We start from the raw sequence: 57,671 nt of genomic DNA on the forward strand, positions 1-57,671 counted from the left end.
TGGTAATCCCTAAATGTTCGTTACAATAATTGTAGGCATCAAGATCGTGATCAAAACCAATCAGTTGGCTTTTTGTTTGGTTAATTTTTTTTCAGATCGCTGTTGCGTGACCACCATAGCCAATGGTAAAATCGCAATAGGTGGTTAAATTGGAACGATATTCAACAAAAGATAAGACTTCATTCAGTAAAACCGGTTGATGAATGTTATTCATGATCGGTTTGCAAACGTTCGGCCACACTTTCAAATTCGTCATCACTACCAGCTTTGTATTTCTCATAGCTAGCTTTATCCCAAATCTCCAATTTATTGGCAACCCCAATCATTATGACTTCCTTTTTTAAGTTCGCTTCTTTTAATAAATTAGCAGGAATTAAGATTCGGTTAGCACTATCAATATCAATATCAATGGAGTTAGCAAAAATTTGACGAACAATCAAGCGGGCGTCTTTACGTGTGTTAGATAGTGTGGTTAGGGATTTAGCGTATTGATCAAATTCTTCAGGAACACGTAATTCTAAACAACCTTCAAAACCTTTACTTAGAATTACTGATGCAGAAATTTTACTGCGTAAGCGGCTAGGTAAAGTTATGCGGTTTTTTGGATCTAAACTAAGTTCGTAAGTTCCTAAAAACATTATCTAACACTTTCTCCCACTTTGAAACACTTTGTAACACATGACAATATGTTACAGTAAAAAATATGAAAAAAATAAAAACCTGGAAAAATTTGTTACTTTTTAAAAGTTTTCCCCAATCTTGGGTTTTTTCGTGGAAAATTAATGATTTGATTTGGTGTGTTTTCCTCATTAAAATAGGTGTAATTAAAACGCATTAAGCAACATAGGTTTGCACGGAAAATGATATTTTGTTTGGTAAAAATCGTTCAAAATCTTAAAAAAAATACAAAAAAAAGAGTTTCGCCAAACTAATGTGAAACTCTTTTTTTTATCTTGGTTGTTTGATTACAATTTAATTTAATAACTCTTAGTGTTTTTTAGCGAATTATTAAAGTATTTTGTATCCAAATTAATGTAGCCACCGGTCTTCATAATAACTAAATGATTGATTAATGGCATGAAAATAAACGTTGCTAATAAAACTCAAAAAATGACCATGTTTTGTCAATTTTTTCACGGACGGGCATTATTATCAAAAAATAAACCACTACCTGAATTAGCGAACGGGTTTTTTGCGACATCAATGATGTTATTAACAAAAAACATGTAGATGAACACCGCATAGATTGCAATGGCTGAAACGGGTGCAGCAAACCAAAAGCCCCAAACGCGATGACATTGTTTTTTAGTAAAACGATCAATAAAACCTAGACTAATAATGATTGCATAAATTAAAAAGAAAAACAATGATGGCAAATTGGTAATGGCATCAGAAAAAGCATCAGTATTTAATGCAGTACCAACAATCCCCACAATTAAAAAGTAGACTCCGACTGAAAAAGTCATCAACAATAAAGTGCCTGAATGTTGCGTTTTATTGTTGAGTTTTTGGAAGAAACGGTACCCCATAATTTGGCCTTCTTCAATTAGTGATTCATTGCTTTTAATCGTTGTTAAACTCAAAGCATTAACCACTCCAAAAGCACTTAAACTAATCAAGATATTCATAAAGATTGCTAAACCTTCCCGGGCCTGTTTAACGTTTGCAGCATCACCTTTAATTAGCGTTTGCAAAATTTTGGCAGCATCACCAAAACCAGTGAGTCCAGCCCCGATGGAAATAACAATGTAGATGATTGACGCGATAATTATGCCAAAAACAATTACTAGCGGAATGGTTCGGTGGGGTTTTTTAACATCATCAGCGATATTGCCAACATTGGCATATGAATCAAACGCAAAAAAGACCGCTGGTAAGGCCGTAAAGATTCCGCCAACAGAAACCCATTTACTCGAAGGGGTCTGAAATTTAGCATCATATAAATCTTTGCCTAGCGGGCCATTCTGTACGTTTGCTAAATTTTGATCTAAAATGTTCGAGCGATTGGCATTTGCAACCCCGATAATGAAAACAACAACTAAGGGAACAATTTTAATAAATAACGATAAGTATTGAAAACCAATCGATGCTTTGCTAGCAAATAAATTTAAGGCAACAAAAGCGATTAATATAATCAAACCGCCTAAAAAAATTCAACCAAAATGTAATTCATTAACAGATGGGTCACGGTGATTCACTCCGATAAAAATCGCCCGGTACAACCCTTCAACTGCTAAAAACGGTAAAGCACCAATTAAAATTCCGTAATAAAAAGTGGCTTGGTTAAAACGGACAAACCGGCCCAAGTGTTTACCACCTAATTGTTCACTTCAGCCCGATAGTCCTGCTTTTGATGATCTTGAAGTTGATATCTCAGCCAATGATAACGCAGCAAAAAACGTAATAACCGCCCCAAGCACTCAAGCGATGATTACCGATCAAAACGAAAATGTTCCCGAAAATCCAGCTGCATCTGCCCCATTGGCAGCATTTCTAATTACTGAAATGTTTTTTAAAAAAATGCCAATTCCAACAATACTACTAACAACAACAGACAACGCGGCTAAAAAACCCAATTTTTTGGCTTTACCAACTTCCATTAACCTGTTAACCTCCCTCATTGATTAATAATCAAACATCAAAAAAACTTAATTATTAAACAAAAAACTTAAATTTGTTGTAGTCAACTCGCTTTTTATAAACAACACTAATTCTTTTATAAATATGGTTTAAATTTAAAAAACAAAACCATGACTAAAAAAGCAGCAGTGTAAAGAAGGATTAATTTATTAAGAACTTTAAAAATATGTATTTTTAGCGAACTTGACCGGTATCATTATACATAATCGAACCACTCTTATAAAAAAAATAAAAATTGTTTTGTTAGAAGATCTTTCGTTATTTTTTTTAAAAATTATAGGTAATGTTGAAAACATTTTTAATTCATAAATTATTTGTTACCAACTAAAAACAGTAATTCTTATTGTTTGTAGAAAATGGTGCCTTTTTTATGTTATATTGATATGAACACAGTATTTATTTTATGAATCAATTAATTAACTTTGCACAAAATTTAAATTTACAAGACATTGCTAGGATCAAGCATCATCTCGAAATTATTTTGTACACGTTGGGAGCAATCTTGATTATTTTAGCAATTGTTTTTTTTGTTTTTAGTTACCTATTTTATCGTAAAAAAACAAGTGCTCAAACTAACATCAACTACTTACCCACTAAAGCCAAAGGTTGGTGAATAAAATACCGTGCTCATGTTTTGCTCATGCTTGGTGTTTTATTTGCCCTTTTGGCGTTTGGCGGCTTATTAACTGTTGGTCAGATTGTTAGTAAAATTGCCATTTAAGATTAACAAAAAAATAAGTAATGTGTCTAAATTAACATTATAATAAGGAGATTAATTTTGAGGAATTCAAAACAAGGGTATTTAAGTGTTTTAAAAACCCGTTGAAAAAACCGCAAAAGACTTGGTGGTGGGCGTGAATTCATCGGTAAACTTTCCGGCGGGATTATGCTGCCAATTGCCGTTTTACCAATTGCTGGCTTACTGTTAGGGATTGGATCGGCGATCTTAAACCAGTTACCATCAGCAGTACAAGGGTGAAACGGCAATCCCGAAGCCTATTTTGTATTGCGTGGTTTTGCTGGTTTTATTGCGAACTCTGGTAATTTCATTTTTGCCAACCTGGCCGTTTTGTTTGCAATCGGAATTGCCATTGCGTTTACTGGCGATGCTGGGGTTGCTGGGTTAGCAGCACTAATTGCTTGGATCTCATTTAACGGAATGCAGCAAGCAATGGCTTTTGATGTCGCACCAGAAGTCGGAGTTTACCAGATTGGCAACCGTCTTGCTGCGGGTCAATCTGTTAAACTAAATGTTCCTTCTGGAACCCAATTGACTAATAATAATTTAGAATTAACAAACAGTAATGTTATTGAAAAAATTGTTGAACTAACCGGATTTAATATTCCAAAACTAGCAAACTCAACTAACTTTGATACGACTAAACTTGCCCAAATTCCGATTTCAAATTGGAATAATTTAACAAATACCGCCCTTACCCCGATCAACAATTCACTAACTGAAAAGCAAGTTGAAAACATTCTTTTTGCCCAAGCAATTAGTGAAAATGGCACTTTTACACCGAAAGAAACTGGGCTTACTAACCTATTGTATTGAAGAAATCTTAAATCAGAAATCTTTACCCAAAATGTTGGCATTAGATCATTACAATCTAGTGTCTTTGGTGGAGCGTTAATTGGCTCAATAACAGCAATTATTTACAACAAAACCCACCGCATCCAAATGCCAAAAATTTTAGGCTTTTTTTCAGGTGCACGGTTTGTGCCGATCGCTAGTTTATTAGCAATGATGCCAACATCAGTGCTATTTGCGATGGTTTGACCAGGAATTGGAATTTTATTAGGCTTAATCGGATCTGGTCTTGGCACCTTATCAGCCAATGGTGGAGTAAACGCGTTAATTTTTGGCTTCTTAGAACGCTCACTAGTACCAACCGGATTACACCACGCTTTCTATTCGCCATTATGATATACATCAGCTGGCGGTAGTTTCTCAGATGCTGGTAGTGTTGCACCGTTAATTCGCAAGGGTGATTTGATCTATGCGATCACCAGTGTTAAAGATAGTGGTGCAGGCATTTCCTCATGAAAAGAAGTGATTGAAAAATTAAATCCTGGCTATGTTTTTGATAATGATATTGGTAGTTGACAAGGCGACCAACGCGTCTGGTTTGCTTTAAACCGTTACTTGATGGGAAAAACGGTTTACTTAAACGGCATTGCGGGACGACCGGGTACGGGCATCGAATATGTTTTAACTTACAAAACTTTTGCTCAAAACACCTTAAATAACCCGTTACCAACCTGAGATTTTGTGGCTGATAATAATCGAAAACAATTGCTAGAAAACGTGATCACAACTGGTAATAGTGGTTTTAGATTTAATGCAACAATGTTTAAACCGGCCTTCCCGGGTGTTAACCCTGGTCAATACGAACAAGGTAAATTCCCGTTCATGATCTTTGGGCTACCTGCTGCTGCTGCTGCAATGGTGATGGCAGCACCAAAAGACCAACGCAAAACCGCATTATCAATTGTTGGTTCAGCAGGATTAACCTCATTAATTACCGGAATTACTGAACCAATCGAATTTACCTTCTTGTTCTTAGCACCATGATTATTCTGGGGCGTTCACACCATTTATGCAGCAATTAGTTTTTGGTTGATGTCATTATTAGGTGCTAACGTAAGTCAAACCTTCTCAGGCGGAATTATTGACTTAGGAATTTATGGTTTCTTGCCAGATGGTTTAGGTTACCAAGTTAACAGTTACTGGGCCATTGTGATTGGAATAGGTTTCATTCCGATTTATTACTTCGCATTCTATTTTGCGATTATCAAACGTAACCTGCAAACTCCAGGTCGTGGTGGTACATTAAAAACCAAAAAGGACTACTTGGCTTTAAAAACTAACAAAAACCAAGAAAAAATGACTGGTGGTTTTAGTGCTGCTCAAGTGCAAGCGTATCACTTAATTGAGGCGTTTGGTGGCGAAGCAAACATTACTAATGTTAATGCATGTATTACCAAACTACGGGTATCAGTTAAAGATCAAGCCAAAGTGAACAAAGAAATGATTAAAGATTTGGGAGCTCAAGGGGTGATGGATATTTCACCGACGTTAAGTCATGCGATTTTTGGTGTTGATAGTGAACCAATTAAAACCCAAATGAACCAAATCATTCAAAATAAAATTGACAAAGTTAAATTAAAAGAATTTGTCGAAAATGCTAGCAGTGAGATGAAAGCTGATGCCGAAGATAAGGCAATGAAGGCCGTGCCAGAAACCGAGGTAGTTAATGAAATTACCATTTATTCACCACTAAGCGGAACTGTTAAAGCAATTAGCGAAGTTAATGATGAAACCTTTGCTAAAAAAATTCTTGGTGATGGCATCGCCATTGTTCCAGATGAAGGTTTAGTTAGTGTGCCAAGTAATAAACAAGTAAAAGTTGATGTCGCTTTCCCGACTGGTCATGCTTTCATTGTTGATGTTGATGGAGCGAAATTAATGATCCACTTAGGGATTGAAACTGTTGGTTTAAATCCTAACCCAACTGATCCCAAAAACCTCGTTGCGTTCACAACATTAGTTAACCAGGGCGAGATTACTGATCAAGATTTATCAAGAGTCGATTTTGATTTAATTAAATCAAAAAACCTTGATCCAATTACGCCAGTCATTGTCCTTCAAGAAACTTTAGACAATTACCAATTGGAAATTTTGGTCAAGCCAAACACTCACGTTGATCGCAAGCAACCGATCTATAAACTAACTTGAAAAAAATAGTTTTGCTCTAAAAAAAATTAAAAATACATCCTCAACCTAAAAGGGTGTATTTTTTTATTTGATCATGTTAATTAAGAAATTAATTATCAGAATAAACTAAACTTTAATTTATAATGTTTGTAATAATAAACTTTAGTTTATTTATAGGATATTTTTTTATTTTCATCAATTTATGTAAAAACATGAAGCAAAAAAAGCGTGATGACCAGTTTGAAAAAAAGGTAAAAGAAGAGCTTGAAAAGGTTAATGAACGCATGGCATTAATGGAGCGAAAGTTATTTATTGCCGAAAATTTACCGGCAGTAAGAGCTAAAGAAGTTAGAAAAAAAATTGATGAAGTTGATAAAAAATGTACTGTTAAAGTGATTGGCGTACACAACCGGATTGATGAAGTGAATGAAAAAGCAAACAAGTTAGACCCATCAGTTGACCCTAATTTGACTAGGGCCGAAACTGCTGCTAGCAGGCAACGAAACAATAGCAAATTATTATATTCATGAAATGACGGAATCATTAGCGTGCATATTAATCGTTTTTGAGATCGAAAAACTTTTCAAAAATTAATCTTGCAGTTTAATCGGGATTTTTGACTTCCAAAAACCAAAGAATTCAAGCTAGTTAGGTTTAAAGTTGTCCGGGAAAAAATTAACTTTGTCAAACATTATTTGGAAACAATCAAATTTGCTGATGTTTGTAATTACGAGATTGTTGAATCATTTGATTAATTCAAAATAAAAACACTCAAGTTGATCAAATTAATTTGAATAACTTAAATCATTTCTTAAATCATTAGCATTTAAAATAATAAAGTGTGAACAATTCTAGTTTTTTAGAAATTATTGTCTACTTTTAATTAATTAACTTTGATTAAAAGTTAACTCATTAATGATCAACATTAGTGTAATCAGTATTTTATAAGTATTTAAATGGAAATGAGTTTGTAAAATTTTAACATTTGTAAAAAAACAAGTACGGTCTGCTAATGATTAATTATTTTCAAACTTCAAACAATGTGAAATTAATCAAAATAATGATGCTTTGTATGCGAAAGGTGATTCAACAAAAAAGTTTTTTTTGGCAAAACTAAAACTAAGAAAATTAGTTAAAGTAAAGGTTAAACTTAATTGATTCATCTTTGAAGAATAAACAACTCTTTTTTTAAGAAAGTTAATGATAATTACAATCGTAAACTGACTAATTGCTATTTAAGAGTAAAAATTTAAATTTAATTCATCAAGCAATGAATTTTCATGTTTTTAAACTTTGTAAATTTATCAAGATTTGCCATATTAGTATAATTTAGTAAAATTATACAGGAGATAAATCTATTAATAAACTTTAAATCCATTATCACAGGAGAAGATCAGATTTTATGAGAAAAAAGCGTTTCAACAGTAAAATGTGAGTAGTAAGTTGATCAATAGTTGGTGGTTTTGCAGTTGTTATTCCAGGAGTTATGGTGTTATCAGAATACATTCATCCAGGTTCTATTTTTGAGCAAAGTAATAAATCAGTTTCAAAAAAACAAAAAAATGAAAAGCCAAAATTGAAGACAGTAATTCTGCATTACTAAAAAAACCACTGCCAAAAGCCAAAATTGAAGACAGTAATTCTGCATTACTAAAAAAACCACTGCCAAATTTACCTTCCGCTCCAACTAAAACTAAAACTGATAACGAATTCATTACTTCTTACTACCAAACAATTCAAAGCCATTATGAAGTTGCAAATCCTTCTGATAAATCCTTGTTACCTTCAAAATTATTACAACGTTATGATGCTTTAAAAGAAAAGGCAACAATAACCATTGCAAATATTAATTTATTACTTGATCAGCAAAATAACATCCAATCATTACCTGAACAACTTGAAAGTAGTAATGAAGCAACTGGTTTTGTTATTTCCCATGATGATCTTGACGGAACGATTGATTTAAAAATAGTTGTGGCTCAAAAAGCCAACAATCCGAATAAATTTTATGCACAAGATGGGAAACTTAACAAATATGAATTAGCCGGAAAAACGGTACGGTTAACTGGTTTTGAAAACGAAAAAAATTTAGTAAAGAAACAGTATGCACAGTGACAAACAAAATCAACACTTAGCATTCCTAATCAACATCCTGTAGCGTTATGAGATCCCTACTTTAATTTAAATAATTTATCACGTCAAGTTAATCAAGAAAATGTTATTGAAAAAATTAACGGATACTTGCCTGGTACTGCAGATCAAAAACTTCATCTTTTGGATACTTCGTTAAAAGAATTAGGATACAAAACCAAAATTACAAATGTGCAAATCGATCACGCAACTAACAATAGTTCAAAATCAAGCGAGCTAAGATTTAATCTATCAATTTTGAACAATCAAGACCAAATTGTTAAAGACGATTTTAGCTTTGATCAAAATTGAACTGGACTTTCTTTAAAGTTAACAAATTTTGCCAAAGGGCAAGACAGTTTCTTAAATATTCCAATTAAGCATAATTTTGTCGAAGTCATTTCAAGAGAAAATAATAACCTTCAAGGTTGACACCGTCTGGATATTTCCTTTGAAAATCTAACTACCAAGCAAGAGGTAACTTGGTATTTGCAAGCTGTTGTTAGAAAGAATAAAGTAGTTGATCTGCTTAAAAACATCAAGAACACTTTCAAGGCGCAACGCCAAGATAACGCCAGAATTAATAGTCATGTATATGCAATCTCTTTGAATCCTGAACACAATTCGATTACTAGGTATGAGACCCATAAATTGTATGATTATCAAACCAATTCGGGTTCCAATTTAATTGCTGGTGGTCATGAAAACGGCAATATCATCTACAATCGTCAAAAAATCATTGACAATCGTTGAAATGGCATGCGCAAACACGGACAATTTTATCGAGTTCAAGGATTCGATGGTTTTGAACGCGAACTCAAACATTTATTATCGTTATCAACTTTTACCGATAACAATAATGATGCCAATAATCCGTTTTTAGCTTAACATAAAGGTGGTTACATGACCACCTTTATTTTTTAAAAAAGTGAAATCATATCTTTGTGATGATCAATTGCAACGATCGTGTTCATGGTTTTGTGCCTAATTTATCAAGGAAATGAACGCAACAAATTTTAATATTACTAGAAAGTAAAAATTCTTACTAAACCTAATTATTTAAAAATTTAAAAGCATAATCAACTTAAATAAAAAAATCAGAATGGTTCTCAAAGTGAAATTAACAAAAAACTCTTTTTGCAAAATCAAAAATAAGAAAAATCTTAATTAAAGTAAAGATTAGATTTAATTAATTTGCCTTTCATAAATCACAACTTTTTAAAAAAAAAAATTAAAGGTGATTTTCAACAACCAAACTGAAGATTAATTTGTAAAAAGATTTGATAACTGATGTTTAAAATAAAAAAAGTTGAATTTAACTTAAACTAGTAATCAATTTTCTTATTTTTTAAATTTATTTGTAAAAACCGTAACTTTTTTAATTTAATAAATTAAGACAAATTTCACAGAATTTAGCTAAAAAAATATAGTAACATATTGCCATTCACGGGTTTTAAATCCATCACTGGATCAAAAAACTTCGCTATGAATGGTGATTTCTAACAGAGGAAGATAGATTTTATGAAAATAAAGCGTTTTAGCACGAAAATGTGAACAATAAGTTGATCAATCGTTGGTGGTTTTGCAGTTGTTATTCCGGGGACAATGCTCTTATCTGAAGCCATTAATCCAGGTTCTGTCTTTAAATATAGTAATAAGCAAGTTTCAGAACAAAGAAAAACTCAAGATTTAAACGTTGTATCTGAACAGCAAACCGAAACTAGTGATTCCACATTAATAAAAAAACCAAAAAAAGTTGCTAGCAAAAAAACAATTGTCAAAAAATCCGTACCCTCTAAAACTGAGAACGAACTTGTTGTTTCTTACTATCAAGCCATTCAAAGTCATTACGAAACGACAAATCCCTTTGATAAAACAAAGTTGCCTTCCAAGATATTAGAAAGTTACGATGTTTTAAAGGAAAATGCACCAATTAGTCTGTTAAATGTGAATTCATGACTTGGCACAACAAATCAGATCCAATCGTTACCTGAACAACTCAAACGCAACCATCAAGCAACAGGTTTTGTTATTTCCCATAATGATCTTAACAGAACGATTGATTTAAAAATAGTTGTGGCTAAAAAAGACAACAATCCGAATAATTTTTATGCACAAGATGGAACGCTAAATAATCTTGAATTAGCCGGGAAAACTGTACAACTAACCGGTTTTGAAAATGAGAAAAATTTAATCAAAAAACAATACGATCAATGAAAAACAAAATTAACGCTTAGCGTTTCTAGCCAAAACCGTGGACCGTTATGAAATCATTATCTTGACTTAAATAATTTATCACGCCAAACTAACCAAACAAATGTTATTGAAAAAATTAATGAATTCTTGCCTGGTGGTGAAGAACAAAAACTTGACGTCTTGCACCATTCACTACAAGCCCGTGGATACAAAGCAAAAATTACAAATGTATCAAGCCATCAGTCAGCAACTGGTGGCACAAAATCAAGTGAATTAAGATTTAATCTATTGATTTTAAATAGTCAAAATCAAATTGTTAAAGACGATTTTAGTTTAGATGATCAAAGTTGGGCTGGCATTCCGTTCAAACTAACAAATTTTGCTGATGGCCAAGACCGCTTCTTAAATATTCCAATTAGACATAATTTTGTAGCTGTAAGTTCCACACAAAATAACAAAAGAGAAAACTGACAACGTTTAGATATTTCCTTTGAAAACCTGACTACAAAACAAGAAGTTACTTGATATTTACAAGCCGTTGTTAGGAAAAATAAAATAACTGATTTTATCGACAATATAAAAACCACTTTTAGACCAAACTGAAGTAATCATAATGCTAGAATCAACACTAATGTGTATGCAGTATCTTTGAATCCTGAAGAGCGCTCGATCACTAGTTATAATAAACATAATTTGTACGACCAATCTGGCGGTGATTTAATTGCTGGCGGACGTGAAAATAACAATCCAAGAAATAATAGAACTAACAATAACAATAGTAATAACGGCATGAGAAGAAATGCACAATTTTGAAGGGTTGAAGGGATGAATGGTCTTGAAAAAGAACTAAAAAATTTATTATCACTAGCAACTTTTACAAACACAAACAATGATCGAAATAATCCGTTTTTAATGTAGGATAAAGGCGGTCAATAACCCGCCTTGATTTTGTTGTATTGATGAAATTTAAAAACTTTATTGATAAGTTTAATAATCCATGCTAAGGATTGTTGCATTTATAAAATAACTAATTAAAAGTGCACTTGGTCAGAATATTCATTAAAGTACAACCAAAACCATTTTAAGATCTTCATAATAATTAAACTATGCCTAGCTCAAGATAGTGATTAAACAATCTTGATAATGGTATGAATAATTATTCATGAAGTTCTTTATTTTTTTAGGATCAGAAAAGTTATCAAAATTCTAAGCATTTTTCATAAATCGTTTATCTGAACAAAAAAACATATAGTGTAAGCATGAAAAAATAAAGAACCTTTTTCAAGGCAGTGTAGTTAGAATTTTTTTCATATATTAATAGTGTTGAAGACCAATTAAGTACCTCAATATATATATATATATATTAGCAAGTTTAGTGACAAAGCAAATTGATTCGGTTAGAATTAATACTGTGACAAATAGTTATAGATAGGAATAATCATAGTTATGTCAAATTTACTTAAGAATAAAAAGGCAAAGAAATTCAACTCAAAAGTATGAAAATATAGTTGAATTACTGTCGGCGTTGCAGGCGTAGCAATTCCAGCTGCAATGGTGCTAGATGCTAGATTTAATGCGAACTCACGCCTTGTAAACAAAAGTGGTACAGAAACTAACAATAATCAAACCGAAAACCAAAATAACCAAAACATAACTCCGAACCAACCAAATCCTTCCAATCCACAAAATCCCAAAGTAGAAGAACAAAAACCACGAACCGAGCAAAACCAAACAACTCCTAATCCACAAAATCCCAAAGTAGAAGAACAAAAACCAAGTCAACCACAAAGTCCATCACAAAAAGAAAACCAAATTCAACCAAGAACGGTTGACGTCAAGGACTTAATTAAAAAACAACATGACTCTTGGGTCAAAGATGGATACAACTTTAATGTTAATTCTGGTTTAGTTAACTCCTCAGTATTTGGTACTTTAGTATCCTTAAGAAACTTAAGTTCAAGTAATCCGGCCGAAATTATTGCGAAAATTAATTCGTTCTTACCGGAAGCTAAAGACAAGAAATTTGCACAATTTAGCACTGATTTAGTTGCGTTAGGATTCAAATTAAAAGTTACAAATGTGATCCCTGACTACACCAGAAAAGAATTAGAATTTCAATTATCAATCCTTGATTCTAAAAACCAGCCAACTCAATTTTATGAAAATGGACCAAGTAGTTTAACATATCGCTTAAGAGGCTTTGAAAAGGGCTTTGCCATTGCTCCTTTAGACACACAAATTACATCATTATTAACCAATACAAAAATTGGTTATCGTCTTGATGTAATCATTCCAGATGTAAAAACTAAAGCGCAAGCACTATGGTGATTGCAAGAAGTTGCTCGTCAAGCAACAATCGGTGTTGATGTTAATAATATTAATGCCTTTGAATATGATCGTAACCAAACAGTTGCCCAATTTGTTGACGCAGTAGCAGCAAAACTAAAACAAAAAAATAGTAAAAATCAATATTACCTACCGTACCTTTTAAGAATAGTTGATTTTAACCCAGAAGACCGTTTAATCACTGATGAAAATAAGCAACCTTCATATAATGATGCTGGCAGTAATTTGATTGCTGGTGGTAGAAAATACAATCAATTCCAACCTTATAACGGAATGGATGGTTATGCTAACACCATTAATGGTCTTGAAGGATTAAAGAAAGAATTAATTAATTTACTAAGACAAATTAATAAACATAAACCAAGCACTAACCCATATAATAGTTAACTTGTGGTAGTTAATTTCTAAGAATTATTCAATTAAAATGAAGGATTGCTTCAAATATCCTTCATTTTAATTTTTATTAGCGTTATTCTTAATTAATTTCAAATTCATCCACTTAAAGATTAAATAATCAATAAACATCAAAACTTAAAATAAAAATTGTGGAAACCTTTTTTTATTAACAACATTTCCTAAGGATGTAACAATCATCTAATTTGGTTTTTTATGAAACATGTTTTTCTTAAAAAGCATCACACCTTCCCTTCAAGAATCGATAACTTAATTAAAGTAATTAACGATAAACTAATGAGGATTTTCGTTAAATATTACTAATTTAAAGGCAAAAAGACGACTTAAGCATTTTGTAGGTTTGGTGACAAAACTAATTAATTTAGGTATGATTAATACTGTGACAAGTAATTATAGAAGGAAAAATCATAATTATGTCAAATGTATTTAATAACAAAAAAGGCAAGAAATTCAACTTAAAAGTATGAAAATATAGTTGAATTACCGTCGGTATTGGTGCGGTAACGATTCCAACAGCGATGTTATTGGATGCTAGGTTTAATCAGAATTCTCACTTTGCATACAAAACTAATACAAGAACTCAAAACAATCAAACCGATAACCAAAACACAACACCAGCTTTGCCAAATCCTCCTAAACCACAAAATCCACAAGTTCAACAACCAAATCCAGGAACGAAAGATAATGAAGCAATTCCTGTTCCGCAAAAGCCAAAGCCAAATCCTCCAGAAAATGCACCCCAACCACGAACACTTGGTCCGAAAGCATTAATTAAAAAACAACATGACCTTTGGGTTCAGAACGGATATAACCTTACTGTCTTTTCGGATTTAGTTGATTCATCAGTATTTGGGGCTTTAGTGGCTTTAAGAAACTTGAACTCTACTAATCCTGCGGAAGTTATTTCGAAAATCAATGCGTTTTTACCAGATGCTAAAGAGAAGAAATTTGCTAATTTTAACAGTGAATTAGTTGCGTTAGGATTCAAATTAAAAGTTACAAATGTCATCCCTGATTACAACCGTCAAGTATTGAAATTTAATTTATCGATCCTTGATGCTAAAAATCAAGTTGTTAATTTTTTTGATAATGGACCAAGTAGTTTAACCTACGAGTTAAGGGGATTTAAAAAGGGTTTTGCCATTGCTCCTTTAGATACTTACCTGCAATCAATCTTCACCAAACACATTGGTTACCGGGTTGATGTAATCATTCCTGACGTAAAAACTAAAGAACAAGCATTATGGTGGTTGCAAGAAGTGGCCCGGCAAGCAAGCATTGGCGTTGATGTTAATGATCTTCATTCGTTTGACTACGATAATAACCCAGCAGTTGCCCAACTTTATGATGCTGTTATTGCCAAGTTAATTCGCAAAAACAATAAAAATCAAGATTTTATTCCGTACATTTTAAGAATGATTGATTTTAATCCAGAAGACCGTTCGATCGAAGATGAAAATCTGCAACCTTCATACAGCGATGATGGCAGTACGCTCATTGCTGGTGGCAGAAAATATAATCCCCACGAAACTTATAACGGAATGAATGGTTTTAATAATACCATTAACGGTCTTGAAGGGTTAAAGAAAGAATTAATTAATTTACTAAAACAAATTAATAAAAATAAACCAAATACTGATCCCTATCAAAGTTAATTTGGTGAATTAATTCCTAGAAATTATTAGTTGTAAAAATGAAGGATGATTGCAAATCTCCTTCATTTTTTTATAATCAACTTAAATTAGAACTAGTTTTAACATTAAACGATCAATAAGGAGAAAAACTGAAGGTAGAAAATAATGACGAAAATGGTTTCCTTAGATTTTTTCTTTGACATAAGTAGAGGTGTTCGCTTAAAGAAAGCGAACCGCATTGCTGGAAAATTACCATTAGTTACTGCTGGTTATTTGAATGAAGGAATTGCCCAATATATTAGTAATAGTCAAAAAACATTCCAACAAGCGATTACAATTGACATGTTTGGTCAATCCTTTTGGCGGCCTTATGAATTTGCTGCTGATGATAATATCGTAATTTTACAAAAGGATTTTTTAACAAGTGATACGGCCTTCTTTTTTCTTGAAGCAATTAAAAAGACCACCGGTTTTTTTAATTATAACCACCAGTACCGTCTAAAGGATTTAAAAAAACACTATATTGAATTGCCGTTATTAAATGGAGAAATCGATTGAAGCAAAATCAAATTTATTTCTTCAGTTTTAGGGAAAATTACACAATTAAATGCAGAATTAAATGCAGAATTAAATGCAGAATTAAAAAATCGAGCAAAACAGTACGAATATTATCGAGACAAACTGTTGGCGTTTAAAGAAAAATCATAATTTACTTTTGATTACTACCCCTATTATTAATCAGTAATGATCTATTACCTTTAAAAAGTTAATAATACAAATTAATAAATTCGCTACCAACATTGAAAAAATGTAGTAAAATCGATTATTATAAATTATCTAGGAAACTAATTTAAACTGATTATTTTTATTAATAACTAGGAGATGGGTATGGAACTAGGATTGGCATTAGGGCTTGGCATTCCGTTAGCACTAATTGTTGGTGGTATTATCGGTTATTTTATTGCCATTAAAATTTTTAAAAAACAATTAAAAAATAACCCGCCCATTACCGAAGCACAAATTCGCTCAATGTATGCCAAAATGGGTCGTAAACCTTCAGAAGCCCAAGTTCGCGAAATCATGCGGTCATTCAAGCAACAAGATCAAAGGTAACAAACCATTTTGAATGCAAAATTTTTGCTTAGTGCCACATCTTTAAAAGATTGTCCGAATGATGTACAAAACGAATTATGCTTAATTGGGCGGAGTAATGTCGGTAAATCAAGTTTAATTAACGCTATTGTCAATTTAAAAATTGCCAAAACTTCCAATACTCCAGGCCGCACCCAAACGTTGAATTTTTACCAATGAAACAAAATGCGCATTGTTGATTTACCCGGATATGGTTATGCCAAAGTTAGTAAAGCCCAAAAGGAATTAATTTCCAGTTTTATCAGTGAGTATTTAAACTTTCGCTCTAATTTAAAAGCTGTTTTTCAAATTGTGGATGCTGGGGTAATTACAAGTCAAGATGCACAAATGGTCACAATTATTGCTAAAACTTCTTTACAACACTATGTTGTTGCCAACAAAATTGATAAATTAACCCAAAAGCAAAAACATCATTTAAAACAAGAAATTGCGAACTTTTTAAAAGTTGATCAAGCCAATGTGTTTTTAACTAGTACCAAAACAAAAATGAACCTACCGTTGATCACCAAACAAATGGAGAATAGTTTAAAATAAAGATGCCTAGTTTAAAAAAAACCCCATTATTTAGTTTTGATGGTCCGTTTGATCCCAAAAAAATTGCTGATGGCTTGTACGAATTATGAAATGAAAAAAAGGTCTTTCAAGCAAAGAAGAATAAAAAACCATTTAGTGTCGTGATGGCTCCGCCGAACTTAACGGGAGTTTTGCATTTAGGTCATGCTTGGGAAATTTCGTTAAGTGATCTATACTTACGTTACAAACGTTTGCAAGGGTTTGCTGTTAATTGAATTCCTGGTTATGATCATGCGGGAATTGCTACCCAAACAAAATATGAAAAAAGTTTAAACGCCAAGCAAAAACAAGATTATCAAAAATTACCAGCATCATTAAAAGTTAAAGCAATTTGGCAATGAGCATTAGCTCAGGGCGAAATTATTAATTCCCAAATTAAATTATTGGGAGCTAGCGTTGATTGAACGAATCACCGGTTCACTTTGGATGAAAAATCTAGTCTAGCAGTAAATCATGCCTTTAAAAAACTTTATGATCACCAATTGATTTTTAAAGCCAAAGCCCTAGTTAACTGGGATCTTAAATTACAAACTGCGATTTCCAATATTGAAGTTGAAAACAAACCCCAGGAGCAATTGCTATATTATGTGATTTATCAGTTAAGTGATTCTAATGATCATTTAGTGGTCGCCACAACCCGTCCGGAAACGATTTTTGCTGATGTTGCCTTATTTGTTAATCCTATCGATAAACGTTACAAGAAATATTTAAAGAAAACAGTAATCAACCCGTTAACGAAAAAAAATCTTCGTGTATTGGCTGATAGTTATGTCCAAATGGACTTTGGTAGTGGCGTTTTAAAATGTACACCGGGACATGATTTTAACGACTATCAACTTGGTAAAAAATATCAGTTAGAAGAATTATCAGCTTATGGTTTAGATGGTAAGATGAATTGTTCAGCTGGTAGATTTTCCGGAATGGACCGGTTAATCACCCGGCAATTAGTAGTAGAACAATTAACAAAGGAAAAACTGTTAATTAAAACCGAAAAAATCATTAGTAATGTTGGTTTTTCCGAGCGAACTGGCGAAATTGTCGAACCATTGTTATCAACCCAATGGTTCATTGATTTACCAAAAGTCGTCCCTGATTTAAAAAAAGCCATTATCGATAAAAAAGCCTTGCAAATTTTCCCAAAGCGATTTTTAAAATTATTAACCCATTGATTAGCCATCACTGATAAATGGTGCATTTCCCGACAACTTGTTTGGGGGCACCAAATCCCCGCTTGATACCACAAGAAAACTAAAAAAGTTTATGTTGATGTAAAACCCCCAAAAGATCTGGAAAATTACGAACAAGATCGTGATGTTTTAGACACCTGATTTTCTTCATCTTTATGACCATTAATTTGTTTTGATTGGCCAAATAATAATTTAACATTTCAAAATGGTTATCCGAATAATTTAATGATTATGGGTTTTGACATTATCTTTTTTTGGGGAATTCGGATGTTGTTCCAGGGTTATTTTCATACCAAAAAATTACCTTTTAAGCACTTGTTAGTTCATGGTCTAATTCGGGACGCTAACGGTAAGAAAATGTCCAAATCGATCGGCAATGTAGTTGATCCAATTCCCTTAATTGAAAAGTATGGTAGCGATGCACTAAGAATTTGTTTAACCGCAAGCACGACTCCTGGTGAAGATAGTAATTTCCAAACAGAACGCTTAGTTGATGCTAGTAATTTTTTAAACAAATTATGAAATGCTAGCAAATACATTTTTAATTTAAAACCTGATCAAAACATCACTAAAAAAACTAATAATTCCTTGGCAGATATTTGAATTCTTAACGGTCTTAGCCAAGTCAGTAGTCAAATTGCGGTTTTATTAGATCAATACAACTTCACCTTAGCCAATAAACTCATCTACAATTTTGTTTGAAACGATTTTTGCAACACTTATTTAGAATTAACAAAGCCAAGCCTATCTACTAATCAAAAAAACCATACGATTCAAGTCTTACGGTTAGTTTTAGAACAAATTGCCATTATCTTACATCCGTTTGCTCCGTTTTTAACCGAACGGATTTACCAGGGTTTAAAAAATGATCACAACCAGTTTATTTTAAACCAATCCTGAGTAAAAAAAACCGCCCGTTCTTCATCAGCTAAACAGTTTGATACTATTATTGAAATCATTACCATTTTACGAAAGTTTCGCTCCGAAGCCAATTTAGCTTATAAATACCTTTTAGTAATTAGTTTGCAAACTAGTGAACAGCAATTGATTAATATTTTAAAAAAGGCCCAAACTTATTTTGATGCAATTAATTGTCAAATTCAAACCATTAATGAAACTCTAGAAGATGATAACCAGTACGCCTTATCATTTTCTCAAGGCTTCATTGTTATCCATGATGAAAACTTAAAGCAAAAAGCCCAAACGGCTTTAGACAAGCAAATCGAAGTTTTAAAAAACGAAGTCAGCCGTTCGCAAAAAATTTTAGCTAACAAAAAATTTCTTGAAAAAGCTCCACCGATCAAAGTCCAAGAAGAACAAGCTAAACTCAAACGTTACCAAGAAGAATTAAAAGCAGCTTTGAAAAAAAATCACAAATAAATTGTTTGTTTTCGTTAGTTTTTGTCATTTAGTTAGTATGGAGAGCTAAATGATTAAATTTTTCAACGAAAAACAGGTTGCCTTTGTTTTTATTGTAATCTGTGGCGGGATTTACTTGTTGTTTCGAAAAAACACGCTTTTTTATGGCTTAATTTTTTTATTAATTAGCTGGCTTGGCTCCTGGTTTTTATTTCCATGAAAAATGATCGTTTTCATGTTTGTGATGATTTGTTTATTTCTTCTGTGATCAATGCTCTTTCATTTTCTTAATTGGCAACAATTTAGTATCAAATCGTCATTAACCAAAATTCCCGAACCATATAACCTGCGTTTACGTTTAATTAATTTTTTAAGAGTAAAAGATTTGCAAGCTGCTAACTTTATCGAGTTAATTGTTTTTAATTCAAAAAATCCAAAAATCAATTCTTTTTACAAGCAACTAATTAATTTAGGTTTAATTCATTTAATTTCAGTTAGCGGTTTTCATTTAAGTTTATTAAGTTCAATCATTTATAAAATTTTAAAAAAACGGTTGCGATTAGCAAAAATTACCAGTTTTTTCGTTTGCTTGTTTTATGGCTTCTTGTTAGGCTATGGTTTTGCAATTTTACGCGTTTTAGTTGCCAGTTTTTTAAACTTTTTTAAGTTTACAAAAAGTAGTAATCAACCCCTATTAAAAACCGTATTATCGGGCTTGATAATCTTATTGATTAATCCATTTGCTGTGAATAATTTGGGGTTTCAATTATCATTTTTAGGGACGATTGTTTTGTGTTCAATGTTATATGCTAACCATTGATCAAAGATTATTTTAGCGATTATTACTTCGTTATTAATTAATTTTTTATCAGCACCAATCATTTTAAAACTCAACCAGAAAATTCATTTACTAATTATTTTTAATTCGTGAATTTTTACCCCAATCATCAGTTTTTATTACATAGCATCATTGCTTTTATATCCCTTTTGGTTTTTATGGCCATATTTAGATTGGTTTTATTTAAGCTTGCAAAGTAGTGTTGATTTATTGGCCCAACTTAATTGGTATTTTGAACTAAAGAATAATTTACCAATTACAATATATTTTCTTTATTACCTTTTGTTTTTTATAATACTTTTAGTTTGAATTCATTACTACCAATTAAAAGCAATTGATTTTTTAAAACATGACCATCATTCATTCAGTCGATCAAGGGTTAATCAATTTACAATTACGCAAAATTCTTGGTAAGGACTTTAAAAATTACCAAAAATATTTATATCACTCCGAACGCCAAATTGGCGGGCTTTTAAATGCGAGCAATCTGTTCGAAACCCAAGAAAAAAAAATCATCTTCTCGGCTTGTAGTTTCTTAGCAAACCAAAAGGAGGCAGTTGATGCTGAGAATTTATTTGCGATTTTAAAAGTTAATATTAATGCCAAGATTTTTTTAACTGTGGAAGCTGAAAAATTAGCTAAAACCAAAGCCCTTGACCAATTGCTTGGTAAAGTTCAATTAATTGATCTACCCAAAATTTCCAACTATAAAATGCAAACGGTTTTTCTTGAGATGCTTAGTAATGAAAACTACAACTTATCTTATGACCAATTAAGCATCATGAGTTCGCGAATGATTCCTAATGCTTTAATCATGCAAAATGAAATTAATAAACTGAAATTATTTGATCGATCCGAACTATCAAACGAGTTATTGAATGATTTGGTTTTCGATTACAATAACGAGTCCATTTTCAAATTATTAGAATTGGTCATTAAACAAAAAAAAATAGCCGTTGCGAAATTATATGATCATTTAGTTGCTGACCAGTATAGTCCGCAAGAAATCTTGCAAATTTTAGCACCACAACTTCTCAAACTCATTTTTGTGTATAAGGGCTTAGCAAGTAAATTAACCGATGGTGAAATTATTAAAAGTTTATCGTTAACCAATTACTTATTAAAAAACATGAAGCAATTGTGCATGCACACTAGCAGCATTAAGTTAGATAATTTTTTAAGTGGTATAATGAATATTGATATTAAAATAAAAAAACACGCGATTGAACCAATCAATAGCGTCCGTTTATTTTTAATAAAAGGTGTTTAAAAACATGAATCAAGATTCGAAACAACTTTTAGCAAATACTCGGCAAAGTTTGAGTACAATTTTTGGTAATTCGTTCCTAGTGAATGAATTTTCAAAAAATGCTGATTTTCAGTTAGTTGTTGAAAAACTCATCAAAATTCACCAACACTTAGAAATTCAATTGACTCCAGAACTAGTTTTAACTGACAAGTATATTGCTAACTTTGAACGCTTATCTAACCGAAAAATTGATTTTACCAAAATGGTAATTTCCCAGGATTTAGATGATTTACACGACGAAATTAATTACGTTAGCGTTTTTGCTAAAAATACATTTTCCCGACCGTTAACTGATTTCACTGTTAATTTAGCTAACGATGTTAATTTAAGTGATGATCAGCCCCTAGCTGTTCAGCCAACGGTTGATGGTACTCCTCCCGGTATCCCCTTGTCAACAGATGCCAAAACGGTTGACGTTAATGATCAGCCTATAAAGGGTGAAAAAATTCCAGCAGCAGCTTTTAAAAAACGTAATCAAGCTAGTAATTTTGTAGCCGAAGAAGATCCCAATAACAAAAATGTTGGTTTTAATCCAAATTTATTTAACCAGAAAAAAGCCTACCAAACTAGTGGCTATAGTGGTTTTAATCCGATAATTCAGCAATTGGCTAATCAACGTTTGCAAGTGGAAATTTTAATCGGTAAGGTTTATCGTTGGAACGAAAAGCCACGTGCGGTGCTTCTTTTGCAATATTTTGCTTTATTTTTTTCAATTTTATTTTTCGTTATTAACGGGATAACCATTATTGTTTGAGCTGTTGCTAGTGCTAATGGTTTACAAATTGCAAATCCCCTTGATCCGACTGATTTAACAAAAGCAATTAGCATTACCCCACGAAATTTATTCACTTTCATTGTTGGACCTATTGTCATGGTTATTGGCGGGATTGTGTTAACACTTAGGTATTTTAACGATAGTCAAGGCAAATTATCGCCCACTAAAATGCGAAGATTGCAAGCCACTGTTGCCGCCTTTTTAAAAGATCAAAGTTTTCCAAAAGTCAACGATAATTTACGTTACCATTTACAAACGTCCACAATTATTTTTGTTTTAGTAGCTTATGTTATTTTTAATTTTTCACCATTTGGTGGGGTTTTCAGCCAAATCCGAGTTTTAACAAATCCTGATGACTTGCATGCGGGAACTAATAATGCAGGTGGAATTAGGGGATCAAGTGAGGTGCTAGCAATTTACGTTTCAACTATTATCAGTTTAGTAGCTTATGCACCATTAGTAATTATCTTAATTTTTGCTTACTTGATTAATCCTAAAGTTGACTTTGAACGGTTAACAGCACTAACCGAACAGTATGCTAAAGAAGCTGAAGCAGCATCCCGTTCTGGTAATATTCCGGGTGGAATTGGTCCTGATTATGATGGTAGCTATGATAATGGGCCGTTTGGTAATAACTTCTAAAATATTGCTTTTTTATTAATCATTAATGAACTTTGAGGTAACTCCAACAACCAACTTTTTTAAATACCAACCTAATTGTCGGAATTTTTCAAAAACCGTCAGTTTTAAAAAAACTTTTCTGCGATTTTTATTTCCGTTTTTTCCAATGCGACTTTCGCAAACAACCCATTTATTGGTTTTACTAGCATTAATGGTTTCCTTAAGGATTATTACCAAGTTTTTTACCTTTCCGATTGGTCCGGTCATGCGGGCCGGAATTACTTGGGTGCCAATTGCCATGATCGGTTGAATCTATGGCCCGGTTTTAGGAATCTTTTTAGGCATTTTCACCGATACCATTACCTGAATGATGAGTAGCGGGACGTGGTTTTGAATGTATGCTTTAATTGAACCAGCAATTATGGTTGTAGCTGGAATGATTGGATCAATCTACCGGTTACGCCTTTATTCGACAAAATGAATTTATGATTTAATTTTTCACCAAACCGTTTTAATTGTTTTTTTAGTTATTAGTTTTTTTGGTTTGGTTTATTATGGAACTAATAGTTTTATTTCAAATAATGGCAAATTTAATAAAGGGTTAGATTTATTTGGTTTGACCTTTAAATCCCCACAACTAATTACTAAATGAACCCAAATACTAACCGGATCAGTTTTAATTTCCTTTTTTGTTATTATTGAAATTATTGTGATTTACTATTTAACAAAGCATGTAAAAAACAAACAAAACCCCTGTTTATTTTTATATGTGAGTTTACTAATGCCATTATTATCGATTTTGTTTTCATTCCTTTTAGGAACCATCGCTGCTATTGAATTTTTTAATTTTTTACATCATGGCAAAAAAGAAAATAATAACCTGGTGAATTTTGGATTTTATTATTATTTAATTCCCCGGGTTATTAAGGAGGTAGTTCGCAATCCCATCTTGATTGCCATTACCATTACAGTTTTAAAATTAGTTGAACCGAATTTAAAACAAATTTATAACAAACTAAGAAACCAGTGATAATAAAAAATAAAATCTGCCTCTTGACAGATTTTTCACAAAATATTTGACTGAAATATTACTTTTGGGCGTTCACAATTTTTGCATTTCGTGATTTAACCCGACGGGCCCGATTTTTCGAGATTGTTCCCTTTCGGGCTAATTTATCGGCTGTTTCATAAACCAAACTTAATTGTTCGACTTTTTTAGTGGCTTTCACGTTTTTAATTCGGTTTTTTAATTCCGTTTTTTGACTTTTGTGTGCTGCTCGTCGTTTAATACTTTTCCGTAATGTTTTTTCGTTTGCTTTAATATTGGCCATGCCACTTTCCTTTACTTAACGTTATATTATTTTTACTTTTCAAGTAAACAAATTATAATATTAACAGTTTTGATTTGAATAATTAAATGCAAGAATGATTAAAAAATAAAATAAAATTGAACTTATCATTTAAACCTGATTTTTTATAAAGATCAAAATGATCTCTTGACATTAAACAAAAACCAAAAGGTTTATAACTTTTTTTATATAAAAAATTTTAGTATCAAAAGCGAAAGGTAAAAAGTAATGGGCGGATCAAATAATTTATTTAGTCTTCTGATCATTATCATTCCCATTGTTTTAATCTTTTGGTTTTTTAATAAAAAGAAAAATAAGAAAAACGGCACCGGGGTGACTGGTCAAGTTCAAAGCAAAAATGAACGAAAGGATGAAGTGTGAAAAACAGTTAAGCAGTTTTTACAAGAGCACGGTGAACGTGGTAAGGAAGTTAGTTATTCGTTTGTGGCAAAACGAAATAATCCAACTCAAGACAAAAAACTTAAAAAAGTTTTTAAACAAGAAACCGAAGATTACATTAAAAAAAATCATTTAAATAAAACCCAAGCCCGAAGACACCGCGACCAGCGCCAAAAGTTAGCAGCAAAAGAATTGTACTGCATTTATTTTATTACCCGTGATCCGAAAACAAAAATTAAAGATCCGGCTCGAATTATTGAAGCTGAAGTTGTCCAAACCAATACCGGAAACAAAAAAGAACCTGTCAAGCGTTCCATTGTAATTAATGGCTTACAAGATTTTGAAACCGAATTTAAATGAATCGAACCAATTAAAAAACGTGAAGATGAAAAAATTGCCAAATTAGAAAAACAAAAAGAAGCAAGAGCAGCAAAAAAGCGGTTGCGGCACGAAAAAAGATTACAACGGAAAATCACAAAAAAAGCACCGGTTCAAAGTCCGGGTACAACCGCTTAACTAACCATGGGGTTTTATGAAAACAAAAATTGTTTTTTTTGGTTCAGCAGCCTTAAGTTTGGCATGTTTAAAATATTTATACCATAGTAATGATTTTGAAGTTGTTGGGGTAGTGTGTCAACCTGATAAACCTAATGGAAGAAATCATAAAATCACTTTTGGTCCAGTTAAACAATTTTGTCTTGAAAACCAAATTTTGTGTTTACAACCCAATAAGGTTAATGCAGATTTAAGCGTTATTAATAAACTACACGCTCAAATTGGTGCTTGTGTGGCTTATGGTCAGAAAATAGGTCAAACTTTACTTGATAGTTTTCCATTGGGTATCATTAATGTTCACCCATCAACCTTACCAAAGTATCGTGGAGCAGCACCCATCAATTACGCAATTTGAAATAATGATCCAACGACTTCAATTTGTATTATGAAAATGGAACAAACAATGGATACCGGCCCGGTTTGTGTAAAGCATAATTTAATAATTGAACCAGGAATGACCGCTGGTGATTTATTAGCAATCGTTACCAAACTGGCACCAAAGTTATTACATGATGCCTTATTGGATATTATTAATAATCAAGTTGTTTGAACTGAACAAGATAAAAAAAACGTTTATCCAATGGCACCAATGCTAAAAAAAGTGCAAGAACAAATTGATTGAAACCAACCAGCACAAGCCATTGTTAGTCACATTAACGCTTTTTCACCAACTCCAGCTACCTACACTTATTATCACCTAACAAAACTCATAAAATTTTACAAGGCATCAATAGGTAGCCACCACCACGATCAAGTGGCAGGTAAAATTAATCGCATTGAAAAAAATTTTATTTGCATCACCAGTGTTAGACCAAATTCTTGCATTCATTTAAGCGAATTTTTAATTCCGGGCAAAAAGAAAATCCAAGTTAAAGATTACCATGGAACTTATCCGTTTCAAGTCGGAGATCAATTTAATCATGGCAATTAAAAAACCGTTATATTTAACTAAAAATGATTTTTTAAATTATTTTGATCGCCCGAGTCAATTATGGTTTTTTAGCACGAATGAAATTGTTGGAACAATTGAGCAAATTTTAGGTTCTAGTGGTGAAGATGACGATGATGAAAGTAATTTAGAAGAAAGTGAATCCGAAATTGAAACGGTTGAATTTGACGTTTTAGAATTAATTAAAGAAGAAAAATTAACGCCAAATATTTATGATGAAAATGATCCGCGGATCATTGAAGGTAAAATCATTGCCGAGCAAGCCCAAAATTATTTAGTTCGAGTGGCCAAGCAAACTTTAAAAATTAACAATATTATTAATTTTGACCAATTGTACCAGGGCAATTTAGCTGATATTCAAAAACGGGCCGAATTTACCAAACAAATAATTTTTGATACGAAAGAACCTACCCTATTTTTACATCCAGTTTTCACGCACAACCATTTTGTGTCCATTCCTGACGCAATTGTTTTTATTCATGATCATTATGAATTATACGAAACTAAAGGGGTGACTAATTCCAAGCGAATTTATGCCTTAGAATTTTTATACCATACACGAATTATTAAACCGACCTTACAAAAACTGGATGAAGCTAGTTTATTTTTAATTGAGTATGAACAAAAAAATAAGGGGCAAATTTCGTTTACTAGGATTAATGTTACTAAAAGTTCCAAAGCCGGAAATTCCAGTCTTTCCAAAGAGTTTAAGGACTGATCGTTTTATAACATCGAATTAATTAAAGCCAAACAAATTGCCAAAAAAACTTCATCTTCATTAATTAATTTGGCAGATATTATTAATTTAGACTTTAATAATATCAAAAATCATAAAAATTCCATAGTACCTAATAAAAAACCATTTTTAGATGAAGATGAACAAGAACAGAAAAAAACAAAAAAACGCAAGCCTACCATTAATCAAAAAGCCTTAAATATTGTGGCTAATTTGCTAGAAAAAGTTAATGAACAATTTGATGCGATTTTAACAAAGATTTACCAAACACAAAATTTAACGACAGTAGAAATTAATTTATCTAATGCCTACAAGACCGATTGAAGGGATTTCCGGTTTCGCCCCCAAATTCAAAAAATTTATGCCAAAAAAGGCTTTAGCATTTTTAATTATTCAGGAAAATTAATTGAATGGGACCAAATGTTTTTGTTTATTAATGATTGTGGCCCAATTGAGTATGATCAACCTAGTAAATATACTGTTGAAAAATTTAAAATTTGATGGGAACAAGTTTTTGCAAAAAATCACGAACGTGACAAAAAAGTTAAGAATTTAACCAAAGCGTTTGAAACCTACCTAAATGTATTACAGCCCAGCAATTCTAAAGTTGCTGGAATTTACTGTTATGAAGCTGCTTACGATTTTTTTAAGAAATTAAAAGCCAAAAAGGTTTACTTTGATTTTGAAACCATTAGTTTAGCAATTAGGGTGATTGATCACTCCTTACCCTTCATGCAAATTGTCACCCAATGTTCGATCATTAAAGATCACGGTAATGGTTTTGAAAAAGAAGAGAACTTAATTGTGGATCCGATCAATATTAAAACAACGTTTTTTAAAAAAATTGTCGATAACTTGTATGAAGCAAACGCCGATGAATACAGTTACGTTGTTTATAATGCAAGTTTTGAAAGGGGGCGTTTGTTGGAAATGAAGGCAATTATTAACGATGATGAATATAATCACAAGATTGATAAAATTGTTCGAAACTTGTACGATCTTGCCGATTTTTTTAATTTAAGTAAACAAAACATTGTTTTAAAAGACTTAAAGGGGTACTATTCAATTAAGGCCGTTTTACCCCTAGTACCCCAAAAATTTTTAGATATTACCAAAACCAAAAGTTATCGTACATTAAACATCCGCAAAGGTGATCAAGCCCAAGCTCATACCAGTTTACGTTTTTTTAATAAATACGATGATCTAACATGGCAAATTAAAGTTCAAGAGTTAAAAGATTATTGTGAAAATGACGTAAGGGCCATGATTGCTGTTGAATATTATGTCGCTGATATTTTAGAACGCTTTAAACCATTTGTTAAGCATCAACCTCATGAACCAAAAAATCATCAGAATTAACCTAAATTTTATTAGTCAAGATGTTTTCAAATAAGATTGATAAGTTGAAGGTTTATCCAATTATTTTGGTTATTTTCTTTTTTTCAAAAACCAATTTGCTTTTTAATAAATGCATACCATAGAATCAACAAGGTTTTCTTTTAAATTTATAATAAATATAGTATATAATATAAATTACACTACACTAGTAGATTCATTCGATCTTGGAGCATGACATAATGAACGATAATAGTACTCCTCAAAATTTAGTTAACAATTCAACAGCAATTCCTAACAGTGAAATTGACTTTAAAAAAGAATTAGTTATTACTCGGATCTTTGCTGATGCCAACTTGATCGCTCAACACAAAGAACGTTTATCAAAAGGCTTACCAAATATTACCCCCCAAATGTTAGACTTTGAAATGGTGCAAGTGGTAATTAAAGATAACCTGTTTTCGACAGCAATGAATGAAATTGTTACCCATTTTAATTTTAATTTAGATGCGAACTTTGTTAATCAAATTAAAGCGGATTTAAAGAAAAATTTATCGGGTCCACAAGCTTTAGATGACAATGGGGTTGCCGTTATTGCTGATAAGATCATTAAAAAAGAATTGGTATTTAACCACCTTGCTAAATTATGAAACATTACCGTATCTGATGATGAAGTTAAGTCCATGCTTGATGTTTTTTACCAACGCACTAACCAATCAATTCGCGAAGTCTTAGATGATAAGGATAAATTTGAAGGAATCAGAAGGGCCATATTGGAAGAAAAACTAATTTTAAAAACCATTGCCGCGTTTCCGATTCGTTTTGATTTAAACAATCCAAACATTAAACAACCTGAAGCTTCAGTTTCATAAATTAATAAAAGATGATAATCATTGTTCATTCAAGTTTTAATGCAAAAGAATGATCCAAATAACCTTTAGTTTGAATAAATAAGTTAACAAGAAATCATCAAATCAAAATAATCACGACATTTTTTTAGTTAAAACTTAAATGCAGTTTTATTAGTTATGTTATTTACGAAACACTTTTTTTTACTTTTTGGTTTATTTTTATGATAGGATGTTATCAGAAAAAATTACACATTGCTATTCTGGATCGAATTTTTTCTAATACATTATCCAAAATATAACGATTAAAGACAAAAAATAATTTAAAAATTCTTTCATAAGGAAACAAGATGTCTCAATCTAAAAATTACCAATCCAATATTGATCAAGCAACCATTATTTTTAACAAAGTTTGTTTTGAATACCGGATGAAATTAGACTTCATCAAAGAAGTTTATGAATCTGATGGAGTTGCCAATATGGATTACAAATTAAGCGATTTACAAGAAATGATGCGCCTTGTTTGTGATCTAAAAAATTCGAGTGAAGCAAAAATTTATTTTAAGAAAAATTTAAAAATAATATCTGAATGTGACGGAACTGATGATATCCTAGCATTATTTAAGCGGGATCAAAGAACCATTGACGAATTTTGTATTTCCTACCTTACTTTTAAACATTCCTATGATTTTGAAGATCCAGAACGATCAACACTAAATAAAATTCAAAATACCATTGCTAAACAAATTATTGATTTTTTGCACTCGGATAAATAAGGTTGTTGATTTTTTAGTAAACAAAGTAATTTTTGTTAAATTAATTAAGGTTTTTCAATTATCTTGGATTTAGCAATGCTAAATCCTTTTTTCATGCCCAACAATTAATGGTTATTTTTAATCATTGTGAGACATCTTCGATTTTGATGTCATCAAAAAAAATTTTAAAGCAAAACATCTTAAATTAAGCATGATTTTACTTTTTAGTTTTTTATATAAGAAGGTTACAATTAAAATTCATGATCAAATGACAGTAATATTTATCATCACTTTGACTGGTTTTTACAAATCTTAAAAACTTATCTCATTAAATGTACTAGAACAAACTATATATAGACTCAAAATCATTGATAATAATAAACAAGTTAAACTTAGTTTTTTAACTAGATAGTTGAATAGTACCCAAACAATAATTTTTTAGTTTTAAAGATGTAAATCAAAAAAATCCAATGGTGAATTAAGCACGACTAGATTTTTGTTGAAAAGAATTATAAGATTAATTGGTTTATTTTTTGCTTCGGGTTTTGGCTTCGACAACTTCCGCTGTTACTGATTTTGGTGCTTCAGCATAGTGACTAAACTGCATAATGTAATTGCCACGGCCTTGGGTAAACGAGCGTAAATCAGTGGCATAACCAAACATTTCACGTAACGGAACTTTTGCTTTAATCACTTGAATATTATCGCGCTGTTCAGTACCTTCAATGCTCCCCCGGCGACTGCTAATATCACCCATGGTGTCACCAAAATACTGATCAGGAACAATTACTTCAATCGACATCACAGGTTCAAGCAACACGGGATTACATTTTTTACCAGCTTCCTTCAAGGCTAAAGATGCAGCAATTCGAAACGCCATTTCGCTCGAGTCAACTTCGTGAAAACTACCATCGTGCAATTGGGCTTTAATATCAATCATCGGATAACCGGCTAAAGGACCAGTATTTAAAGCATCTTCAAGCCCTGCTTTAACGGGTTTAATATATTCTTTAGGAATTTTTCCACCAACAATTTTATCTTCAAACTCAAACCCCTTATCGTGGTTCGGTAGAAAGTTAATGACAACGTGACCGTACTGACCACGACCGCCTGATTGCTTAATATATTTACCTTCAACATCTGCTTCTTTGGTAAAGGTTTCGCGATAACTTACTTGTGGTGTACCAACGTTAACTTCAACTTTAAATTCCCGGCGCATCCGGTCAACTAAAATATCTAAATGCAATTCGCCCATTCCCGCAATAATGGTTTGACCAGTTTCTTCATGCGTAAAGGTTTTAAAGGTCGGATCTTCTTCGGCTAGTTTACTTAACGCAATGCCCATTTTTTCCTGATCGGCTTTGGTTTTTGGTTCCACTGCTAAACTAATTACGGGTTCAGCAAAAACCATCGCTTCTAATTGCACTTCACTTCCTTCTTTGGCTAAAGTATCACCAGTAGTGGTGTCTTTTAAACCAACAATAGCACAAATATCGCCAGCTCGCACTTCGTCAATTTCCGTCCGTTGTTGAGCGTGCATTTTCACTAATCGCGAAACCCGTTCCTTTTTGTCCTTCCGCACGTTGCTAACGTATGATCCAGCCGTTAAAACGCCAGAATAAACCCGGACAAAAGTTAAACGACCTACAAAAGGATCAGTCGCCACTTTAAATGCTAACCCAACAAACGGTTCATTATCGTCGTTTTTAACGATGATTTCATCACCAGTTAACGCGTTTGCACCCTTTGCTGGTGGGATGTCTAGCGGGGAAGGTAAGTAATCGACAACAGCATCTAACAATGGTTTTACTCCCTTGTTACGGTAAGCAGTACCACACAATACGGGAAATAAAGTTGCAGTAATGACGCCCTTACGAATGGCATTTTTAATATCCGAAGTGGTTAGTTCAGATCCTTCTAAATATTTTTCCATCATGGCATCGTCATAATTGACAATTTCTTCAATCATGTTAGCACGCATTTTTTTAGCTTGTTCAACTAAGTCATCAGGAATGGTGGTGATTTGGTAATTTTCTTGCTCTTTGCCATCAAAAACCAATGCTTGCATTTCTACTAGATCAATGATGCCAGTAAATTCATTTTCTGCCCCGATTGGTCAGTGAATGGGAACCGCTTTTACTCCAAGACGGGAATGAATCGAAGCAACCGCCCGCTCGAAGTTAGCCCCGGTTTTATCCATCTTATTAACAAAAACAATCCGGGGCACTTGATAACGACTAGCTTGCCGTCATACCGTTTCGGTTTGTGGTTCAACGCCCATTTGGGCATCTAGGACCGCAACTGCTCCGTCTAAAACCCGTAATGATCGCTCAACTTCAACCGTAAAGTCAACGTGACCAGGAGTGTCGATTAAGTTTAGTTGACAGTTTTTTCAAGTAACAGAAGTCGCAGCACTAGTGATCGTAATGCCGCGTTCTTTCTCCTGTTCCATCCAGTCCATGGTCGCTTGCCCTTCATGGACTTCGCCTAACTTATGAGTTTTTCCAGAATGAAATAAAATACGTTCGGAAGTTGTGGTTTTTCCAGCATCAATGTGTGCCATGATTCCAAAATTTCGATAACGTTCTAAGGGAACCGTTCTAGCCATATGGTTTTTATTTATATCCTTATGTAAAATTAATAAAATCGTTAAATTTGTGTTTTGTTAGCAATACTTTAGTTAAAAGAAACTAAGTTCGCATGTGGGCAAATGCTTTGTTTGCTTCAGCCATTTTATGCGTATCATCACGTTTTTTTACTGCTGCTCCAGTGTTATTTGAAGCATCAATTAATTCATGAGCAATTTTTTCAAGCATTGTTTTTTCATGACGCAACCGGGCGTATAAAACAATTCAGCGTAAGCCTAAAGTAATTTTACGCTCAGGAGAAACATCAGTGGGAACTTGAAAATTAGCACCAGCGACCCGGCGAACTTTTAGTTCAAGTTTTGGCATCACATTGTTTAAAGCCTTGGTAAAAACTTCCAAGGGATCCTTTTGGGTTTTTTGTTTAATTAAATCAAATGCACCATATAAAATTTTTTGTGCTAGTCCCTTTTTACCACAATACATAATCGTGTTGATGGCCCGAGTCACTAATGGAGAATTAAAGATCGGATCAGGTAAAATTTTACGTTTTTCAGCTTGATTTTTTCGCATAACCTTATTTCTTCTTTCCCTTAGTTGGTGCTTCTAAAGTCGCTCCAGGTTTCGGGCGTTTTGCCCCGTATGCAGACCGTTGTTGTTTTCTTTTGCCAACACCTTGGGTATCTAACGTTCCCCGAACGATATGGTATCTTACTCCAGGTAAGTCTTTAACCCGACCACCTCTTAATAGAACAACGCTGTGTTCTTGTAAGTTATGTCCTTCACCAGGAATGTATGCTAATACTTCTAGGCCATTAGTTAACTTAACTTTGGCATATTTTCGCAATGCTGAGTTTGGTTTTTTTGGTGTCATTGTCCCCACCCGGGTACAAACGCCACGTTTTAGCGGGGAAGCGACTGTTGTTACTTTTTTTTCAAGGGTATTCAAGTTTACTAGTAAAGCCGGTGATTTAGATTTTTTAATCTTACTTTTTCGTGACTTTCTAATCAGTTGTGAAATTGTTGCCATGAGACCTCCGTTTTGCAACAACGATTCCGGGTGTATCGCCACAAAAATCGAAAAGCAGTTTTTATTATAGCATAACCTTTTATATCTTTTTTATGGAAATGAATGTTTAATATTTTTTGTCAAAAAATTGTTTAGAGAATGAAACGATTAAATCATCTATTTGATTTACACAACGCCCTAAATCCACAGCAAACCAACAAATACTTTCAACTCTTTTAATCGCATTGCTTTAATTAGGAATAATTTTTGGAAAAGTTTGCTAAATCCAAAGTTTTGAAGAATAACTACTTGCAAAAAAAAAAAAAAATAGAATTAAATTATCTGTGGGATCTGACATCTCCAAAACAACACTAAAATACGAGGCTTAAGCATGGAAAATGTTATTTACGGAAAAAAAATAGAACAAAATATTAAGCAACAATATAACAATTTGATTGTGCTTATACGCGAAAAAAACGAATCCATAATTGAAACAGAATTTTTAAAAAAAATAGTAAAAATAGAAAAAACTGGTGAAAGAATAACCGGAATGTTAAATGAAAAAGATGGTAAAAATCCAGTTTGTAAAAGTTCAAAAGATCGTCCATCTGGATTTACTGATAGAGCAAATACAGCAAAAAACACCATTATGTTGAGCAGATGTTCGAGTGTTATACAATTTCAATATATTGAAAAAGACTCTTTAGTAAATGATGATAACTACATTGTTGAAATCATTAGTTCTTTAAAAGAAATAAATCCTAAATATTTATTTTATTCACTATTAAACTTACAAGAAGAAATTGCTCAGTTAACTAAAAATGACCAATCAGCAAAAAGTCACCCACTGTACTTAAAAAAAGAAAAAATTGAAGAAATCTATAAAAAGAAAATTCCAATAGTTCCTTTAGAAATTCAAAATGAAGTGGTTAAAATTCTCGATGGGTTTAAAAACCTTGTTAACTTAATTGAAAAGTAGATTATATTATTGAAACTTAGTAATTTATATAAACTATATGCTTTTTGTTTTTAGATTTAAAAAACGACTTTATATGCATTTGTTAAATTTAGTGTAATCTTTTATCGGAAATTTAAAAAATAGAATTTAACTTACAATAATTATTGGTATTATAATTTATTAAAAACCAAGTACCTAAAATTAAGGGAATTAATGAATTCCTTATTTTTTTATTATTTTTAATGAATGAAAATTTTTGTAATTCAATATTTAACAAAATGATGCGATTTTATTATAAAATTCAGGTGCACAGATATTTTATTATATCGCATCAGATCAACAGTAAATCAAGGTTAATTGGTAAAAAGTAAACCTTTATAGCGATCGTTAAAAAAGATAAACAAAGCAAGAAAAGAGAAAAATATATGGCAAATCAGGCTCAACGTGATGAATTACATAAACAGATTTGAAGTATGGCTGAAAAATTACGTGGAAGCGTTGATAGTTGGGAATTCCGTAATTATGTTTTAGGATTTTTATTTTATCGTTATATTTCTGAAAATTTTTGTCAATATGTTAATGAAGATGAACAAAAAAAGAAAAAAGATTTTGATTATGCCAACTGTTATGATGAAGATGTTGAACGCGGAAGAAAAGGTTTAATAAAAGAAAAAGGTTTTTTTATCAAACCATCCGAATTATTTTGCAATGTTACAAAAAACGCAACAAATGATTACGAAGATTTAAACATAAAATTAGAAAAGATTTTTAAAAATATTGAAAATTCAGCAATCGGCAAAGATAGCGAATACAACTTCAAAGGCTTGTTTTCAAGTATTAATTTAAGAAGTGAAAATCTTGGTAATTCCCTTCGTCAAAAAAATAAAAAATTGGCCGAAATCTTACAAGATATTCAAAACATTAAGTTAAAAGAATTTGTCGATAATGAAATTGATCTTTTTGGTGATGCTTATGAATTTTTAATTGGGATGTATTCATCGAATGCTGGAAAATCAGGCGGTGAATTTTTCACTCCTCAAGAAGTAAGTGAGCTTTTAGTAAAAATTACTTTAATTGATTTTGAAAACAATGGTTCCAAAGAAAACAAAACACGAATCAAAAATGTCTATGATCCAGCGTGTGGCTCGGGTTCATTGTTATTAAAATTTGCGAAAATTTTAGGAAAAAACCAACGCATTACGTATTATGGACAAGAAAAAAACCCAACAACATATAATCTTGCTAGGATTAATATGTTTTTACATAATATTCCTTTTGAACATTTTAACATTCGTTGTGAAGATACTTTAATAAATCCACTACATAATAGTGATCGCCTTTTTGATGCCATTGTTTCAAATCCACCGTATTCCATTGAGTGAGAAGGAAATAAAAATATCAATTTAATTAACGATCCAAGATTTACTCCAGCTGGTGTATTAGCCCCTAATTCAAAAGCAGATTTAGCGTTCGTGATGCATTCTTTACATTACTTAAAACCAAATGCTACTGCTGCTATTGTTTCGTTTCCAGGAATTATGTATAGGGGGGGGCAGAGCGTAAAATCCGTAAATATTTAATTGAAAATAATCACATTGATACGATTATTCAATTGCCCGATAATCTATTTTACGGGGTAAGGATTCCCACTTGCATTTTAGTATTACGAAAAAAGACTAAAAAAGAACCTAGTTCGGTTTATTTTATTGATGCATCGAATGAATATATCAAAAATGGCACCAAAAATCATTTAGAACCTGAGCATATTAATAAAATTATTGATGCAATTAAAACTAAAAAAGATATCGATCATTTTGCTAAAAGCATTCCTTTAAAAGAAATTATCGAGAATGATGTGAATTTATCAGTAAGTAAATATGTACTGAAAAAAGAAGAAGTTGAAATAATTGACATAAAAGTTCTAAATGAAAATCTTAAAAACACCGTTAGTAAACAAGAACAAATTCGAAAAGAACTCAATGAAATTCTTGATCAGCTGGAGCACAGCAAATAAATATGAATTATATTGAAAAATTTATTCATGAAAAATGTCCTAACGGTGTTAATTTCGAGCCTTTAAAAAATTTGATAGTTTTATCTAAGGGAGAGCAACTAAACAGATCTTTGCTATCTAAAAAAGGACAGTATCCAGTTTATAACGGTGGTATGAAACCATCTGGATATTGACATGAAAAAAATACTGAAAAGAATACAATAATAATTAGCGGGGGTGGCAAAAGTACTGGTTACGTTCAATTTGTTAAAGAAGATTTTTGAGCCGGTATTCTCTGCTACATAGTCAAAATTAATTCAGAAAAATTGAATAAAAAATATTTATTTCATTTACTCTTAAATAAACAAAATAAAATCAAAAAATTAGCACATGGAGCAATTATTTTAGCAATGAAGAAAGATAAAATCTATCAGATTAAAATCCCTGTTCCTCCATTAGAAATCCAAAGTAAAATCGTAAAAATACTCGATAAATTTACAGAATTAACTACAAAATTAACTACAAAATTAACTACAGAATTAACTAATCGCAAAAAACAGTATCAGTATTACTGTAATAGACTTTTAACTACTAAAGAAAAACTTGAACCCTTAAAAAATTTGATAACTATATATAAGGGTGAACAATTGAATAAATCATTGCTAGCTAAAGATGGAAAATATCCAGTTTATAACGGTGGTATGAAACCATCTGGATATTGACATGAAAAAAATACTGAAAATAATACAATAATAATTAGTAGTGGTGGACGTGCTGGCTATGTTCAATTTATTGAAGAAGATTTTTGAGCTGGTGGTGATTGCTTTATTATCAAAACTATTTCAGAAAAATTAAATCAAAAATATTTATTTTATTTTTTAAAAAACAATCAAAAGAAAATTCTTGATTTGGCTCATGGTGCAGTAATCAAACATTTAAACAAGGCTAAAATCTATCAAATTAAAATTCGGATCCCTCCGCTAGAAATCCAAAATAAAATCGCAAAAATTCTCGATAAATTTACAGAATTAACTACAGAATTAACTACAGAATTAACTACAGAATTAACTAACAGAAACAAACAGTACGAATATTATCGGAATAAACTTTTAACCTTTAAGGAACATAGTCATGAATCATAATTTCAACAAAGAACCTACTGTTATCGACGAATTTAGATCAAAAATTAACCATCAGGGTGAATATGAAAGTGAATTAGAATTAGAGAATAAATTTATTACTAACCTTACTGAACAAGGTTATGAATATTTGCCAATTAATAATCATGAGGAATTAAAAAAGAATTTAAGAAAGCAAATTCAAAGATTAAATAATACCACATATGAAGATCAAGAGTGAAATAGCATCTTAAACAACTATTTTTTAAATCCACAACACAAATGGACTGATAAAACGAAAATTATTCAAGACAAATCAAAACTTGAAGGAATTAAACAAGAAAATAAAATTGTTGAAAATATTAAAATTTTTGACACGAAAAATTTTAGCAATAATCAGTTACAAGTAATTAATCAGTACACGGCAACAGGATGTAAAACAAACCGTTATGATGTCACCATTTTATTAAACGGGATTCCGATTGTTCACTGTGAACTAAAGGCTAGAGGTGTTAAATTAAAAACAGCGTTTGACCAAATTGAGCGTTATCAAAACGAAAGTTTTTGAGCAGATGGATCATTGTTTAATTTTGTCCAAATTTTCGTAATTTCAAACGGTACAGAAACCAAATATTATTCCAATACAACAAGACACCGTTATCTAGACAATCATAATCATCAATCTACTTCGGAATCAAAGCCAAATAATTCATTCACATTTACAAGTTATTGAACTGATTCTAAGAATAAGGTAATTAATGACTTACAGGATTTTGCAATTACTTTTTTTAATCCTGAAGTTTTACAAAGAATTTTATTTAATTATTGCATCTTTACTGAAGACAAATCCTTGTTAGTAATGCGCCCGTACCAGATTCATGCCACTGAAAAAATTATTAAAAAAGTAATTGAAGCCCACCAAAACCAATCTTACGGAGAAAAAGCAGCATGTGGTTATGTTTGACATGCTACAGGTAGTGGGAAAACCGTCACATCATTTAAAACAGCCAAGTTGCTTGCAAGCTTGCAAGATGATACAAATTCGTTTATATCTAAAGTAATTTTTGTAGTTGACCGAAAAGACTTAGATATCCAAACCATGCGGGAGTATGACAACCTTGAAAAAAACGCGGCAAACGGAACGTTTAATACTGATGCATTAAAAAAAGCCCTAGTTGATTCAACTAAAAAAATTATTGTAACCACAATCCAAAAAATTTCCAAATGTTTAAAAGAAAAGAATGATTCTTTAGAAAATAGTGGTATTTTAGAGCAAGAAATTGTTTTTATTTTTGATGAAGCACACCGGTCCCAATTTGGTGAAATGCACAAATTAATTATTAGCAAATTTAAAAAATACTATTTGTTTGGTTTTACAGGAACGCCGATTTTTGCAGATGACGGCAATAATTTGGCAGCTTCAACTGATCAAACCTTTGGCGAACGCTTAGCGACATATAGTTTACTTGATGCCATTAATAACCATAATGTCCTTAGTTTTCATGTCGAGTTTATTAAGACGTTTGATATTGATGATCAAAAAAAGATCATTGACCAACAAGTAGATGCGATCAATGAACAAGAAGTTTTTCGAACTCGAAAACGCATTGAAAATATTGTTCAATTTATTCTAAAACGTTTTTCAGATATAACAAAACAAAAACAGTTGTATGAATATCAACAACAGTTAACATCAGACAAATTTACTAATAATCAAAAAAATAAATCGAAATTTAATTCGCTTTTTGCCGTTTCTGATATTGAGTTAGCAAAACGGTATTACGATGAATTTAAAAAACAGCAAGCACTATTGCCTGATGAGCAAAAACTAAAAATTGCCATTATTTATAGCCAGAACCCTAATGAAGTAGCAAAAGAAAATGAATTAGATGGCAATCTTGGTGACGAAAACAACGAAGATGCTAGTCAATTAGATGAACCATCGCTTAACTTTTTGCAAAATGCAATCAATGATTATTACGCAATGTTTAATGACAATAAGAGCACTAATATCGCTTCAAATAGTTCATTAGATTTTCACAATTATTATAAAAATTTAAGTAAAAAAGTGCGAGATTGCGAAATTGATATCTTAATTGTTGTTAACATGTTTTTAACCGGGTTTGATGCACCAAGATTAAACACAATTTGAATCGATAAATACCTCCAACGGCACGGGTTAATTCAAACTTTTTCAAGAACGAACCGAATTTATAATTCGTTAAAACCATTTGGTAACGTTATTTGTTTTAGAAATTTAGACGATCAAATTAACGATGCTTTAGAAATATATGGTGTCGATGAACAACAAAGAAATTTGATTTTCGGTAATAAATATGAACAGTATTACAACCGATATTGCGAACTTGTTAAAGCAATTAAGACTAAATTTCCTTTAGATAATCAGGATTTTATTAAAAATTATGTAGATGCTGATGATGCTAAAAAGGAATTTGCGATATTATTTATGCAGTTATTAAAACATGATCAATTTTTACGAGGCTTTAGTGATTTTGGTGATAAAGAATTGATCACGCCCATGGAATTGCAGGACTATCAAAGTCATTACCAAAGAATTAGATCAGATGCGAAAAATGCTAGCAAAGAAGGAAATATTAAAGTGGCATCAATTTATCAAGAACTAGCGTATAACTGTGAATTGGTCGAACAATATGAAATCACGCCTTCTTATATCATGAATTTGATTCAAGAAAGTGTGAGAAACAAAGACAACACCAAAAACAATGAAAGAACTGACCTGCAGACAATAATTTCAAAAATTACCAAATTCATTGAGTCAAATTCGTTCTTATTGAGTAAAAAAGATTTGATTATTAGATTTGTCTATAAAGTCAATTACGGGTCATTAAAAATTGATCGTAATTTGTGAGTTAATTTTTATGAAAATGAAAAAGAAAACGACCTTAATAAATTAGCGCAAGAAGAAGATTTAGACATCGACAAACTAACAACTTATTTTAACGACTGTCTTGAAAAAGGAAGAATATCAGAAAGCGGAAGTTATTTTCCAACAATCTTTAATAACCGTCCATCTCGGTTTAGTGTAAATGAATCAGGCGAAAGCAAATTCGAAAAAATAAAATCACAAGTTATCAAAAAACTTGAAATCTTGTTCGATAAATATTACCAAAGCAAAACTTTATTTGATGCAAATTTTTTAGAAGTAGAATTGTAAAAGGTTGCTTTTGTATTTCCATTATCCTGTTAGGATGCTTTTATAAATTAGCCTAGGTAAAAGTTGCATTAAAAAAGATGAAGTATAGAAAAACAGACAAAAATTCTAATCAAGAAAATTCAATATATGAAAAAATAAGTGGAAAAAATATTAACTTTTTAATAGGTTCTGGTGCAAGTTTGCCTTTATATAACACTTTAAAAATTAATTCTTTTTCTTTTGAAGAAGTTTTCAATTACGTAGAGGCAACATTCTTAAAAAAAATAGATGATATCGATGATCTAAAAGAGATAAAAAATTCCAGAAGAAGAATAATTTTTATGTATCTTGTGTATTTTATAAATTGAATTCAACCAATGACATTAATTAATTCTTCTGAATTTAATAATTGCGAATATAATGAAACTATTAAAAACTACAAAAAATTAATTTCATGATTTTACGAATATTTAGAAAGGGAAGGAAACGAAAGACCTAAAAGGATAAATGTATTTACTACAAATTATGATTTACTTTTTGAAAAAACTTTTGACGACTTTTTGTTAAAAAATCCCTTAATTTATTTTAACGATGGTTCCCGAAGTGTTTTCAAAAAATATCTCAGCAATAAAAATTTTTATTTAAATTTAACTCATAGTGGTTACAACGACAACTATAAGCGCGAAATACCAATAGTTAATCTCTTTAAATTACATGGTTCTATTTCATGGGAATTATGAAATATTGAATCAGATGTTTCAGAGATTATGGTTAGTGAAAAAAATCAAAAAATTGAAGAAATAATAATAATTCTTAATAATCTTTTCAAAGATTTAGAAAATGTAAAAAAAGAAATAACTGAATTATTATCAAAAAAGAATAAGAATAAAAATGTACTCGAGTTAATTTCTTCATTATCAGAACTAATCGAAAATAAATTAAAAGATAATGTTGAAAATGATAAAAATTTAGAACAATTTTGAAAAAAAATATTCAGAATTATTAATAATCGATCCTAACAAACACAAATTTTGAAAAACTATAGCTGAACAACATTATTACCAATCAATAAGATCATTTAGTTATGAATTAGAAAAACAAAATACTATTTTAATTGTATTTGCATTTTCTTTTGCTGATGAACATATTCGTGAAATTTTTAAACGCTCGTTGCTAAACCCCACACTACATGTTTTTTTAATTTGTTTTGATAAAGATGATCAAAAAAAATTTAAAAAATTATTTAATGAAAATCAATACAAAAACATCAGTTTCTTGCCAGAATTTTCTAACGAAAAAAATAATCGTAACGAAGCATTAAAAGGAAATTTTACTTATTTACTATCGTTATTGGATGCTCATGATGAATAATAAGTATGTTATTGGTAATGTTATATCGATTGATGGTACAAAAATAACAATACTCATGAATGAACATTCAAATTTAGAATCTTTTTACTACGATGGCATGATATATAGTGGCGTTTCGATTGGTAATTACCTAGGAATAATCAAAGGCGCTTATAAAATAGTAGCAAGAGTAGAAAAGCAGTTTTTAGAAGATACAAAAAAAGAACCATTAAATCAAGAATTTTTAAAAGATAGATTTGAAAAACGTCTTCTAGTAAGTGTAATAGGAAATTTTTACAAAAGAGAATTTAAATTTGGCATTAAAAAGTTTCCAATGATTTTTAATGAAGTAGTATTGTTAACCGAAGAAGAAATCAAAGAAATTTTGCATAAGGATTCAATAAACTCGAAGCACAAGATTCCAATTGGAAAAAGTTTATCAAATGAGATACCAATCGAATTAAGGTGGGATAACTTATTCAACACGCATCTTGGAATTTTCGGAAATACAGGTAGTGGCAAGTCGAATACTTTAACAAAAATTTATAGCGAATTGTTGGATTGTCAAAACAAAAAAGAAATAAAACCTAATTTTAAAAATAAGAGTAAGTTTTTTATTATTGATTTTAATGGTGAATATATCGAACCAAATGTTATTTACAATAGCAATAACAAGAAATGTTTAAATTTATGCAATCAAGGCAACAAAAAATCGAATGATCAATTATTCTTATCATCTGAAGTTTTTTGAAGCATTGAAACCCTTGCAATTTTATACTCAGCAACTGAAAAAACACAACGTCCTTTTTTAAAAAATGCTGTTAAAAAATTTCTTAATCAAGATGAAAAAACGCCTAATGATGACATTACAAGTAATAAAATAATCGAAAATTTATCTTTAAATTTTCGCGATGTTTTTAGTTCAAAAGGAAATAAGCATATGTTAAGGTATTTTCGAGAATGCCTAAAATGTATAAATTTTGAAAAATGCATTCCAAACAATAATGCTAACGCCAGTAAGGCAAACTATCAAAACATTAAAGCTATAATTGAAAATGCTCAATATAATTCAAAATATAAAATAATTTTCACAAAATATTTTAATAGTAATAATAAAATCTATGTGGATAATTCTGATTTCACAGAAAAACTTAATAATTTCCAGGATGATTTCAAAAAAATTTTATCTTCAGAATATATTAAAAAGCAAATCAATAATCTAAAGTTAACACAAAAAATAAAAATTACTGTTTACTCCCATTTGGTTGATGTTTTATCTCACGGTGAATATGAGATTCAACACATCCAACCCCTAATAGCAAGAATGGAAGAAAAATCAGATTTTATTGAAAAAACAATTAAGTTAGTAAAAAAAGAAGAATATTCAAAAACATGAAAATTACTAAATGTGATCTCTTTAAAAAATTACAATACACAAACTAAAAAAATGCTGGCCCTTTTATTAACAAAGCAACTGTATCATGACCATAAACAAAAATCTAAAGAAGATCAAATCACATCCACGATTCATTTAGTCATCGATGAAGCACATAATGTTTTATCAGAACAATCAGTAAGAGAAGATGCGTTATGAAAGGACTATCGATTAGAAGTATTTGAAGAAATTATCAAAGAAGGACGAAAATTTGGCTTTTTTATGACGATTGCTACCCAAAGACCAAATGATATTTCGCCCACAATCATTTCCCAATTACATAATTACTTTATTCACCGGCTGGTTAATGAACAAGATTTAAGAATGATTGCTAACACGATCAATTCGCTCGATTATCTTTCTAAAAGTCAAATTCCCACCCTTGCTCCAGGACAATGTATCATCACCGGTACTAGCTTTGAAATGCCTTTAGTTATTCAAGTCGATAAATTATCCAAAGAAAAATCACCAAATAGTGAAAATGCCGATTTAGTAAGATTGTGAACTAATGAAAATAAATAATATTTTTTCAAGAACAATTCTAAGTATCATTTCAATCATTCATTAATAACCTAAAATTATCTGAAACTATATTAATTAAGTTAAATTTGGTAATTAAAGTTAATTAATAGTTGTATATATTATCAATGATTTCGTGAACAAAATTTACAATGTTAAAAGATTGTTCATTATTCATATTGCCCATCAGATTTAAAAATGTCTAGTAAATCACGATGGTCTCTGGCTTTTAACACCTTTTCTCTAGTTACACTTTTTGCTAGATCTAACCTTTTAAAGCGTGAGTTACTACCGTCTTTTTTAATTAATTGGATTCGCCCAATTTGTTTATTTTCTTCAGCATATTTCGCAAATGCTTGGGCTTTACCAAGATTGTCAATAAAATGAGGATTGTGTGGTTCTAAAATATCGATAATAAATTCCTCAGGATTTTGTAAATCTCTTCTAATAATTAAAAAATCAGGATAAGTTGCTTTGGTTTCACCATCAATTTCGTAAGGAATGCATAAAGCATAATGAGCACGTGACTGGTTTCGAAACCAGCAAACAAAATCATCACGTTTCATTTCTTCATCCAAAAGTTCACTTTCCCATTCGTTTAGTTTAATTTTGGCATAACCAATGTTTTGATTGATAAACAGGTGGTTTTCATACTTTTTACCATCATTATCCACTTTCATATCAATGCTTTCAGGCAAACGAAAATTGCGGGGACTAACTTGATCGCTAGAATCTGAAATAATTTTATCATATTGATTATGGAGTGATTCTGATAATTTAATAACTTCACGCCGGTATTGATCACATAATTGGTGAAAAGTTTGTTTAGCATATGCTTCTAACTGATCTATACAATTATGATCAGAAGCAAAAAGAATCACATCAATCTTTAAATCAATCAGAGCATTATCACTTTCATTATTAAACCGATCAAGATGCCTTTGGCCAATTCCTTCGTCTCCAAGAAACTTAATTTCAGCACGCTTAAACTGCCGATCAATATCAATATCAGTGCTAAAGAAAGAAATGTTCGGATGATCACTCGTTGTAATTTTTGTTCCAAAAGCATCAAAAATAATACTTGATAATTTAAAATCTTTAACTTTTTTGGCGGCTTTTTCATATTCATTTTTGCTTTTAAGATCGTTAATATAATTATCAATCATCGCATCTATTTTTTGACGTGTATGATGTTCAACCTCTAAATTAAGTCCACTTCGATATAAAAAATGCAATAAACTAAACATCGATTTTAAATAACTATTATTTGTAATATCCTTATTTACTTTATAAGTTAATAAACCGCTATTGTTAATTTTTTCGACAATTCTTCTGCGATTGATTTCATTTGCGTTTGCTTTTAATCTTTCATTGATTCGCTGATTTTGATGATCAAATCGTACCATTGGGTCAATAAAATCAAGAATGGTTTCATTAGAAGAATTAATGAGATTTTGTGATTGTTTTAAATTGTATTCATGGTTATCTTCCAAATTATCAGGTTTATTACTTAGATGCGAAAAAACATTTGTTGATTTTTGATTTGAATGATTTGAAAGATGATTGTTTTTTGATTTAGAGACGACACTTCAAGTCTCAATTTGCTTATTTTCAATCGATTCATTTGAAAAATCAACGGGAATATTACCTTGATCAGTTGCCTGTAACTTTTGAACAACCGCTTCAACTGTTTCTTGCTTGAAGAACGGCAAAAACAAACGCACATCATTTAAACTATCATTAGTTTGAATGTGCATTTGCATTGGGGTACGAACCATCCGGCCTAAAAGTTGGGCCACATAAGTTGCATCTTCAGCCTTGCGAAAGCTCATCATTGTTTCGGCCCTAGGGCAATCCCATCCGGTTGAAAGGTTCTTTTTAAAAAAAACAATTTTAATTTTTTCGGTATCTTGAATGTGACTGGGTTCTTCGAAAGGTACCTTTAAATTATTAACGATTATCGAACTATTGGTTTGAGCAAAAGTATGAACGACTTCGCCTTCAGTGAACTTATAACCAGTACGTTCTGAAATAATTCTTAAAGATTCATCAAGAGGAGTTGAGGTTATTTCTTTATCTGTCCCATCTTCTACTTGCACAATGAAAATTGGATTAATGTTATCGAGCTTTTGTTTGTAACAATATTCTTTTCAACCATCCCATTTGTTTTTTCAATCATCCGCTGCGGCTTGTAAAACAGCCATGGCTTTATTTGTTGATGCTTCTTCTGAATAAGAAACAATGATCCGATCTTTAAGTAGCCCAGAAGATTTAACTTCTGATGGGGAAACACTAACCTTATGAATATCGGAACCAACGGTTTCAACCAAACTATTAAAACGTTCTGGGGTGGCTGAAATTCCGACAACAACAGGCATCGGGCTTAAATCATCAAAATCACTTCCTTTAATAAATTTTTGCATAATTGTTGTTGCTTGTTTTGCTTCCCGTCCTTGCGTGCCCCGGTGGGCTTCATCAATGATGAAATACAAACGATTGCTTTTTTCACGAATCGTATTTTTTAATGTTTCCCAAATTGTGTATTCACGGCGGTCGCCTTTTTTTGTTAAATTTTTGTCTCTACCGATTTTCTGCGTATTTAAAAAATAAATTTGCCCGTCATCTAAAAATTCTTGATCAAAATTTTCCCCAGAAATAACGCGACATTGATTCAGATCGATTTTATCAGATTTCGAGTTAATTTTAAGTTTTGATTGTTCATTAAGTTCAGGTGTATCTGAAAGTCACACAAAAATAGCATCGGGTTGTTCAAAATATTGTTCACAACCAAATAAAATGCTTTCGATAAAAGCGGTCATAATAATCGTTTTTCCTGCTCCAGTTGGAGCACTAAAGGAAATAACTTGTGATTTATGACTATTTCTGTATAACTTAATCGCTTTATCCGTTTCACTTAACAAATTTTTCAAGGCTTTTTCTTGAAATGCAAATAGTGCTGTTTTCATTGTTTTAACTCCATTTATTGATCCGAAAATTATCTAAGTAATCGCGATACAATTGGTATTTTTTGGGTATTTTTAAATCATTAGCCATCTCCCGATAACCATCTCTAGAGTTAGTTACAATAAAAGCGTATTCGATTGATTTTAATTTTTCGAGTTTGTTTTTAAATTCTAAATAAGCATATTCATTAATTAAAACAGCAAAGTTATTTTCGGGATAAATTAACATTTCAGGCAGGGATGGTAAATCTAAAACAGGGCAAGGTGAAATACAACCCGCCTTCATTCATAAAAGTGGTAACAATTCTTTAAACTGACGGCCTAATGCAACATTATCTTTATCTAAAAAACTAAGTTTAAAAAAGACTGCATTAGTTTTAAAGCCGTCTGCTAAGCTAAGATTAGAATTTAAATACCCCCCCCCCAAGGGTTTGTCGTTAATATCTTTGCCTAAAATTGAGCAAACAGTGCGTGGTCATGTGACATAATGAGCAATGCCCAATTTTTCTCACTCATCATCTCCTGGAGAATACCCTTTTGCCTTAAGTTCTTTACTTTCTGATTCTGAGACTTCATTATTGGTAATCAGAATGCAACGCCGGTTACCATGATCGTTAGCGTTTAAAAGATTAACGGCGTGAAGGGTGGTACCACTACCTGCAAAGAAATCAAGGATAAGGGCGTTAGACTTATTGGCAACAAAAAATCTTAAAGCATCATAAACAGCATATAGTGATTTGGGAAAGCTAAAACGTTTGACTGGAAAAATCTTATTTAATAACGACGAACCATGGATTGATGCATTGTGTGATTCAATATTTCATTGTGATCCTGGAATAAATGAATGTTCGTATGAAGAATCATCGGTAATTATTGTCCCATTAATTTTTTCACGATCAACAATAGTAACAAGGCCATTTTTAACTTTATTTTCTTCAGCTTCTTTTAAATAATAGATAGTGATTGTTGTATCAGTCTTTTTGCCTACCTTCACAAAACCATTTTTTCATTTATAAAGAAATTTACTAGGAGATATTTGTCATCTTCCTTCTGTATTATTTTGCTTAAATGGTCATAAATGTATCTCATCATTAACAATTTCTAAAGCAGCTTTAGGATGCAAATTCTTTGGTAAAGGATCGCCAACTCCTTTAATTTTTTTACCAGTTTTATCAAAAATAATGGGGTAAAAAAGAGAGGGTACTTCAGTGCGCAAATCACTAGTACCACCTCTGCGCAAAAGTGCTCAATTAATACTTTTTTTTGATTTATTACTTTTACCAAATTTTCATTCGTTAGAAAGTGGTAATTTTTGCACAGATGAATGACCAAATTGAACAAAAAAAAGATATTCATTCGTTCGAGAAAAGGATTTTTCTCTAGATGCTCCAGCTTGAAAAATAATGCTTGAAATCATCTGAATATTAGCCTCTGGAAACAATTGTTCTAACAAACAACCAAGGTGTAAATATTCCTTTTCATCAATCGTACAAATCAGCACCGAATTATCAGGATTTAAGAGTTTTTTTGCTAACTTTAAGCGTTTCTCCATCATTGACAACCATTTGCTATGCCGGTAAGAATCAGAACTATCAACATAATCATTATTATACTTCCAGTCTCTAGCACCAGTGTTATAAGGAGGATCAATATAAATACAATCGACTTGTCTTGCATACAAGTATTCTAAAAGTTGTAAAGCATGATAATTTTCAGATTCAATCAAGACATGTCACAAATTACTATCTGGAGCAGTACTAATCGTATCTATGGGTTTTAGATAAGGTAAATCGGCTCACCAAATTCAGCGACTATAACTAAATTGTCAATTGGTGATTCAAGTTCTTTTCCAACTTTTAAATCGAAGATTTTTGCTGTCTTATCTTTAATATTTGTAACCACATAAATATTATTAATTTTTTGATCTCTAAAAGTAACTTTAGAACCAATGTTAATTGGTGAATCATAAAGAATTGTAAATTCTGGAAGATGATCTTCGTAAACTAAACCAAACTTTTTTTGCTTGTTTAATTTTTCAACTTCATTTTTAATGAGTTTTCTAAGTTCTAAATCTGTTATTTTATTAATTAAATCATCCAGTACGGCCAAAATTTACCTTCTTTTCTAATTAATTTTTTTAAAAATTAAGTTAATTATAATTTAAAAAAATTAAAAATATCTTATTTTCTATTTTTACTATATGTTTATATATGACATAAAATGACATCCGCATTAAATTGAAACTTTTTACAAATTAACAAATTAAACAAATATATAAATTTAAAACAAAATCTATTACTGTATATCCTTTAATTTTATAAATGTTTGTTGAAGATATTTATGAATTAAAAATTACATTAAGAGATAAATAAAATTTCTATTTTTGAAAAACTTGTTATTCAACTAAAATGAATGTATATTTTTTGCTAAATCTAACTACATAACTGAGTGATTAGTAAACCAAAATAAAAACTGGATTCAAAACTTTTTAAGACAAAATAAGATAACACTTAGAAAAAATATTGTTTAAATTATCAAAAGAATTAGTTGAGTTTTTTTTCTTTATAAAAACGCCTTTATTATCAAAAGTCCTTAAACAATCTCAAACAGGAACTTTAACGCTTTAATTAAAAACTAAATTACAGACTTACCTTGATAAAAACTTGATTATTTTCATTTATAGGAATTAATTCAATGAAACAATCAAGTTTATCAACGAATTATTGCAAAATTAAATAATTTGTAATTTTTAAAAGAATCAAATAAATGTGCATAAATCACTTTGATGAATAGAAAAATGATGCTTTTTAGTATTAAAATAAAATCATTCTGTACAGCTAGTACAAACTTATTCAAAGTAAAATTTATAGTTGGATCAATTTTAATTGTTTACTTAATTTTATTTACTTTGCGTTACCTCTGTTTTTTTGGTAAACATGAAAATTGTGAACCAAAAGGAAATTTTTCTATAAATTTATAAATTTCAGATGAAATTAGTTTAGTTTTAAAAAAAAAGAGCATCTTGATAGTCGAATTGACTAAAAAGTACTTTAACAAGAACAAGTTAATAAATCTCGCTAACAAGAACTTTGAGATATTGACTTTTTGAAGATCTTCTAAAGAGTAATTTTTAATTCTTACTTGAAAATTATAAAAATTTACGCGTTATCATTTTTTTATTGTTTGAAAAGTTTATTGAATTTAAAAGTAAATTAAAAAGTGCAAATTTAGCATCATCGATAATTTCTACAAATAAAACTAATTTACAACATGTTTGTTATTTAAGTTTTTTTCAGCAATTTAATTGCTCAGTTTTAACTTGCTAGTTTCTATAAATAGAAAATTATCCAGTGAGAAGAAGTGATATATCTAAGTAAAGTTTTTTATCACGATATCAATGCTGTTTTTTATTAATCTCGAGTAAAAATATTTCAACATACTTAATTTAGTGCTTGCATAAGCAAACACCATCTAAAGTTGCAGGATCAATTGTATTTTTTTAATTGCTATTTAATATTTTAGACAAGAAAATTAAAAATTTCACCTTCTTAGCTTTGCATATAGACCATCAGTAATTTTAGAATGCATTTTTTCATTCTGTGTAGATAAAAAGATTTGATTAAATTTAAAATTAATTAAATCATTAATTGGAAAAAAGAATTTTCTCGGTACATATCTTTCTATTAAAATTTTTTAAAACCTTTTTCAAACTGACTTTTTAATCATGAATTTCGTAATAATTGATTATTAAAATTTATTCAAATTTAAGTTCTTCTTGTGCTTTGTTGTAAATGTCAATTTGATTTTCTACATTTATTTTATTAACAATTCAACCCTTAGCCGAGCATTGTTGAATAAATTCTTGAATTCGATTAACACCATTTATTTCCTTCAAAGTAATTACTAGTCCAAATTTTAAATTATTACTTTCTTTTAAATTTAATCGCTCATTTGTTTTAATGCTTATACCTCACATACCCTCTTGCTTTTTTGATTTTGCTTTTCTTTTATTTCCGTTCTTGGTTTCAATATTTTCTCGAATATGTTTAATATTGTCTCACTTTCGGTATAACCTTCGAGCAGTTTTTTCAGGCATTGGTAAATTAAGGTCATTGTACTGAATGTTGTCATTAATTGTCACAATTTTAACACCGCCTTTAGCGGTGTTTTCTACTCTTCCAAACTGAATGTCCATTTCAATATTTGTATAGTCAATGCCTTGATTTCTAGAGCACTTAGGAAAATAACATAACGTCGCTTTAGAAACAAATGGGTGTTTTTGCTTTTCGACTGGAACGTGCAGATTATAGTTATAAGTATCAAATTTTTCAGATATCCCACTAATCATAAACTTAATCTCATCTTCTTCAGTTGAAAGAATTTGATTAATTTTAGTTTTTACTACACCATGACCTACTAATCTTGGGTTTTGCAATTGATTATGTCAACCAGTTGCCGAGTCCACAATTAATGCTTTTGCTAATTCTCTTGGCAAGTTTACTACGTGTATCAGGTATGCTACTTTTCTAGCAATTCATGGGGCAGCAAAAGAAGTTCCCATAATTTCTTTTATTCCGTATGGCGAGAAAGCTTTTATTTTTTTGCCATCAGCTTCACCGCCATAATAACTTATATCTGGTTTATTGAAAAAAGATAACACAGGACCTTGTCTACTATAACTGGCTGGCGTACCATTAAAATTAACAGAATTCACCACTATTGAGTTAATAGAATCAGCAGGTGATCCAATCTTTGTAATTTTTGAATTTTCTGGTTTATTTGTGCCTGATATTACAAAAATAATATCGTTCTCGTATTGGATTTTGTCTAAAAAATCCGCTAATGGAGAAATGAAATTTGAATTAATTTCAAGCATTAATCCTAGTGATAAATTTCATACTTTAATATCACGATTATTTTCAATGATTTCTTTAATTAATTTAATAACAGTAAACAAACTAAAAGCTCTATGCTTGCACACCCCAAAATGTCGAACTTTAAAAAAACCACACCCATCATTTAAAAGATCATTATCGTTATTTATGCGAGGTCCATCAACAATAAGCGAGGTGACCATGGTTCCGTGATGATAATCTTCAAGTGATATTTCAATTTCGCTATGAAGCATATTTTTAAATTCAACTCATTTAGAAAAATATACCCTTTGATCAAACATTGTATCGATAACTCCGATCGTTGGTTCGTTTCCTGGATCAGGTATAGACATATCACTATCTATTACGTCCTTTTCTCCAGTCTTATCGATATTTTCTTTTTTTAAAGGTTGCAAATCAGACAAAGACATTGCAATAAGATATGGGGCTTTACTTTTCAATAAACGATATTGATCAACATTTAAGAAAAATGTGGTTTCATTAATACTTTTAGAGTTAAAATTTAAAAAATTAATCCCCAGTTGCTTCATAATATCAACTGTCTTTGTTTTTGTGTCGTAGATACTTATAATTGCATTTTCTTCAAGATCATTATGATCTTGTTCGATTCCAAATTTTTCTAAATAATATGCATCCACAATTGTGTTAACAAATCGCTTTTTAGAAATATCTTTCTTTTTAAGAAGATGTGAATAATTGTTTGAATTAATTTTATCTAAATCGTCATACGTGATTGATTTATTAAAATATGTAGCAACAATAGAAATAACTTTATCTAAATTATTTATTGCATCTAAAATTACATCTTTTTTTACACAATGAGTAATAATGTGTTTTTGACGATTACCCTGAGCAAACTTTGCACCAACTATCGAATCATTATTCTTTTTAATATCATTATCTAAAATAGCTTTAACACGATTGCTTTTTGCGATTATATCGATATAATACAAACTAATAAGAGGATTGATTGATAATTTTTCTTCTTCTCAAAATTGATAGACACTACATAAATCATTTTTCAAATTAATTAAGTGTTCAGCGGTAACAAACTTATTTTTAGGAATGTTAGAAGGTCCAAAGTGACTAGACCAGTCTTTTTGTTCGAATTTACCCTTCAGTAATAATATTTCATTCACAAAAATTACCTTTTTAACTCTCTTGATACCTGGCTTTTAGAAATGCCAGTTAAAATTTCAATTTCCCTTAGAGTAAAACCTTGTTTTTGTAAAGTTTTTAAATCTGGAATATCGAATTCAAAAAATGATGAATATATTTTTTTTAAATAACTATTGTTGGCATTACTAAATGCTAATGAGGTTTTTATAAGGTTTTTTAAATCTCCAGGGTAAGGTAAATTTTTAACTAAAAAAATGATTTTCTTAAATAAGGATAAATTTTTATTAGAGATTTTAAACTTAGCCAAATAATGATTTAAAAAAAATTCAGCAATATTAATAAGATCATCGTGTGAATATCGATTAAAATCTATAATGGCATCAAAGCGGCGAATTAATGCTTTATCAAAATGACTATATAAATTAGTAGTTGCAATTAGCAAAATTTTATCATTTAGCCCGTCTAATTCTTTTAATAATAAAGTAGTTGCTCTACCCATTTCTCTAAGATCTTTTGAGTCAGTTCTATTTAATGTTAATGCATCAATTTCATCGAATAAAATTACGGCTTTTTCGGGTGAAATTAAGTTATTTATTTCTTTAAAAAGTTCAACTATATTTTTTCCAGTTTGACCTAATTTACTATCTATAAGGTATGCAAAATCTACAACAAAAAGGTCTCTTTTTAAAACATGAGCCATGTATTTGACAGTTTCGGTTTTTCCTGTTCCAGGATGCCCTTGAAACAAAAACTTATTTATTTCAAAACGGCGTTTTACTGCATTAATTATTCCATCAATATCAGATCTTATTTTTCTAGGAAGTAGTAATGATTCCTCATTTGTTTCTATTTTTCTAATAAACGTTGTATCCGTTTCATTCATTTGAGGTACAAAAGTATTAGCACTAGAAAGAAGTGCCATAATGTATTCGGCTAACTGATAATCACCAGTTTGATCAAATTCATTCGCGATCTGATATGCTTCGTTTCGAAATCCGTAATCATTATTTTCGGCATAATATTTGATCAAATTAATAACTTTCCCTTTTTTCACTCTACTCACCACTTAGTTATTCCTATTATCCTTATTCTATCACATTGGGACAATTAAGCCAATTTTTGGGACAATTTCTTTTTTAAAATTAAAAACTTATACATATTTCATTTTTTAGTAAGATAAATTAATTTAGTTTTATAAAAAATTTATCCACAAATAACTCATTTAATTGCAAAAACTAATTAGTATTTAATTGATTATACTAGTTAAAATACCGATGAAAAAATAAAAAAGTAAGACGCTAAATTTTCATACATTAATTGATTTTTTACTCAACTATTAGTCAAAAACTTCACAAATCAACAACAAACAATCTTAGAGTTAGTGTTGGTAATTCTTGAAAAAAAATTATAAAAACCAAATTAAACAGACAAATGTCAATTTAACTTATAATTTAATCGTATTTTAGAGTTAAAAAAAATTACAATAAATTTATTAGTTAATTATTAAACATTTAGATTTATAAAAATGATTGAATTACACAACTAAAAAAGCAATGATAAATTTCAGAAATTAGTACGTTATGAACTAAGTAAGTTTGATATAAAATTGATAACGTTAGTTTTTAAATAAAACAAGATCTTAAAGAAAACGAAATAAATTGGAACAAAAAGTTGATGCTAAGGATAGTCTAAATACAATTAATTTCTATTTGGCAAATTATTACTTTTCAACTATTGATTATTATTCAATAACTATACCGCGGCCAGTCAAAAAACTTTATAAATAAACGAAAAACATTGTCTTTGTTCCTTTAATGATTCTTGAAACAAACACTACAAGAATTAATTAAGCAAATTCATCAAGACTTTCGGAAATTAAAACAACAAAATTGGTTATTTTTAGGTTAGGGTTACTACAACGAGACTTAAATTCGTTTAGAATTATTTAGGATCTATTAAATTTAATAATTCTCATGACTATTTATTGATAGTAACCATAAATAATCATTTTTCTTTAGACAACTAAAATCATTTTTTCAATTAACAAAATTTTTTGAAGTACTAAAAATTATCAGTTTTAATCATTCTAATAAAAAAAATGAAATGAATAAATCAGAAAATTTCAAATAAATTGATTTTGGTAAAGACCTTTTATCTAAAAATTTCTGTTATATTGTGAATATTAAAAATTAATATCAATCCTTATTAGATTTTATGACAATCTAAAAGCATAATAATGAATTAATAAAAAGTTTTTATCGTAGTGAATTATCAATTATACATGTTTAAACCATTAATTTGCCAGGATTTATTCCTTTGATTGCGACTCACACTTTTTTTCAAAAATAATTGGACTAATTTTGTCACTTATTTTCTTAGAAGTAGTTAAATAGTATTTTTCATTAATCCTATCAAAACAACAGATATTAAAATTAGTTATCAAATTATTAGCAGAACTATAATTAATTTGGATTTTTTGGATTTGATCATAATCAGCAACTAAATAAGCATCAAAAAACCCAAGCATTTGAAAACCCTGTAACATCAAAAATGAACTGTAGATTCGATTGGTTATAAAAACCAATTGATTTTTATCTAAATCGGCTTCAACGATATATTCTTGCGAAAGCAGAAAAGCAATTAATCGAGATTTATTTGATAGTTCATTTTTTAACGAAAAATTTTCCACACACAAAGCCGGATCATTATTTTCCTCTTTATTTTTTAATGTTATATTACAAAAATCATTAATTATTTCTTGATTCTGGCTTGTTAATTTATCAAAATGACTTTGAAAAAATTCATGTCGTTGGTGAAATCTTTTTGTAATGGGGATGGCTAAAGTATTATTTAATTGGGGGTGAAAAAAATCTTCTTCTAATTTGTAATCAAATCGTTTTCAAATTGCTTCGTATTCGTCATCAGTAAGTTTTGTTTGCATTGCAAATTTAGTTCCCGCATACGAACTTCCGTGTCCAGCAACAGTATGAACTTCAATGAAAGTCGGCTTTAAACTGTTTTTCGCTTTTAAAATGGCTTTGGAAATTTGAGAGATGTTTGAACCATCAGCAACAACCAAGTAATTTCAGCCATGAGATTTAACGTGATTTTTTTGATTAGTGATTGAATGATCGGTAACTAATCCAGTTTGATCAACACCAGAAAAATCACCAATAACAATTAAATTTTTTAAATTGTAATTTCCTGAAATTGCTAGTGATTCATAAAAATTGCCAACAGTTAAATCTGATTGATCCACCACACAATAAACGTGTCGATTTGTCAACACACTAGCATCATGCTCGTTTAAAAAATAATCATTTAAAACTAAACCAACTGCAAAATCCAAAGCCGATCCATGAGGATGTTCATCAAAACTATGAATGTAATTTGGTAATTTAAAATCAGAAAGAGATGCTAGCGGAAGGTTTGATGTATTGTGATCAACTAAATTGCTAGCGATCAACAATGTTTCTAAAATTTTTCCACCATATCCTTTAGTAACAACTAAATGGTCGTTTAAATAGCTGTTTTCATTGTCGTTTGTGGCGGTGAAGTGTTCGGCAAATAATGTATAAAATATCGGCATACTTTGCAAGGCTTTTGCAAAATTAGATGCTGCCTTTTTTTTAACAGCAGATAATACTAAAAACCGCAAATTATTAATTAAATCTAACGACTCAGCACTTTCAGTTAAAACAGTTTTTTGCCTTTTTTTAAAAAAATTTTGCATACTTGAAATTTTATATTATTTTAACTAAAAAACTTGATCAACGCCCGCTTGTTGGCGATTTCCATAGTATTAATGTCGATTTTATAAGTAGAAATAAGATGATCTAATAACGGTTTTAACTTGTTAATAATTGCTTTTTTTGTAAGATCATCAAACAATAACCACCAATTGATAATTGTTGAAAACAAGTTTTTAATCATGTTAATTCTTAATTTAATAAAGTCATGCTTGTCAACATTGAAAGTATTAATTTGGGACAACCAAATGCTTGTTGATTTAATTAAGTGCAAATAAAATTCAATTTTTTCTTCAAAAATTTGTTGCATATTTTCAGGATGGATTTTTTGGTTTTTGTTGACAGCAAATTTGCCAGCCCGAAAGTGCGTGGCATTAGTAATCATGCGAAATAACAAACCAAAATCAAAAAAACCATTTGATCCTAAAGTTGGATTTAGTGACATATAAAAATTCTTTGAAGTTAACATTGCTGATCAATCAAAAACTTCATTTAAGACAAACTGCTTGGGAATTCGATCAAAATTAGCATGTTTGAAACTAAATAATTGTTTCAATTTAGATCAATTAGCAAAATCTTTCAATGAGGGTCGTTCGCTTACAACGATAACTTCAGTGAGTTGTTCAATCATTTCCACCATTTTTTTAATGGCATTTTTATAAAAAGTACTTGTTGAACTTAAAAAAATGAAATACTGACCATTACTTTTTGTGATCAAATCTTGGGATGCTTGTTGGTAACTTAAAATCTTTTCGCTTGCAAAAACTTGGATTCGACTGTCTTGTTTTTCGTACTGATGTAAGATGTTTAAAACTTTTTGGTTTGTCGCACTTGCCAAACAAATTATTTCTAAATTTTTATATGTTTGTTCTAAGCATGACTGTAACGTATGAAAAATAGTGTTAGGGTGATTAAAAACCGGAACTAAAATACTTACTAGAGGATTTTTAATGTAAACTAGTTCATACGAGCGAATATTGTTATC

At 30.7% G+C, this 57,671-nt stretch carries 41 protein-coding genes and 1 pseudogene (2 of these 42 only partly in view); 28 read left to right on the top strand and 14 right to left on the bottom strand.

The genetic code is table 4. The features are described from left to right. The 3 genes from rsmH to ABDB96_RS03300 all read right to left on the bottom strand — a co-directional run. Positions 1 to 214 carry the 5' portion of a 16S rRNA (cytosine(1402)-N(4))-methyltransferase RsmH gene (gene rsmH / locus ABDB96_RS03290; protein ID WP_343251358.1) on the bottom strand. It extends 746 nt beyond the left edge of the window, so only the first 214 of its 960 coding nucleotides appear in the window; the start codon lies at positions 212 to 214; its stop codon lies off the left edge, out of view. Beyond that, positions 207 to 638: a division/cell wall cluster transcriptional repressor MraZ gene (gene mraZ, locus ABDB96_RS03295; protein ID WP_343251359.1), complete on the bottom strand. Its 432-nt coding sequence runs from the start codon at positions 636 to 638 to the stop codon at positions 207 to 209. Before mraZ ends, rsmH begins: the two co-directional genes overlap by 8 nt. 339 nt (positions 639 to 977) lie before the next feature. Next, on the bottom strand, positions 978 to 2,600 hold the full coding sequence (locus tag ABDB96_RS03300; RefSeq protein WP_343251360.1) for an APC family permease: 1,623 nt from the start codon (positions 2,598 to 2,600) through the stop codon (positions 978 to 980). 443 nt (positions 2,601 to 3,043) lie between these two features. On the opposite strand from ABDB96_RS03300, the gene ABDB96_RS03305 reads away from it, so the two are divergent. The 16 genes from ABDB96_RS03305 (at position 3,044) to ABDB96_RS03380 (ending at position 23,925) form a co-directional block, all read left to right on the top strand. After that, a complete protein-coding gene (locus ABDB96_RS03305) occupies positions 3,044 to 3,361 on the top strand; it encodes an MPN207a family PTS transporter accessory protein (protein ID WP_343251361.1) in 318 nt (105 codons plus the stop codon). 57 nt (positions 3,362 to 3,418) lie between these two features. Then, positions 3,419 to 6,388 (top strand): PTS sugar transporter subunit IIABC, encoded by a 2,970-nt coding sequence (locus ABDB96_RS03310; protein WP_343251362.1) that lies wholly within the window; start codon positions 3,419 to 3,421, stop codon positions 6,386 to 6,388. 182 nt (positions 6,389 to 6,570) lie between these two features. Continuing rightward, entirely contained in the window at positions 6,571 to 7,113 is a 543-nt protein-coding gene (locus ABDB96_RS03315) for a hypothetical protein (protein ID WP_343251363.1), read from the top strand. A gap of 647 nt (positions 7,114 to 7,760) precedes the next feature. Then, on the top strand, positions 7,761 to 7,961 hold the full coding sequence (locus tag ABDB96_RS03320) for a hypothetical protein (protein ID WP_343251364.1): 201 nt from the start codon (positions 7,761 to 7,763) through the stop codon (positions 7,959 to 7,961). Between the two features lie 173 nt (positions 7,962 to 8,134). Beyond that, entirely contained in the window at positions 8,135 to 9,376 is a 1,242-nt protein-coding gene (locus tag ABDB96_RS03325) for a hypothetical protein (RefSeq protein ID WP_343251365.1), read from the top strand. 633 nt (positions 9,377 to 10,009) lie between these two features. After that, on the top strand, positions 10,010 to 11,602 hold the full coding sequence (locus ABDB96_RS03330) for a hypothetical protein (protein WP_343251366.1): 1,593 nt from the start codon (positions 10,010 to 10,012) through the stop codon (positions 11,600 to 11,602). A 528-nt stretch (positions 11,603 to 12,130) separates the two neighbouring features. Then, positions 12,131 to 13,417: a hypothetical protein gene (locus tag ABDB96_RS03335; RefSeq protein WP_343251367.1), complete on the top strand. Its 1,287-nt coding sequence runs from the start codon at positions 12,131 to 12,133 to the stop codon at positions 13,415 to 13,417. A 440-nt stretch (positions 13,418 to 13,857) separates the two neighbouring features. Then, positions 13,858 to 15,099: a hypothetical protein gene (locus ABDB96_RS03340; protein WP_343251368.1), complete on the top strand. Its 1,242-nt coding sequence runs from the start codon at positions 13,858 to 13,860 to the stop codon at positions 15,097 to 15,099. Positions 15,100 to 15,243: 144 nt separating this feature from the next. Further along, the gene (locus ABDB96_RS03345) at positions 15,244 to 15,786 is read left to right on the top strand and encodes a restriction endonuclease subunit S domain-containing protein (protein WP_343251369.1); all 543 of its coding nucleotides are present in this window, start codon (positions 15,244 to 15,246) and stop codon (positions 15,784 to 15,786) included. A 180-nt stretch (positions 15,787 to 15,966) separates the two neighbouring features. Then, entirely contained in the window at positions 15,967 to 16,191 is a 225-nt protein-coding gene (locus ABDB96_RS03350) for a YneF family protein (RefSeq protein WP_343251370.1), read from the top strand. 9 nt (positions 16,192 to 16,200) lie between these two features. Further along, positions 16,201 to 16,764, top strand: a complete 564-nt coding sequence (gene yihA, locus ABDB96_RS03355; RefSeq protein ID WP_343251371.1) for a ribosome biogenesis GTP-binding protein YihA/YsxC — start codon at positions 16,201 to 16,203, stop codon at positions 16,762 to 16,764. A gap of 2 nt (positions 16,765 to 16,766) precedes the next feature. Beyond that, positions 16,767 to 19,370 (top strand): valine--tRNA ligase, encoded by a 2,604-nt coding sequence (gene valS / locus ABDB96_RS03360; protein ID WP_343251372.1) that lies wholly within the window; start codon positions 16,767 to 16,769, stop codon positions 19,368 to 19,370. 250 nt (positions 19,371 to 19,620) lie between these two features. Further along, on the top strand, positions 19,621 to 20,601 hold the full coding sequence (locus ABDB96_RS03365) for a ComEC/Rec2 family competence protein (RefSeq protein ID WP_343251373.1): 981 nt from the start codon (positions 19,621 to 19,623) through the stop codon (positions 20,599 to 20,601). Next, positions 20,537 to 21,457: a DNA polymerase III subunit delta gene (holA, locus tag ABDB96_RS03370; protein WP_343251374.1), complete on the top strand. Its 921-nt coding sequence runs from the start codon at positions 20,537 to 20,539 to the stop codon at positions 21,455 to 21,457. Before ABDB96_RS03365 ends, holA begins: the two co-directional genes overlap by 65 nt. Before the next feature lie 4 nt (positions 21,458 to 21,461). Beyond that, a complete protein-coding gene (locus ABDB96_RS03375; protein ID WP_343251375.1) occupies positions 21,462 to 22,913 on the top strand; it encodes a hypothetical protein in 1,452 nt (483 codons plus the stop codon). Positions 22,914 to 23,058: 145 nt separating this feature from the next. Next, positions 23,059 to 23,925 carry an ECF transporter S component family protein gene (locus ABDB96_RS03380; protein ID WP_343251376.1) on the top strand — a complete coding sequence of 289 codons (867 nt, stop codon included), beginning with the start codon at positions 23,059 to 23,061 and terminating at the stop codon, positions 23,923 to 23,925. Positions 23,926 to 23,980: 55 nt separating this feature from the next. Here ABDB96_RS03380 and rpsT read toward each other — a convergent pair whose 3' ends face one another. Continuing rightward, positions 23,981 to 24,223 (bottom strand): 30S ribosomal protein S20, encoded by a 243-nt coding sequence (rpsT, locus tag ABDB96_RS03385; RefSeq protein WP_343251377.1) that lies wholly within the window; start codon positions 24,221 to 24,223, stop codon positions 23,981 to 23,983. A gap of 246 nt (positions 24,224 to 24,469) precedes the next feature. Between rpsT and ABDB96_RS03390 the strand changes: the two genes are divergently transcribed. From ABDB96_RS03390 to ABDB96_RS03410, 5 genes are all read left to right on the top strand, one after another. Beyond that, positions 24,470 to 25,156: a DUF5385 family protein gene (locus ABDB96_RS03390; protein ID WP_343251378.1), complete on the top strand. Its 687-nt coding sequence runs from the start codon at positions 24,470 to 24,472 to the stop codon at positions 25,154 to 25,156. Between the two features lie 16 nt (positions 25,157 to 25,172). After that, positions 25,173 to 26,126, top strand: a complete 954-nt coding sequence (gene fmt / locus ABDB96_RS03395) for a methionyl-tRNA formyltransferase (protein ID WP_343251379.1) — start codon at positions 25,173 to 25,175, stop codon at positions 26,124 to 26,126. Further along, the gene (locus ABDB96_RS03400) at positions 26,116 to 28,239 is read left to right on the top strand and encodes a DUF2779 domain-containing protein (protein WP_343251380.1); all 2,124 of its coding nucleotides are present in this window, start codon (positions 26,116 to 26,118) and stop codon (positions 28,237 to 28,239) included. Before fmt ends, ABDB96_RS03400 begins: the two co-directional genes overlap by 11 nt. A 218-nt stretch (positions 28,240 to 28,457) precedes the next feature. Then, positions 28,458 to 29,087 (top strand): MPN555 family protein chaperone, encoded by a 630-nt coding sequence (locus ABDB96_RS03405; protein ID WP_343251381.1) that lies wholly within the window; start codon positions 28,458 to 28,460, stop codon positions 29,085 to 29,087. A 326-nt stretch (positions 29,088 to 29,413) separates the two neighbouring features. Next, the gene (locus ABDB96_RS03410) at positions 29,414 to 29,839 is read left to right on the top strand and encodes a DUF1951 domain-containing protein (protein WP_343251382.1); all 426 of its coding nucleotides are present in this window, start codon (positions 29,414 to 29,416) and stop codon (positions 29,837 to 29,839) included. A gap of 505 nt (positions 29,840 to 30,344) precedes the next feature. On the opposite strand, the gene fusA is transcribed toward ABDB96_RS03410, so the two are convergent. The 3 genes from fusA to rpsL form a co-directional block, all read right to left on the bottom strand. After that, positions 30,345 to 32,426 carry an elongation factor G gene (gene fusA, locus ABDB96_RS03415; RefSeq protein ID WP_343251383.1) on the bottom strand — a complete coding sequence of 694 codons (2,082 nt, stop codon included), beginning with the start codon at positions 32,424 to 32,426 and terminating at the stop codon, positions 30,345 to 30,347. An 82-nt stretch (positions 32,427 to 32,508) separates the two neighbouring features. Beyond that, positions 32,509 to 32,976: a 30S ribosomal protein S7 gene (rpsG, locus tag ABDB96_RS03420; RefSeq protein ID WP_343251384.1), complete on the bottom strand. Its 468-nt coding sequence runs from the start codon at positions 32,974 to 32,976 to the stop codon at positions 32,509 to 32,511. 4 nt (positions 32,977 to 32,980) lie between these two features. Beyond that, complete coding sequence (gene rpsL / locus ABDB96_RS03425) at positions 32,981 to 33,433, bottom strand: 30S ribosomal protein S12 (protein ID WP_343251385.1); 453 nt, start codon at positions 33,431 to 33,433, stop codon at positions 32,981 to 32,983. 370 nt (positions 33,434 to 33,803) lie between these two features. On the opposite strand from rpsL, the gene ABDB96_RS03430 reads away from it, so the two are divergent. From ABDB96_RS03430 to ABDB96_RS03460, 7 genes and pseudogenes are all read left to right on the top strand, one after another. Then, on the top strand, positions 33,804 to 34,391 hold the full coding sequence (locus ABDB96_RS03430) for a restriction endonuclease subunit S (RefSeq protein WP_343251386.1): 588 nt from the start codon (positions 33,804 to 33,806) through the stop codon (positions 34,389 to 34,391). 452 nt (positions 34,392 to 34,843) lie between these two features. After that, positions 34,844 to 36,384: pseudogene (locus tag ABDB96_RS03435) on the top strand (type I restriction-modification system subunit M). A gap of 2 nt (positions 36,385 to 36,386) precedes the next feature. Next, positions 36,387 to 37,505, top strand: coding sequence for a restriction endonuclease subunit S (locus ABDB96_RS03440; RefSeq protein ID WP_343251387.1), 1,119 nt, complete (start codon positions 36,387 to 36,389; stop codon positions 37,503 to 37,505). Beyond that, complete coding sequence (locus ABDB96_RS03445) at positions 37,495 to 40,677, top strand: type I restriction endonuclease subunit R (RefSeq protein WP_343251388.1); 3,183 nt, start codon at positions 37,495 to 37,497, stop codon at positions 40,675 to 40,677. The genes ABDB96_RS03440 and ABDB96_RS03445 overlap by 11 nt, the downstream gene beginning before the upstream one ends. A 77-nt stretch (positions 40,678 to 40,754) precedes the next feature. Continuing rightward, positions 40,755 to 41,675 carry an SIR2 family protein gene (locus ABDB96_RS03450; RefSeq protein WP_343251389.1) on the top strand — a complete coding sequence of 307 codons (921 nt, stop codon included), beginning with the start codon at positions 40,755 to 40,757 and terminating at the stop codon, positions 41,673 to 41,675. A gap of 151 nt (positions 41,676 to 41,826) precedes the next feature. Continuing rightward, positions 41,827 to 42,027: a hypothetical protein gene (locus tag ABDB96_RS03455; protein ID WP_343251390.1), complete on the top strand. Its 201-nt coding sequence runs from the start codon at positions 41,827 to 41,829 to the stop codon at positions 42,025 to 42,027. Then, complete coding sequence (locus ABDB96_RS03460) at positions 42,017 to 43,963, top strand: ATP-binding protein (RefSeq protein WP_343251391.1); 1,947 nt, start codon at positions 42,017 to 42,019, stop codon at positions 43,961 to 43,963. The genes ABDB96_RS03455 and ABDB96_RS03460 overlap by 11 nt, the downstream gene beginning before the upstream one ends. A 167-nt stretch (positions 43,964 to 44,130) precedes the next feature. On the opposite strand, the gene ABDB96_RS03465 is transcribed toward ABDB96_RS03460, so the two are convergent. The 7 genes from ABDB96_RS03465 to ABDB96_RS03495 form a co-directional block, all read right to left on the bottom strand. After that, on the bottom strand, positions 44,131 to 46,926 hold the full coding sequence (locus ABDB96_RS03465) for a DEAD/DEAH box helicase (protein ID WP_343251392.1): 2,796 nt from the start codon (positions 46,924 to 46,926) through the stop codon (positions 44,131 to 44,133). Positions 46,927 to 46,930: 4 nt separating this feature from the next. Beyond that, complete coding sequence (locus ABDB96_RS03470; protein ID WP_343251393.1) at positions 46,931 to 48,649, bottom strand: site-specific DNA-methyltransferase; 1,719 nt, start codon at positions 48,647 to 48,649, stop codon at positions 46,931 to 46,933. A gap of 50 nt (positions 48,650 to 48,699) precedes the next feature. Beyond that, on the bottom strand, positions 48,700 to 49,032 hold the full coding sequence (locus tag ABDB96_RS03475) for a hypothetical protein (RefSeq protein WP_343251394.1): 333 nt from the start codon (positions 49,030 to 49,032) through the stop codon (positions 48,700 to 48,702). Between the two features lie 1,645 nt (positions 49,033 to 50,677). Further along, complete coding sequence (locus tag ABDB96_RS03480) at positions 50,678 to 52,957, bottom strand: S8 family peptidase (RefSeq protein WP_343251395.1); 2,280 nt, start codon at positions 52,955 to 52,957, stop codon at positions 50,678 to 50,680. Between the two features lie 5 nt (positions 52,958 to 52,962). Beyond that, positions 52,963 to 53,991, bottom strand: a complete 1,029-nt coding sequence (locus ABDB96_RS03485) for an AAA family ATPase (RefSeq protein WP_343251396.1) — start codon at positions 53,989 to 53,991, stop codon at positions 52,963 to 52,965. A 1,254-nt stretch (positions 53,992 to 55,245) separates the two neighbouring features. Continuing rightward, a complete protein-coding gene (locus tag ABDB96_RS03490) occupies positions 55,246 to 56,670 on the bottom strand; it encodes a transketolase family protein (RefSeq protein WP_343251397.1) in 1,425 nt (474 codons plus the stop codon). A 20-nt stretch (positions 56,671 to 56,690) separates the two neighbouring features. Beyond that, positions 56,691 to 57,671, bottom strand: partial view of a glycosyltransferase family 2 protein gene (locus ABDB96_RS03495; RefSeq protein WP_343251398.1) — the 3' portion only. The gene runs 6 nt beyond the window's last position; only the last 981 of its 987 coding nucleotides appear in the window; the start codon falls outside the window, past its right edge; it ends in the stop codon at positions 56,691 to 56,693.

This window comes from Mycoplasma amphoriforme A39, assembly GCA_000723365.1.
In the GTDB taxonomy this organism is placed as follows: Bacteria; Bacillota_I; Bacilli_A; order Mycoplasmatales; family Mycoplasmoidaceae; genus Mycoplasmoides; species Mycoplasmoides amphoriforme.